The organism is Psychrobacter sp. UBA6739 (assembly GCF_002453835.1).
GTDB lineage: Bacteria > Pseudomonadota > Gammaproteobacteria > Pseudomonadales > Moraxellaceae > Psychrobacter > Psychrobacter immobilis_A.
Genome location: NZ_DKHR01000035.1, coordinates 1 through 53,742, shown reverse-complemented (window position 1 = coordinate 53,742; position 53,742 = coordinate 1). Strand labels below are relative to the sequence as shown.

At 43.5% G+C, this 53,742-nt stretch carries 41 protein-coding genes; 21 read left to right on the top strand and 20 right to left on the bottom strand.

The genetic code is table 11. The annotated features are described in order from the left end of the window. The first annotated feature begins 108 nt into the window (after nt 1-108). The 3 genes from pheS to B2575_RS08300 all read left to right on the top strand — a co-directional run bounded on the left by pheS (nt 109) and on the right by B2575_RS08300 (nt 4,195). Nucleotides 109-1,164: a phenylalanine--tRNA ligase subunit alpha gene (gene pheS / locus B2575_RS08310; protein WP_296241229.1), complete on the top strand. Its 1,056-nt coding sequence runs from the start codon at nt 109-111 to the stop codon at nt 1,162-1,164. Between the two features lie 71 nt (nt 1,165-1,235). Continuing rightward, a complete protein-coding gene (pheT, locus tag B2575_RS08305; protein ID WP_296241187.1) occupies nt 1,236-3,650 on the top strand; it encodes a phenylalanine--tRNA ligase subunit beta in 2,415 nt (804 codons plus the stop codon). 245 nt (nt 3,651-3,895) lie between these two features. Further along, nucleotides 3,896-4,195, top strand: a complete 300-nt coding sequence (locus tag B2575_RS08300; protein ID WP_045445928.1) for an integration host factor subunit alpha — start codon at nt 3,896-3,898, stop codon at nt 4,193-4,195. A gap of 243 nt (nt 4,196-4,438) precedes the next feature. On the opposite strand, the gene B2575_RS08295 is transcribed toward B2575_RS08300, so the two are convergent. After that, nucleotides 4,439-4,795 (bottom strand): hypothetical protein, encoded by a 357-nt coding sequence (locus tag B2575_RS08295; protein ID WP_045452446.1) that lies wholly within the window; start codon nt 4,793-4,795, stop codon nt 4,439-4,441. Nucleotides 4,796-5,382: 587 nt separating this feature from the next. On the opposite strand from B2575_RS08295, the gene ypfJ reads away from it, so the two are divergent. Continuing rightward, nucleotides 5,383-6,273 (top strand): KPN_02809 family neutral zinc metallopeptidase, encoded by an 891-nt coding sequence (gene ypfJ, locus B2575_RS08290; protein ID WP_045452448.1) that lies wholly within the window; start codon nt 5,383-5,385, stop codon nt 6,271-6,273. 187 nt (nt 6,274-6,460) lie between these two features. On the opposite strand, the gene B2575_RS08285 is transcribed toward ypfJ, so the two are convergent. The 3 genes from B2575_RS08285 to trxA all read right to left on the bottom strand — a co-directional run bounded on the left by B2575_RS08285 (nt 6,461) and on the right by trxA (nt 9,402). Next, the gene (locus tag B2575_RS08285) at nt 6,461-6,700 is read right to left on the bottom strand and encodes a hypothetical protein (protein WP_055125335.1); all 240 of its coding nucleotides are present in this window, start codon (nt 6,698-6,700) and stop codon (nt 6,461-6,463) included. Nucleotides 6,701-7,280: 580 nt separating this feature from the next. Continuing rightward, nucleotides 7,281-8,549 carry a transcription termination factor Rho gene (gene rho / locus B2575_RS08280; RefSeq protein ID WP_055125334.1) on the bottom strand — a complete coding sequence of 423 codons (1,269 nt, stop codon included), beginning with the start codon at nt 8,547-8,549 and terminating at the stop codon, nt 7,281-7,283. Between the two features lie 526 nt (nt 8,550-9,075). Beyond that, nucleotides 9,076-9,402, bottom strand: coding sequence for a thioredoxin (gene trxA / locus B2575_RS08275; RefSeq protein WP_201502828.1), 327 nt, complete (start codon nt 9,400-9,402; stop codon nt 9,076-9,078). Between the two features lie 369 nt (nt 9,403-9,771). On the opposite strand from trxA, the gene B2575_RS08270 reads away from it, so the two are divergent. Together B2575_RS08270 and B2575_RS08265 are read left to right on the top strand one after the other, a co-directional pair. Next, nucleotides 9,772-10,485, top strand: a complete 714-nt coding sequence (locus tag B2575_RS08270) for an RluA family pseudouridine synthase (protein WP_296241182.1) — start codon at nt 9,772-9,774, stop codon at nt 10,483-10,485. Between the two features lie 53 nt (nt 10,486-10,538). Continuing rightward, entirely contained in the window at nt 10,539-12,164 is a 1,626-nt protein-coding gene (locus tag B2575_RS08265; RefSeq protein WP_296241180.1) for a flavin-containing monooxygenase, read from the top strand. Nucleotides 12,165-12,198: 34 nt separating this feature from the next. Here B2575_RS08265 and B2575_RS08260 read toward each other — a convergent pair whose 3' ends face one another. From B2575_RS08260 to B2575_RS08250, 3 genes are all read right to left on the bottom strand, one after another. Beyond that, a complete protein-coding gene (locus B2575_RS08260; RefSeq protein ID WP_296241178.1) occupies nt 12,199-13,140 on the bottom strand; it encodes a D-2-hydroxyacid dehydrogenase in 942 nt (313 codons plus the stop codon). A 200-nt stretch (nt 13,141-13,340) separates the two neighbouring features. After that, on the bottom strand, nt 13,341-14,297 hold the full coding sequence (locus B2575_RS08255) for a response regulator (RefSeq protein ID WP_045445938.1): 957 nt from the start codon (nt 14,295-14,297) through the stop codon (nt 13,341-13,343). A gap of 79 nt (nt 14,298-14,376) precedes the next feature. Next, entirely contained in the window at nt 14,377-16,689 is a 2,313-nt protein-coding gene (locus B2575_RS08250; protein WP_296241174.1) for a sensor histidine kinase, read from the bottom strand. A 654-nt stretch (nt 16,690-17,343) separates the two neighbouring features. Between B2575_RS08250 and rapA the strand changes: the two genes are divergently transcribed. Both rapA and B2575_RS08240 read left to right on the top strand, forming a co-directional pair. Then, entirely contained in the window at nt 17,344-20,232 is a 2,889-nt protein-coding gene (rapA, locus tag B2575_RS08245; protein WP_296241172.1) for an RNA polymerase-associated protein RapA, read from the top strand. Nucleotides 20,233-20,728: 496 nt separating this feature from the next. Further along, nucleotides 20,729-21,631 carry an acyl-CoA thioesterase gene (locus B2575_RS08240; protein WP_296241169.1) on the top strand — a complete coding sequence of 301 codons (903 nt, stop codon included), beginning with the start codon at nt 20,729-20,731 and terminating at the stop codon, nt 21,629-21,631. Between the two features lie 133 nt (nt 21,632-21,764). Here B2575_RS08240 and mutY read toward each other — a convergent pair whose 3' ends face one another. After that, nucleotides 21,765-23,033 (bottom strand): A/G-specific adenine glycosylase, encoded by a 1,269-nt coding sequence (gene mutY / locus B2575_RS08235; protein WP_296241167.1) that lies wholly within the window; start codon nt 23,031-23,033, stop codon nt 21,765-21,767. A 397-nt stretch (nt 23,034-23,430) separates the two neighbouring features. Between mutY and B2575_RS08230 the strand changes: the two genes are divergently transcribed. After that, on the top strand, nt 23,431-23,946 hold the full coding sequence (locus tag B2575_RS08230) for a GlcG/HbpS family heme-binding protein (protein WP_296241165.1): 516 nt from the start codon (nt 23,431-23,433) through the stop codon (nt 23,944-23,946). Nucleotides 23,947-24,100: 154 nt separating this feature from the next. On the opposite strand, the gene ylqF is transcribed toward B2575_RS08230, so the two are convergent. From ylqF to B2575_RS08205, 5 genes are all read right to left on the bottom strand, one after another. Beyond that, on the bottom strand, nt 24,101-25,057 hold the full coding sequence (gene ylqF, locus B2575_RS08225; protein ID WP_296241163.1) for a ribosome biogenesis GTPase YlqF: 957 nt from the start codon (nt 25,055-25,057) through the stop codon (nt 24,101-24,103). 124 nt (nt 25,058-25,181) lie between these two features. After that, complete coding sequence (locus B2575_RS08220) at nt 25,182-28,241, bottom strand: DUF2339 domain-containing protein (RefSeq protein ID WP_296241160.1); 3,060 nt, start codon at nt 28,239-28,241, stop codon at nt 25,182-25,184. 153 nt (nt 28,242-28,394) lie between these two features. After that, complete coding sequence (locus tag B2575_RS08215) at nt 28,395-28,865, bottom strand: hypothetical protein (protein ID WP_055125326.1); 471 nt, start codon at nt 28,863-28,865, stop codon at nt 28,395-28,397. Nucleotides 28,866-29,004: 139 nt separating this feature from the next. Continuing rightward, nucleotides 29,005-29,796: an SDR family NAD(P)-dependent oxidoreductase gene (locus B2575_RS08210; protein ID WP_296241157.1), complete on the bottom strand. Its 792-nt coding sequence runs from the start codon at nt 29,794-29,796 to the stop codon at nt 29,005-29,007. Nucleotides 29,797-30,070: 274 nt separating this feature from the next. Then, on the bottom strand, nt 30,071-30,811 hold the full coding sequence (locus tag B2575_RS08205) for a dienelactone hydrolase family protein (RefSeq protein ID WP_296241155.1): 741 nt from the start codon (nt 30,809-30,811) through the stop codon (nt 30,071-30,073). Nucleotides 30,812-31,126: 315 nt separating this feature from the next. Between B2575_RS08205 and B2575_RS08200 the strand changes: the two genes are divergently transcribed. Further along, nucleotides 31,127-31,600, top strand: coding sequence for a YcgN family cysteine cluster protein (locus tag B2575_RS08200; RefSeq protein ID WP_296241227.1), 474 nt, complete (start codon nt 31,127-31,129; stop codon nt 31,598-31,600). 70 nt (nt 31,601-31,670) lie between these two features. Here the strand turns inward: B2575_RS08200 and B2575_RS08195 are convergent, their stop codons facing one another. Further along, nucleotides 31,671-33,032 (bottom strand): DUF4105 domain-containing protein, encoded by a 1,362-nt coding sequence (locus B2575_RS08195; protein ID WP_296241152.1) that lies wholly within the window; start codon nt 33,030-33,032, stop codon nt 31,671-31,673. Between the two features lie 261 nt (nt 33,033-33,293). Between B2575_RS08195 and B2575_RS08190 the strand changes: the two genes are divergently transcribed. The 5 genes from B2575_RS08190 to B2575_RS08170 all read left to right on the top strand — a co-directional run bounded on the left by B2575_RS08190 (nt 33,294) and on the right by B2575_RS08170 (nt 40,774). Next, entirely contained in the window at nt 33,294-34,193 is a 900-nt protein-coding gene (locus B2575_RS08190; protein ID WP_045445952.1) for a CBS domain-containing protein, read from the top strand. A 244-nt stretch (nt 34,194-34,437) separates the two neighbouring features. Further along, nucleotides 34,438-36,021, top strand: coding sequence for an apolipoprotein N-acyltransferase (lnt, locus tag B2575_RS08185; RefSeq protein WP_238034586.1), 1,584 nt, complete (start codon nt 34,438-34,440; stop codon nt 36,019-36,021). A gap of 180 nt (nt 36,022-36,201) precedes the next feature. After that, nucleotides 36,202-36,639 (top strand): hypothetical protein, encoded by a 438-nt coding sequence (locus tag B2575_RS08180; protein ID WP_238034585.1) that lies wholly within the window; start codon nt 36,202-36,204, stop codon nt 36,637-36,639. A gap of 354 nt (nt 36,640-36,993) precedes the next feature. Next, nucleotides 36,994-38,556: a peptide MFS transporter gene (locus B2575_RS08175; protein ID WP_238034584.1), complete on the top strand. Its 1,563-nt coding sequence runs from the start codon at nt 36,994-36,996 to the stop codon at nt 38,554-38,556. Between the two features lie 400 nt (nt 38,557-38,956). Beyond that, nucleotides 38,957-40,774 (top strand): aminopeptidase P family protein, encoded by a 1,818-nt coding sequence (locus B2575_RS08170; RefSeq protein ID WP_296241137.1) that lies wholly within the window; start codon nt 38,957-38,959, stop codon nt 40,772-40,774. A gap of 124 nt (nt 40,775-40,898) precedes the next feature. Here B2575_RS08170 and B2575_RS08165 read toward each other — a convergent pair whose 3' ends face one another. Then, on the bottom strand, nt 40,899-41,747 hold the full coding sequence (locus tag B2575_RS08165) for a hypothetical protein (RefSeq protein ID WP_296241134.1): 849 nt from the start codon (nt 41,745-41,747) through the stop codon (nt 40,899-40,901). 115 nt (nt 41,748-41,862) lie between these two features. After that, entirely contained in the window at nt 41,863-43,113 is a 1,251-nt protein-coding gene (fabF, locus tag B2575_RS08160; protein WP_413469132.1) for a beta-ketoacyl-ACP synthase II, read from the bottom strand. A gap of 335 nt (nt 43,114-43,448) precedes the next feature. On the opposite strand from fabF, the gene B2575_RS08155 reads away from it, so the two are divergent. Further along, nucleotides 43,449-45,317, top strand: coding sequence for a WG repeat-containing protein (locus B2575_RS08155; protein ID WP_193007360.1), 1,869 nt, complete (start codon nt 43,449-43,451; stop codon nt 45,315-45,317). A 79-nt stretch (nt 45,318-45,396) separates the two neighbouring features. Here B2575_RS08155 and B2575_RS08150 read toward each other — a convergent pair whose 3' ends face one another. Next, nucleotides 45,397-46,722 (bottom strand): anhydro-N-acetylmuramic acid kinase, encoded by a 1,326-nt coding sequence (locus tag B2575_RS08150; protein ID WP_201540718.1) that lies wholly within the window; start codon nt 46,720-46,722, stop codon nt 45,397-45,399. 119 nt (nt 46,723-46,841) lie between these two features. On the opposite strand from B2575_RS08150, the gene tyrS reads away from it, so the two are divergent. From tyrS to B2575_RS08135, 3 genes are read left to right on the top strand one after another with little or no spacing between them, the layout of a single operon-like run. Further along, the gene (tyrS, locus tag B2575_RS08145) at nt 46,842-48,053 is read left to right on the top strand and encodes a tyrosine--tRNA ligase (RefSeq protein WP_296241127.1); all 1,212 of its coding nucleotides are present in this window, start codon (nt 46,842-46,844) and stop codon (nt 48,051-48,053) included. A gap of 60 nt (nt 48,054-48,113) precedes the next feature. After that, nucleotides 48,114-48,692, top strand: a complete 579-nt coding sequence (locus tag B2575_RS08140; protein WP_296241125.1) for a GNAT family N-acetyltransferase — start codon at nt 48,114-48,116, stop codon at nt 48,690-48,692. A 33-nt stretch (nt 48,693-48,725) separates the two neighbouring features. Next, the gene (locus tag B2575_RS08135; RefSeq protein ID WP_296241123.1) at nt 48,726-48,962 is read left to right on the top strand and encodes a DUF1653 domain-containing protein; all 237 of its coding nucleotides are present in this window, start codon (nt 48,726-48,728) and stop codon (nt 48,960-48,962) included. A gap of 67 nt (nt 48,963-49,029) precedes the next feature. Here the strand turns inward: B2575_RS08135 and B2575_RS08130 are convergent, their stop codons facing one another. Next, nucleotides 49,030-49,986, bottom strand: coding sequence for an alpha/beta fold hydrolase (locus tag B2575_RS08130; RefSeq protein ID WP_296241122.1), 957 nt, complete (start codon nt 49,984-49,986; stop codon nt 49,030-49,032). 235 nt (nt 49,987-50,221) lie between these two features. Between B2575_RS08130 and B2575_RS08125 the strand changes: the two genes are divergently transcribed. After that, on the top strand, nt 50,222-50,878 hold the full coding sequence (locus B2575_RS08125; protein ID WP_296241121.1) for a hypothetical protein: 657 nt from the start codon (nt 50,222-50,224) through the stop codon (nt 50,876-50,878). A gap of 24 nt (nt 50,879-50,902) precedes the next feature. On the opposite strand, the gene B2575_RS08120 is transcribed toward B2575_RS08125, so the two are convergent. Beyond that, complete coding sequence (locus B2575_RS08120) at nt 50,903-51,655, bottom strand: SDR family NAD(P)-dependent oxidoreductase (RefSeq protein ID WP_296241113.1); 753 nt, start codon at nt 51,653-51,655, stop codon at nt 50,903-50,905. A gap of 80 nt (nt 51,656-51,735) precedes the next feature. Next, entirely contained in the window at nt 51,736-52,383 is a 648-nt protein-coding gene (upp, locus tag B2575_RS08115; RefSeq protein WP_045445969.1) for a uracil phosphoribosyltransferase, read from the bottom strand. A 272-nt stretch (nt 52,384-52,655) separates the two neighbouring features. On the opposite strand from upp, the gene B2575_RS08110 reads away from it, so the two are divergent. Further along, nucleotides 52,656-53,354, top strand: coding sequence for a DNA glycosylase (locus B2575_RS08110; RefSeq protein WP_296241111.1), 699 nt, complete (start codon nt 52,656-52,658; stop codon nt 53,352-53,354). The last annotated feature ends 388 nt before the right edge of the window (nt 53,355-53,742 follow it).

The window sequence follows — 53,742 nt, the reverse complement described above, 5'->3', positions numbered from 1 at the left end:
GTATTATTTTTGAATGACTGGGTAAATGGTTTGCAATATTTGGTCAAATCCCTACAATTACCAATCACTATTATTAATAGTCCGTTTAAATCAGGAAGAATGCATCTTATGACTACCCCTGCTGCTACCACCGATTTGTCGGCGCTACCGACCTTGTCCACAGAGCTAAGCGAGCTTAATGAAGCTCAGCTAAATGAGTTGGCCAGTGCCGCTGAAGCCTTGGTTCTACAAGTCACTGATGTGCGTGCGTTGCAAGATTTGCGTGTGCAATTGACCGGTAAAAAGAGCTCATTAACTGGCTGGTCAAAGCAGATGGGTAAACTCAGCAGCGACGATAAAAAAACCTACGGCGGCTGGTTACATCAAGTCCGTAGCCGTATTCAAGATGCGTTGACAGAGCAGCAGCAGCAGCTAGAAGTGGCTGCACTAAATGCTAAGCTTGCAAGCGAAAGTATTGATATCACCTTGCCTGCTCGCGGTGGTGAAAAAGGTCATTTGCATCCTGTGACCATGATTACCCAGCGTATGCAGCAGTATTTTATACAAGCAGGTTTTAACGTTGCTACTGGTCCTGAAGTCGAAAGCGACTATTATAACTTTGAGGCGCTCAATATTCCGTCGCACCATCCAGCACGCGCGATGCACGATACCTTCTATTTTGATGCGCATTATCTGCTGCGTACGCATACCAGCCCCGTGCAAATTCGCACGATGGAAAAGAATGAACCGCCTATTCGCATTATTTGCCCAGGTCGCGTGTATCGCAATGACTCGGATCAAACGCATTCGCCGATGTTCCATCAGCTAGAAGGTTTAATGGTCACTGAGTCGAGCACTTTTTCTGAGTTAAAAGGCTTGATTAGTGAGTTCTTGGAAGCATTTTTTGCCAAAGAGCTAACCGTTCGTTTTCGCCCATCGTTTTTCCCGTTTACTGAGCCTTCTGCTGAAGTCGATATCCTCGATGATAATGGTAAATGGCTTGAGGTTATGGGCTGCGGTATGGTACATCCACAGGTGCTGACCAACTGCGGTATTGATGCCGAAAAATATACTGGCTTTGCTTTTGGGATGGGGATTGAGCGCTTCGCGATGTTATATTACGGCATCGATGATTTGCGTTTATTTTTCCAAAATGACGTACGCTTCTTAAAGCAGTTTGGCTAGATTTTATTATTTAATAATACATCTACCTTTACTCCAAAACCTTTATTATAAAATTCTGATCTGAGATATTTATGAAAATTAGCGAACAGTGGCTACGTCAATGGGTAAACCCCAACAATAGCAGTGAGCAATTGGCCGAACAACTCACGATGGCAGGACTTGAGATTGATGATCGCTATGCGGTTGCCCGTGCCTTCAGTGGTGTGGTTGTCGGTGAAGTCATCAGCGTCGAGCAGCATCCAGATGCCGATAAACTGCGCGTTACGCAGGTTAATATTGGTGCAGCTGAACCGTTACAAATCGTTTGCGGTGCGCCCAATGTCACCGTTGGTATGAAAGCACCTGTTGCTACCGTTGGTGCCGTTTTACCATCTAACGACGCAGAAGGCTTTAAAATTAAAAATGGCAACCTACGTGGTGTCGACTCTAACGGTATGCTATGCGGCGCGTCTGAAATTGATTTAACCGATAGCATCGATGGTCTGCTTGAATTGCCAGCAGATGCACCGATTGGCATGGATATCCGTGAGTATTTAGGTTTAGACAATCAAATCTTAGACATCTCTATCACGCCAAATCGCGGTGATTGCTTTAGCGTACGCGGTATTGCACGCGAAATATCAGTTATCAATGATTTGCAAATGCAGCTGCCTGAGATTCCTACCAATGTGGTAGTTACTGATAACGGTGCTGATACTGCTACGCCAGCGGTAACGGTCAGTGCAATTGAAGCGTGCCCGCGCTATTTACTACAATCAATCAGCAATATTGATCGTAGCATCGATACGCCAAAATGGATGCAAGATGCGCTGGTTCAGTCAGGACTACGCTCGCACAACTTTTTGGTTGATGTGACCAACTATGTGTTGATGGAATTGGGTCAGCCGCTACATGCTTTTGATGCCGATACTATCGAGGGTGATATCGTTGTGCGTTTGGCACAGCCTGAAGAAACGATTACTTTATTGAATGAGCAAATCATTACCTTAACCGGTGATGAATTACTCATCGCTGATGATAAAGGCGCACTTGCACTTGCCGGAATCATGGGCGGTCAGCGTAGTAGTGTCACTGATAGCACCACCAATATTGTTGTAGAAAGCGCTTTCTTTGGTCAGCTAGCTATTGCCGCGCGCGCACGTCGTTTTGGGTTACATACCGATGCCTCACAACGTTTTGAGCGTGGGGTAGACTTTGAGTTACCAGAGCTGGCACTGGCACGTGCTGTTGATTTGATTACTAGCGTTACTGGTGGGCAAGCCGGACAAATAGTAAAAGCAGAAAGCAGTGAGTATTTACCAGCTCGCGCACCGATCACTTTACCAGTTTCTAAAGTTCGTGATGTCATCGGTATTGAGATTGAGCCAACAGTGATGGTTCGTATCTTAACCCAATTAGGGTTTGCAGTAGTGCAGCAAGCCGATAGTCTGATTTGCACGCCACCTTCTTATCGCTTTGATATGAGTATTAAAGAAGACCTCATCGAAGAAATTGCGCGTATCTATGGCTATGACAATATTCCAAGCGTGTTGCCACATTTGCAAGTCAGTATGGATTATGACGATACCGCAGACTTGACCCATGAGATGAAGCTGGCGCTAGTCGATAATGGCTATATGGAAGCCATTAGCTTTAGCTTTAGTGACGCAAAAATAGAAGCTTTACTTGATGATAAAGCCCTAGGAGAAGTGTTGGCACTGGCCAATCCTATCTCTAGTGACTTAGCCGTGATGCGCCGTACTTTGCTATCAAGCTTATTGCCTTGCGTGCAGTACAATCTCAATCGTCAGCAGCCACGCGTTCGTTTCTTTGAAACAGGGCTTAGTTTTGTTGGTCAAAGTATTAGTGAATTGGTACAAACGCCAAGTATTGCGTTAGTAGCAGTTGGCGATGTCTGGGACGAGCAAGCGTATCAAAACCGTGCGTTAGACTTTTATGATCTTAAGCATGATATTGAGCAGTTATTACCTGCACAAATGGATAGCGCCCGTATTCGCTATGAGCGCAGTGAGCTTGCTTTCTTGCATCCGGGTCAAAGTGCTAAGCTCTATATTGATGATGAATATGTCGGTTGGTTGGGTCAGTTGCATCCTAACACGGCTAAGCAGTTAGATTTGCCAGCTACGTGGGTTGCTCAATTATCACTTGCGCCATTACTGACCCTTGCCCGTGAGCAGCATACCATCACCACCCCGAGCAAATTTCCACAAGTACGCCGTGATATTGCCATTTTAGTAGACAGTGAGATCAGCTTACAGACATTAGAGTCGACGATACGCGCCGCAGCTGGTGAGCTATTGGCTGATCTGTGGCTGTTTGATGTGTATCAAGGCGACAAAGTGCCAGCTGGTCAGCGCTCATTAGCTTTTGCGCTAATATGGCAAGACAATGCACAAACGCTATCTGATGACGCCATCAAAACCGCGACTGACAAAGTGGTACAAGCACTAACTGAGCAACATGCTGCAAAGTTGCGTGACAGCTAACACATAACTCTTATCATAGACATGCTCTGTAGCCTCATTCTTAAAGAGGCTATAGGGCATTGCTATTTATAAGAATTATAATTTTATAAATTTTTTTCATAAAAATAGTTAAGTGGTTATTAATAAAGGATTTTAAAGCAGTCTTTGTTAAAAAGAGGTTAGAAAACCTTTATAATAGCTAGCATTAACCCTCATACCGCTAAACCATGATATTCGACATCACGACATAGCATAGGAGTCGTACTGTGAGCACCTTAACCAAATCTGACATGATTGAGCATTTGATGAGTCATCTTGACCTAACACGCCAAGAAGGCCGCTGTTTGGTAGAGAATTTCTTTGATGAATTGTCAGAGAGTTTAATTGATGGCAAAGAGGTCAAGCTTTCAGGCTTTGGCAACTTCGAGCTTAAAGATAAAAATAGCCGTCCAGGTCGCAACCCTAAGACAGGGGAGCCAGTCGCCGTATCAGCACGCCGTGTAGTGACTTTCAAAACAGGGCAAAAATTCCGTCAACAAGTTGATGAGCGTCTATTTGACGAGTAGCAGTAACTGTCAATCGTATAAAACTGAACATATAAATATATCATGACTTCATGATGGTTGTTAAAGTTACGCTTTATTATTAATGTGAGATGGTTGATCTACATTTGATCAGAGACATTAACTATCATGTTTAGCTATGAATAACCACGAACAATGGTAAATGACGTAAATGACACGCACAAAAAAAGAGAGCTTAGGCTCTCTTTTTTTTACTACAGTATTTCTATCATATAAACGATAAAATTACTGAGCTGGTTCTTCAATAACTACAACTTCGTCAGCTGCGTCTACAGCTGGAGTTTCGCTAGCTACGTCAACGCTAGTAGTAGTACCGTCTACAGGTACTTCAGCATCGATTTCGTCAGTAGCAGTAGCAACTTGAGCATCAGCGATGTCAGCTTCAGCTTCAGCAACAGCAGCGTCAGCATCAGCAGTTACTTCGCCTTCAGCAGCAGCTTCGTTTAGCTCTTCTGATGCATCTTGCACTTCTTCTTGTGCGTCAGATAAATCTTCAGCAGCGTTTTCTTTGTTGCTGTCACAGGCAGTAAGGCCCATAGTTGCAGTCATGATACCAGCTAGAGCAAGTAATTTTAAGTTCATAAGGTTTTCTCCGGGAAAATGAAATGATCAGTAGCAGCAAAAAAGGTTGAAAGCTGAGATTTCTCAGAATTCAACTAGTCTTAGTTACAGCTACTCAGCTTTCACGCATTCTATAGGATTTCTATATAAATAGAAATAGGCTGTACAATTAAGTAACAATAAAATTGTAAATAGTGTTTTACATCACTTATTCGTTATAATTTTTAATACAACGAGCCAAATTAATAGACGTATAATCAATGACATCAACCTATCTTGATGACTTTTTCGATGTCTTGATTTCTACTATGCTTTTTAAACATCTATTGTATCTATTAGGGGTTTAATAGTCATTAAATTAGGGGTTTAATAGTCATTAAATTAGGGGTTTAATAGTCATTAAATTAGGGGTTTAATAGTCATTAAATGTCTTGATTAGTGCAATATCAAGAGCCTAGTAAAGTAGCGTTTATCAAAAATACTTTGTCACTACTTACGTATCAGAAATCGGATTTGATCAAAAAATAAAGAATTGAGTCAAAATTACACTATATAAAAAATCATCAATACGAGTAGCAATATATATCGTATATTTGAGGAATGAAACAATGAAATGGCAAGGTAGACGCGGCAGTTCCAATGTGCGCACCAGCAGTGGTGGCGGCAAAATGATAGGCGGCGGTATCGGTGGTATTATTATTGCTGGCATTTTATGGCTGGTATTTGGGGTAAATCCAATGACCGCTTTACAGACGGGTCAAGTAGTAGCAGGCGGTGGCAATAGCAGTGCCGCTACCGAACCTGCGACAAGTAACGATCGAGATACGCAGTTTGTCAAAGTAGTATTGGCTGATACTGAAGAAGTTTGGCATCAGATATTTAAAGAAGCAGGCAGCACCTATCAGGAGCCATCATTGATTCTCTTCAATGGTCAAGTTAGCTCAGCATGCGGCAGTGCTAGCTCCGCGACGGGCCCATTTTATTGCCCAGGCGATCAGACTGTCTATCTAGACAAATCTTTCTTTGTAGAAATGCGCCAAAATCTCGGTATAACGGGTGATAAGCAAGGCTCTGGCGACCAAGATAATCAAGGTAAAGCGGGTGATTTTGCGCAAGCTTATGTTATTGCGCATGAAGTTGGTCACCACGTACAGACGCTGTTAGGCATCAGCCAGCAAGTTAATGAAGCCAGCCGTCAAGTCACTCGTGCACAAGCCAATAAGCTATCAGTACTACAAGAACTACAAGCTGATTGTTTTGCTGGGGTTTGGGCACAACGTAACCAAGAGCGTGTACAGTTTTTGGAGGCAGGTGATATCGATGAGGCCATCAATGCCGCTGGTCAAATCGGTGATGATCGTTTAGCGCGCGCTAGCGGTGGAGCAGTCGTACCTGATAATTTCACTCATGGCACCAGTCAGCAGCGTGTTCAGTGGTTCACTCGTGGTTTGGAAAGTGGCAACGTGCAGTCTTGTGATACTTTTAGCGGGGCATTATAGTCAGTATCGCTATGATATTTTAGCGTAGTAACTATCGCCTAAAAAAGGCGATCCAACAAAAAGCCTGCAATATCGATTGCAGGCTTTTTGTATTGTAGAGCGTTTTAGACATATTCAATAGATTTAAAATACACACAGTTGAAATGCTTAAAAATGGTCTTGATAGCACCAAATAATTATTTAGTGATTATCTGCTGTTGTTAAGAATGTAAGCACCAGCGCCACCTACTGCAGCACCACCAAGTGCGCCACGAGCGATGTCTTTGCTATCGCCGCCACTTCTAATAAGTGCACCAGCAGCAGCGCCGGCAGCAGCACCTTTAGCGGTATTGCTCAAGCCACTATTGTATCCATTAGTTGCACAGCCACCCATGATAAGGGCAGAGCTAGTAAGAGCAGTCATTGCGATAGTTTTAGCAAATTTCATAGTATCACCTGTTAGGTTATCAAGTTAGTTTATCAAAATCAAAATACGATATTTTTATTACCACTAATTTTAATACGGATAGTAAGCTGTATTAAAATATTTGGGCAAGTATCTTAGAATAATCTATTGTGCTACCGCAAGACATACAAAGGTCTGCATTAGTAAGGATTACATCAAGGATGTTAAGTATCTCGAAAATTATACTGCTATCAACACGTGATAGCAGAGTATATCTATACTGGCTCCTATACTAACCCATATAATAATTTCTAGGCGTAGTAAAAGCGCTAAGCTTTGCAAATAGCCTGTAAAGGATGTTTCTCCACTGTATCGTTGGTAGGGGTTTTGCTTAGGGTTATTGTATTTGTATTGATAGTAAGCTAACTGTTTTTAAAAATAGTACTTTTGGCGTTTAATAGTGAGGTATTAAGGTCTGTTCTCATTTTTATTGCCATTTTTGAATTCAGGACATGCCTGAATATATATAAAATGAATACAAAACAAAAAGACCGCACGAGTGCGGTCTTTTCTACTTAAGTGGCTTATCTATTGAGTATGGCAAAGCAGCACGGATCTATCATTAGTTCTGTGACTTACGTTTCATCTGCTCAAAGAATTCATCATTGGTTTTCGCTTCTTTTAAGCGATCCAACAAGAACTCAGTGGCTTGTACACCATCCATCGGCTGTAATAGCTTGCGTAAAATCCAAACCTTGCGCAGTTTATCTTCATCAAGCAGACGCTCTTCACGGCGTGTACCAGATTTTTTGATATTAATCGCAGGGAAGACACGTTTTTCAGCCAGATCGCGCTCAAGCGTAATCTCTTGGTTACCAGTACCTTTGAATTCTTCAAAGATAACGCTGTCCATTTTACTACCGGTATCAATAAGCGCACTGGCAATAATGGTCAAGCTGCCGCCTTCTTCAACGTTACGCGCCGCACCAAAGAAGCGTTTTGGACGTTCTAGGGCATTGGCGTCTAGACCACCAGTCAACACTTTACCTGACGATGGAATAACCGTGTTATAAGCACGTGCCAGACGAGTAATCGAATCCAGTAAAATAACCACGTCTTGTTTGTGCTCGACCAAACGTTTGGCTTTTTCGATAACCATTTCAGCGACTTGTACATGACGCTGTGGTGGCTCGTCAAAGGTAGAGGCAACCACTTCACCGCGTACCGTACGTACCATTTCGGTGACTTCTTCTGGACGCTCATCAATCAATAGGACGATTAAGTAGCATTCAGGGTTATTACGAGTAATCGACTGAGCAATGGTTTGTAGCAGCATCGTTTTACCCGCTTTTGGCGGTGCAACAATGATAGAACGCTGACCCTTACCAATCGGGGCGATTAGATCGATAATACGACCCGTCAGATCCTCAGTAGTGCCGTTACCAAGCTCGAGTTTTAAATGCTCAGTTGGGAATAGGGGTGTCAGATTTTCGAAGATAAGCTTATGACGTGAGCGATCTGGGGTATCAAAGTTGATTTCGCCAACTTTCAATAACGCAAAATAACGTTCAGAATCTTTTGGTGGACGAATCGTGCCAGCGATACTATCACCCGTCTTCAGACTAAAGCGGCGAATTTGGCTAGGGCTGACATAAATGTCATCAGGACCGGCTAAGTATGAGCCTTCTGATGAGCGTAAAAAGCCAAAACCATCCGGAAGAACCTCAAGTACGCCGTCACCATAAATGGCTTCACCGTTCCGCGCATGGGTTTTTAGGATAGCAAAGATGATGTCTTGTTTACGGCTACGCGCCATATTATCAAGACCCATTTCTTTGGCGATAGCCAATAGCTCAGCGATTGATTTTTTCTTTAATTCAGTAAGATTCATAGATAGGTCATTAGCAATTGATCAGATGAGAGATGCCATTAGCAGCACAAGTCACGACAGTGATTAAAACAACGATAGTATGGTGATAGAGGGTGCGTGCACAGAGCTGGATTTATGTAGTTTGGATATTACGTGTCAGCTTATATACGAATTGCAATCGTTTATGCAAGGTAATAAGAAATAAGGATAAAGAAGTCTACATAAGAGTCTGCGTCAAAAACTCAATATCAGTAATTGTGTTTAGTCATTTCGTTCAGCAATGGTGTTTATAACGACGATTGTGTTTTTGTTGATAAACACGAGGAGAATAGCGATAAGACAGTTAGGAAAACCGTTAGTTTTCTGTTGTCAGCAGACTATACGGTCTTCACAATAGTATTGTCAATAAATTTTGCCAAAAAAGTCGTCTAATTGAGTTTTTTGCATAAAAAACAAGCAAAAAAGCCACTATCTACGTTAGATAATGACTTTTTCGGCGGTGTTGCTGTCTCTTTAGAATGCTTATGCAAAACGAGCAAGTCTCAACTTAGAGATGCTTGTCTAACACTTTTGCCAATTCAGCTTTTGGCTGCAGACCCATCACTGAATCAACTTTTTCGCCATCTTTAAAGACAAATAGCGTTGGGATATTACGGATACCAAAACGGCTGGCCGCTTGTGGGTTGCTATCCACATCAACTTTGACGATTGTAACTTTACCTTGGTACTCAGTGGCTAGATCTTCTAAAATAGGGGCGATTGCTTTACAAGGACCACACCATGCTGCCCAGAAGTCTACCAATACTGGCACATCTGATTGCAATACGTCTTTGTCAAAGTCGGCATCGGTAGTATGTAAAATAAGGTCTGACATAATTTATCTCTCTTGTTTTATTATTTCTATCGCCATCCATCAACTAATATATTTTTTGCATAATAGAATGATGAGTGACCAAAGAAGCGTTTAGAAGTGGTTAAAATGTGCCATTATATTAACATGTTTGTTCGGGGTTAACAGATGCAGGCTGGTTAAATTGTTTAACAATTACGATTAGCACAATAAATCGACACATAACGACACAGGCATGGTTTTATCTGTCACTTCATAATCCTGTCTGTGTCTTTTGTTCAAAAATAAGCGGTTTATAACACTATATCTATACTCTAATATCTACCACTTAAGACAGCTTTCATATGCAAGCTCATTAATCATTCAAGCCCATTTATATAAGTGCCCATTTTTATGCCTTTTACTGCTGAAGAAGTCAACGCCCTCAATGCTCAAGAAAACGCCTATCCGATTGAGTTTTTTCAAGCATTTGCGCAACAGATTACTGTCTACGAAGATGATGATATTTGGGTGGTTGATAAGCCTGTAGGTCTGTTGAGTGTCGATGGCAAAACGCTCAAGGTCAGTTTACTGGCAAGACTTGAGCGTGCCAATCCCGCAGTCAAGCTGATTCATCGTCTGGATATGGATACCTCAGGGCTGCTCATTTTTGCTAAAAATGCTGCCGCGCAAACCCATATTAGTAAGCAATTCATTGAACGTTTGCCACAAAAAAAATATCAGGCACGCGTCTTTGGAGAGTGGGAGCGTGTCGGCGCAAAGGGTGAGATATCCGTACCAGTGCGCTATGAGCCAGAGACGAAACCGCGCCATATCGTCGATCCTAGCTGGTCAAAGCATGCCTTAACTTTATATGAAGTCATCAGCCATGAGCAATGCAACGGTCAGACAGTCACGCGCGTAATGCTAAAGCCTGTCACCGGTCGTAGTCATCAGCTGCGCGTCCATATGGTGCATGTGGGTCATGTGATGATTGGCGATCCTATTTATGCAGAAGGTACAGCTTTAGCGATTGCGCCAAGGCTTAATCTCCATGCTCAGCAATTGCGTCTCAAGCATCCTACGCTTGGTGCGTGGATGGATTGGGAAAGCCCAAGCCCTTTTTAAATGGATTTATGTCAAATTTTTTAAACCCATCATGCAAAAACAAGGAACGTATTATGCTTGATATGACGGCAGCCAAACAGGCAATTAAGAAACGCTTCAAAGCTAAATCGGCACTCTCAGACACACCAGTGGATTATGAAGTACTGATTATCGGTGCAGGAATTGCTGGTATTGGTATGGCGTGCCGATTGCAGCAGCAAAAACACAAAGGACTGTTTGGTCATAAAAATCCAAGTAAGCAGAAACGCAAATCATCCAAGCAACAGCAGAAAAGTGCACAGCGATTTTTGGTGTTAGAAAAACGAGCAGATTTGGGTGGTACATGGGATTTATTCACCTATCCTGGCATCCGCTCTGACTCTGATGCCTTGACGTTTGGCTACAGTTTCAGACCATGGTTAAATCACAGGATTTTGGCAAAAGGCGGTGATATTAAAAGCTACATCGCAGACACGGCGTGTGAGTTTGGTATCAGCGAACATATTCGCTATCAGCACGAGGTGCAGCAGCTTTCTTGGTCAAGTAGCCATCAACAATGGACGGCGATGGTAAAAAATCATGCCAGCGGTGAGGTGTTTACGGTAACGGCAAAGTTCGTCGTTGGCGCCACGGGTTACTACGATTATAAGCAAGGTTATCGTCCTTCTTTTAATAAAGAAGCAGATTTTCAAGGTGAAATCATCCATCCGCAGCATTGGCAAAATGTGGGTTATGACGATAAGAAGGTAGTTATTATCGGTAGCGGTGCCACAGCGATGACATTGCTGCCAGCTTTGGTGGATGAAAAAGGTGGGCAATGCGCGCGTCACGTCACTATGCTACAGCGTTCTCCCACGTATGTGGCAAGCGTACCGGGCGATGATTATACGCTTGATTGGCTAGCAGGTAAATTTTCACCATTGTCAAAAGAGCAAGCTTATACGCTGCTGCGTACTCGTAATGTATTGATTCAACAAGGTACTTATCGAGCGGCTATATTGGCACCCAAGCTTATGAAAGCGTTATTAAAACGCGGTGTCAAAACAGAGCTAAAAGGTAGCGGTATCGATGTGGCGCATTTTGTACCGAACTATAATCCTTGGGACCAGCGGATATGTGCGGTGCCAGACAGTGATTTATTCAAAGCATTGCATGACAAACGCGCCAGCGTCGTCACCGATCAAATCAGCCATTTTACCAAGACAGGCATTATGCTTGATTCTGGCAAGCATCTCGATGCTGATATCATCGTCACAGCGACAGGACTAAAGCTACAGATGCTTGGCGGCGCTAAAGTATATATCGATGGGCAGGCGATAGATATTGGTTCGTGCATGACTTATAAAGCGGTCATGATTGAAGAGTTGCCAAATATGGTGGCACTGTTTGGTTATACCAACGCCTCATGGACGCTAAAAATCGATTTGGCGTGTCAGTATGTGATGCGACTGCTGGGCTATATGCATCAGCATCGCTATCAAGTGGTATTGCCACAAGCACAGACTAAAGATGCCAAAGCGCTTACGCAGACAGATACGGTGATGGGCGCGCTATCGTCAGGATATGTCAAGCGCGCTCAACATGAGCTACCCAAGCAAGGCGATATATATCCTTGGCGGGTGACAAACAACTATCTAAGCGACCGCATCATGCTCAAACATCGCAAAATAAAAGATGATTGGTTACGTTTTAGTCGTTAAGGTCGCTTGGTTACAGTCGTTTGCTCAATGTTTTTTAATGGCTATTAATAAAATCAGTAACTTGTTTGCTTAAGATCTGCCACAAGGTTTCTTGGGCGCTTTTGCTGCCCCACGCATTATGCGGGCTAAATATAACGCGCGGATGCTTGGCAATGGTCAATAAAGGGTCGTCAGCGGTGATTGGCTCTTGCTCAAAAACGTCGCTGGCGTAGCCGATGATTTGCTCATTGTTAATGGCATCAGTCAGCGCTTGGCTATCCACGATGCCACCACGAGCGACATTGACGATGAGCGGCTGTTTGACCATTTTTGCTAAAGTATCTGCATTAATTAGGTGCTGAGTTTTCTCGTTTAATGGGCAATGCAAGCTCAGTACATCAGACTGTGCCAGTACGTCGTCAAACGCGGTATAGTCGTCATTGCACGGTGCGCGTCCTTGCTGCTCCGCCCACAATACTGTCATTCCAAAGGCACGAGCAATGTCGGTCACGCGTTTGCCAATAGTGCCAACGCCAATAATACCTAGTGTTTTATCTTCTAAATCTATTAGCGGAATATCCAGTAGGCAAAAATTACCGTTTGCTTGCCATGTGCCATCAGCGACTTTTTGATGATAATAAATACCCGCGCGCATGGCGTTGAGCATGAGCATAAAGGTATGTTCGGGCACACTTTTGACTGCATAACCTGCGACATTATAAAGCGCCACATGGTGCTCAACACAAGCGTCTTGATCGACGTTGTTCATACCAGTAGCGGTCAGTTGAATGAGCTTGAGCTTGGGCAATTTGCTTATCACTTCAGCGCTGATTTGCACTTTATTGGTGATAATGATGTCAGCGTCTTTGCAGCGCTCTACGATAACAGCAGCATCTTTTGGGGTGTCATCATAAGTGAGGTAATCGCTGATGCCGTCTGGGGCTGGCAAGTCGATGCCATCAGAAAAGGTGCCTTTATCTAAAAAAACCGCGCGCATGGTTATTCCTTATCTCATTATTATCGTAAATGGGGCTTTAGCTGCTACTGGCTTAATGTAGCACGTTGGTGATTTTAGTCAAAAAGGTCGTCAAAAAATCCATCAAAAAAGTACAAAGCAAAAAACCTCTACTTCAATATTGAAATAGAGGTTTTGTTGATTGAGACGGTAGTCTTTTGTGCTTATTTGGTTTTATGGACTTATAAAGAAAAGCGTTTACGCAATTTGCCAATAAGGCTACGTACGCGACTGCTCAAATCAATACGCACATCGTTTTCAGGGTCATGCTCGACTTCATAGCGTTTGACCAAGTCAGGGCTAGCTTTTAGCTTCGCATGATGCTGAAATGCACGGTTGACGCTAATCTCAAGCAGACTGGCGCGCATCGGTTTCGGCAAGCAGCGATAGACCTGACCTTTATTAATCAAATCAATCAGCAAGCCAGCGTCTTGAAATTCAGTCTGTACCAAAACCACCAAATGCGGCGCATCTTGCTTTAAGGTAAAGATAATCGGCGCGATATTCTCACCGCTGACATTGATATCGGTGATACAAACACCGATATCTTCATTCGCCAAATAATCGTACGCTTCTTCTAAACTCTCAGCGTGCAGTACTTTATAACTGTGAGAAAATTGCTTACGTATTTGCTCAATCAACTCATTGGTTTCATCGATCACCAGCAGCGTTTGCTTATTACCTGAACTGTCGAATTGGTCGGCATCTTCGTCTGGATTATAGGTCAAGGCGATTTCGGTTGCACGTCCGACCACGGTGATCAGCTCTTCAGATTTACAAGGCTTAGTCAAATAACGATAAATCTCACCATCGTTAATAGAGCCAATAATCGCGTTTAAATCGGCATAGCCCGTCAATAAAATACGCATGGTGGACGGTGAGACATCTTTTACTTCGCGTAAGATATCCACACCGACTCGCTCAGGCATCCGCTGGTCACTGACCGCCACGTGTACATGGTTGTTCTTGATATAGTCAATATACTCAGTCGGGTCGGTGGTGATAAAGACGTCATGGGTCTTACGAAACAGCAGTTTCATAGACCGTAAAATGCGTTGTTCATCGTCGATAAATGCCAACTTCGGCTTTGACTCAGCGCTGGTTTCAACTGTGGTTAAGTCATTTTCTAATTCATTCATGATGATATCCTTATGATGATGAATAATAGTCGTTAAATATCTAAATATGTTCTACGTAACAGGGCAGCTGACCCAGCGCTTACGCGACTAGGTTTTGCTCTGTTAAATTATTATTAATCGGCAGTATTAACGTAAATGTGGTGCCAACGCCTTCGGTCGATACGACTTTGATATCGCCATTATGTTGCTCCATAATTTGCTGGCTGATTGCCATACCAAGACCAGTGCCTTCGCCTGCGCCTTTGGTCGTAAAGAACGGCTCAAAGATTTGATTGAGAACTTCTGGACTCATGCCTTTACCGTTGTCGATGACATCAATATAAACATGGTGATCATCGGCACGGGTGCGTACTTCGATCTTGCCATCAGGTTTTTCTCCCATGGCTTGCGCGGCATTGTTCAGTAGATTGACCAAGACTTGGTTGATTTGCGACGGTGAGCATTTCACTTCAGGCGTGGGCGCAAAATCAGTCACAATCTCTTGATGTCTAATGGAGTTGCCAGCGATTTTAAGCGAGGCTTCGATACATTCGCGCACATCGATGGTTTTCACTTTTGACTCATCAAGACGGGCAAAGTTACGTAGATTTAGTACCATTTCAGTGATTTGCTCGACGCCAAATAACGAATCTTTAATCAGCTCTTTTAATTCAGCTGATAGGTCATCTTCTTGGATTTCATCAGAAGCACGGATAATATCCGCCAATAGCTTGTCAATTTTTCCATCAGCCGCCGCGTCAGTTTTAACGCTTTTTAATCCTTGTACCAATTCAATCAGCTCTTCGTATTGCTCAGTTAACTGGCCAATAATTTCAAGGTTATTTTGCACGTATGATAAAGGTGTGTTCACTTCATGAGCAACGCCTGCCACCATTTGTCCCAACGTTGCCATTTTTTCTGAACGAATCAATTGCAACTGCGAGTTTTTTAGCTCTTTTAGCGTTTCTTGCAGCTCAGCGGTACGTTCTTCGACTTTAATCTCTAGCTGTTGGTTGATGTTGGCAAGTTTACCTTCGTTAGACTGGATTCGGTCTAGTAGGTCATTAATAGAGCCGTTCACCAGTCCAATCTCGTTGCGACCTTCTGCGAATTTAACCTCGCTCAGCTTATTGTACTGCTTATTATTAATTAAGTTTTCCGCTTCAGAGATTTTATCAGTGGTTTCTTTCAAGGGTTTGAATGCTAAGAAAGTCAGCATGAAGTAAATGACGCCAGCCGTAATCAATAGTGCTAATGCAATCCAGTTAACCAAGTTTTCGCTGAGATTATCGGCAATGGCGTTAATTTCAGCATCAGGTTGGACAACGATCAGCTTCCAATAAGTCTCAGGAATCTCAAAGACATAGGCTTGACTGCCGTTGTAGTAACTGTCTTTTGCCAGCTCGAAGCTCTGTAATAAGCGGCTGTCCATGGCGTTTTGCTTGTTTTCACCGTTATTTAGGTAAGCGGCGTAGTTCACCAAATAATAACCTTTTGCCGTACCAGTCTCAGCTTTATCAAGCGTGGTCAGTACCTGCTGAACTTGTGGTGAGACGCTAGCGGCGACTTGTTCGATGATCTCATTACGTTGGACATCTAAGAAATCAAGCACGGGTTGCCAAGCAGGGTCTGAGTTGATGACTTGTTTGATATCAAGCGGCGTACCCGTTTTCTCATCAATATAGCTTAAGCGTTCAGGGTTAGAGGAGGCGATCACCTTGTCACTATTATCCAAGAGTAGAATGTAGCCTGAGCCTGAGCTTTCGCTTAACTTGACGATGTTCTCTTGTAGCTGATTCAGCGTAAAGTTAACCGTACTGGCACCCCAAAACTGATTGTCACGCTCGATTGCCACGCCGCAGCTCATCGCAAGCTCGCCTTTGGTTTGGCTGGCGCGCACATGGTTCCAAATACAGCTCTCAGGTTTGAGCAGTTTTAAGACGCTAAACCAATCTTCTTGATAATAAGGGTTGGTAGGATTTGGATCGCTTAACACCGCTTGATAATCGCCGTTTTGACGAACCATCAAAAATGGATGGGTCGCGGTATTTGCCCCAAGTGCGCCTTTTTCAGGCCAAATACCACCACTACCCAGTAAGTTATAATCACGCTTATCAAAGGCATTGGCAGTACTGGTTTGTAAAATCGCCTCTTCTGTGGGCAAGGTTTGCGCGCTTTGCTGTAGTAGCAAGGCACTACGCATTACCCGATTGATATCGGCTGAAATACTATTTACCGCGGTATTGCCACGTTCAGCCACCAATTTTGCAGATTCAAGGCGGATTTTCTCATAGCCCTCTTTATCAACAACATAAACGACGACCGCCAGTACGACCGCAAAAGCAATAAATAAAATAGTGGTTACTTGGGTACTGACTTGATTAAAAAAGCCAACTTTTTTGGAGGCACTCATGATGGTGATAGTCCTTGGATAATAGTGACCACGAAGAAGAGTGCCAATGCTAGGTATTGGTGGCAATCAATCAGGTGGTAATGCGTAATCTTAATTAAAATAGTCTGTACATATGGCAAAAAATTAAAAGTACTGCTTTACTCTTATAACTTAACCGACTTAACTATTGATAGTTTTATAACTTAAAGGACTATAAAAGGCCATACTGTGCCCATAAATCCTTAAGGATAATTAATCATGAATACTAGGCGGCAAAAGAGTATGTGTAGACGTGCGTTTGAATAATTCAGGTAAGAAAGAAGAAATGTTCTATTGCATTTCTTAACAATACAGAATCAATTTTATAATGACAATATTTTTTCTTTACTTGCTAGTCGTTATCTTATTGTTTTATATGACCAACTTATGCTTGGCGTTGATATAATCTTGCAATAATCTGCTCTTGAAAAGTCAACTTAGCGCACTCATCTAGCTGCTAACGTTATATAATGGTCGGCTTTATCTTGCGACCTAGCTAATGAGCTGACGCTGCCGGTATGGCCGGTGACCTCTCAGACTATTAAGTAATGACATCGCGCTAGTGATTCACGCTAGCAAATCTCATTATGAGCTATCTATTTTTTCCTATTATCTGAGTACAAAAGACATCGCCCTATGACTATCTCTATCGCTTCATTGCACAATACTGAATTTGCCGTTGGTCAACGTTATTTATCTGATACGGAGTCCGAGCTGGGCTTGGGTGTGGTCATCGATGTAGATGACCGATGTGTGCACATTCTATTTCCACAAAGTGAAGAGACGCGCGTCTACGCCAAAAATTCCGCGCCATTATCACGCGTGGTGTTTAAAGTCGGCGATAGTATTTCTGATCAAGCGGGTAAGAGCTATACCGTAACCGCGGTCGAAGAAGTGATGGGTGTACTCAAATACAGTGTCGATGAGCATGAACGAGGGATAATGGAAACCCGTCTTGCTGCCAATATCACGCTTGCTAAGCCGCTTGAGCGTCTGCTGGCTGGTCGTATTGAGCGTGGCGATTGGTATGAGCTGCGTCAAGATATCTTGCGTATGCAATCGGCGCTAGCGGGTCATCCGCTTAAAGGTTTGATGGGTGCGCGTGTCGATATCATTGAGCATCAGCTCTATATCGCTCATGAAGTTGGCAAACGTATCGCACCGCGTGTGTTGCTTGCTGACGAAGTGGGTTTGGGCAAAACCATCGAAGCAGGTTTGATTATTCATCAACAGCTGTTAACAGGCAAAGCTGAGCGTGTGCTCATTCTGGTACCAGATAGTTTGCAATATCAGTGGATGATTGAGCTGCGTCGTCGTTTTAATCTAAATTTTGCCTTATTTGATTTGGTACGTGCAGCAGCCATTAAAGAACACGATCCTGAGCAAAACGTCTTTGCCACTGAGCAATGTATCATTGCGGGTATGGATTTATTACTCGATCACCCTGATTTGTACGACCAAGCGATGGATGCAGGGTTTGATTTATTGGTGGTTGATGAGGCGCATCACCTGCATTGGGATGAGGCGCAAGGCGGCAATGATAAATATGACTTGATTGCTGATTTTGCTGAAGAAACGCCAGGGGTCATGCTATTGACAGCAACGCCTGAGCAGCTTGGCGCGCAAAGTCACTTTGCTCGATTGCGTTTGCTCGATCCGGATCGCTTTGATGATTTGGATGAGTTTATCAATGGTCAAGAAGCCTTTGCTGAAACGGCTGCCGTTGCTGGTGTATTGATAGAAGATAAGCCATTGAGCGACAGTCAAATTGCCGCTTTAAGCAGCTTGTTAGACATCAGTCTTGATGAGTTGGCAACGATTAATGATGACGAAAAATTGCGTACTTATGCGCTCAACGAGCTATTAGATCGTCATGGTACAGGTCGTATTCTATTCCGTAATACCCGTGAAAGTGTGAAAGGATTCTATGGTCGTAGCAGCCAGCCGTACCCATTGGCATTACCTGCCGCATGGAAAGACAGCTATCAAACCAATGGTAAATTGCGTGAGCAGCTATGGGGCGAAGAAAACCAACCTGATGGCGGCTGGCTAGAAGATGACCCACGCGTGCCTTGGTTGATTGATATTTTGCGCGGCGAGCTTAAGCACAAAAAAGTGCTGTTGATTGCCCGTAGTGGCGCGACGGTTGAGAGCTTGGAGGCGGTATTACGCTTACATGCTGGTATTAAAACCGCTATCTTTACTGAGCAGATGACCTTGCTTGAGCGTGACCAAGCAGCGGCGTTCTTTGCTGATAGCGAAGGCGCGCAGATATTATTATGCTCAGAGATTGGTTCGGAAGGTCGTAACTTCCAGTTTGCAAGTCAGCTGATATTGTGGGATTTGCCAGCCAATCCAGATACCTTAGAGCAGCGCATTGGTCGCCTAGATCGTATCGGACAAACGCAGCAAATTATGCTCCATGTGCCTTATGTACAGGGCACAGCACAAGAGCGACTGTATCATTGGTATCACGACGCGCTGAATATGTTTAATCAAATCTCTCCAACAGCGCAGAGCGTGCAAGAGCAGTATATCCAAGAGTTAAAGCCCCTGCTTGAAGGCGCGGATACTGACGAGAACCGTGCGATACTACAAGATATCATCGAAGAAGCGAAGCAGACGCGCTTGGGGTTAGAGGCACAGCTACAAGCGGGTCGTGATCGCCTATTAGAATACAACTCGTGTCGCCCACGTGTTGCCAAACGTATCGCTGACGCCATGCGCGATTTTGATGGTCATAATCTACTGCCGCAGTTTATTGAGCGCTTTTTTGCCTCAGCCAATATCGATCACAATATCCAGCGCGATGGCTCGTGGGTGATTGCTCCGATTGACAGCACTGAAATTAGTGATTATATCGATGGTCTGCCACTCGGTGACGAAGACGGTATGACGTTGACATTCGAGCGTGAGCAAGCACTACAGCGTGAAGATATCGAATTTATCACTCATGAGCATCCATTGATGCGCGCGATTTATGAGTTGGCGAGTACCAGCACCTTTGGTAATACCACGGTGGCGATGCTAAAAAGTTCTGCTGTACCACAAGGTATGGTACTGCTCGAAGTGAATTTCCGCGTTGAAGCCATTGCGCCAAGGTTGCTCAATTTACCCGCGACGCTGACCACGCAAAATATCCGCGTTTTTATCAGTGAGCAAGGCAGTGATTTGTCCTCGCGTATCAGTGCGGAGATGATTATGCCGCATATTGAGCGTCTGGATAAAAACCGTGCTCGCCAAGTCATTAAAGTACGCGGTGATGTGATTGAGCAGCGTTATTATGAAGCGGAAGAGATTGCCCGTCAGCAGCTTGCTGAGATTGGTGAACAAGCCAGTGCCCGTTTTAGCCAGCAGTGGTCACGTGAAATCAAGCGTCTTAAGCATCTACAAACGATTAATCCTAACGTACGCCCTGCCGAAATTGAGCGCTTGGAGCAGCTAAAAGCCCAAGGTGAGCAAGCACTAGGGAGTCTATTATTAGTCCCAGACTCTATCCGTGTGTTAGTGGCAGTGAAGCCATAAATTAAAATGCTCAAAAGAACGAGATGTTTAATAGCATCTCGTTTTTTTATGATTAATATCGTTTATATTAGGACGCGCCCTAGGGCATGTTAAGCAAAAATATCAACATGGTATTGCCAAGTGAGCGTCGCTCTCTAGTCAAAGCCATCGATATTGGGTAAGATGTTTATCTTTTCGATTTATAGCCCGTTTGCTATAAAAGGGTGACCGCGTCTCGTGTGAAGTATCACATATACCTTTGTACTCGATTGCTTTGTACTTCTTTTAAGCTGAAACAACGATATAATAAATGCTGGTGATAGCGCTGCTATGACCGTGTTTTTTGCGCTAAAATTTTCGTGTTAAATCTCTCTTGTGCATTTTTAGCAAGTGATTTCATATTATTTTACATTCAAATGCAAAGTGTCTTTTGTCTTTCGCGATATGATATTGATATCGTTGGGTGCGTATTTTCAGATACTTAGCGTTTTTGATAAAAATAAGGAAACCTATCGTCATGTCCGATTATTCGCAATTGATTGATGAGCTGCTAGCTACTGTAGCGCTTATTGAAGTGACCCCCGATGTCTTTGAGGGTAAGAGCCATGACTATGTTGGCAGTCGTATTTTTGGTGGACAAGTGCTCGCCCAAGCCATCATGGCGGCGGCGCATACACTGGACAAAGACAAGCCCTGTCATTCACTGCACGGGTATTTTTTGCGCGGTGGTGATATCACGCAGCCAGTGATTTATCAGGTACGCCGCTTGCGTGACGGTCGTAGTCTGTCTGCGCGTGAAGTGACGGCCATTCAGTATAAAGAGGTGCGCGGTAAAGCGCCTGTTGAGCAAGTCATATTTTCAATGATAGCCTCGTTTTCGCCGATGGAAGAGGGTTTAGAGTATCAAGAAGACATGCCTGTCTATCCGCCACCGGAGGATTTACTGGCTGAGCAAGATTTAAAAGAAGAGTATGTCGGAAAAGTGCCAGACGCACTCAAAGCCCGCTTTATGCGCCGTCGCCATGTCGAAATTAAACCCGTTAAACCGCGTGATCCGATTCATCCAGAGCCAATGAAACCTAAGCAAGCCAACTGGTTGCGTATCCGCGAATTGGGTAATCAGCCTGTTGCGATTCAACAAGCGCTGTTGGCATTTTCCTCCGATTTTTATCTGGTTGGTACAGGGCTGATGTCACATGGTGTCAGCTTTATGACCAGCGGATTGCAAGCGGCTAGTATCGACCACTCGATGCATTTTCATCGTGATTTTGATTTAAACGGTTGGATGCTATACGACATGTGGAGTGATACTACGTCTAATGCTAAAGGCTTGAATCATGGACAGTTTTGGCAAGATGGTAAGCTGGTGGCTACGGTACAACAAGAAGGCTTGATGCGTTTGCGAGTACCGAAGTCTTAGTTTTCTAGATATTCATCATAGTTGTTAAATTAAAAATGACTCACTATCAATAGTGAGTCATTTTTTTATGGTAGACATGGCGATTTTTTAAGCAGTTGATTTTGTTATTAGGATAGAAATATGGATTTTATGATTATTCTAAAATCTTCACCATCGCGCGTGGCAATCCAAGTGCTGCCTGAGCATCAACAGCATTTAACCAATTAATATTGATCTCTGCTGCTTGCAACGCTTCAGTTATTTCAGCCGTTTGCTTAGCCGTTAAAGTCACCAATTGCGGCGTCAAATACCAATGAAAATGGGTCAGTGAATGCTTGATAGGGGCATCGTCTAATAAAGTCTTACTGACTGCTTTTGCTGCCAATTTATGCTTATCTAACCACTCGTTAATAATTTGCTCGGCAGTAGTGAATTCTGCTTCATAGACTTTTTCATTACTAGCAACTTCCAATAGCCTATCATCGCTGTCTTCTGGTTTTTTAGCAGTCGCCGTCTTAGTAGCTTTGCCTGCAATTTTTTCAACAAACTGTAACGGCAAACTCCACAGTCCGCCCCAAATGCCATTATCCGGGCGTTGTAGCCACAGTATTTTGCCATCAATATCTTCAATCAATAACGCATTGCTAAACTTGCTGGGTTTGGGTTGCTTTTTTGCTTTGACTGGATAATCTGTTTCGCGCCCCTCTGCATGTGCCAAGCAGTCCTCTTGAAGGGGACATAATAGGCAGGCAGGTTTGCTACGCGTGCATAATGTCGCGCCCATATCCATCATCGCTTGCGCGAACAATCCTGAGTCATCGACAGGCGTTAAACGCTCTGCCAATGCCCATAGCTCTTTGGTGGTGGCAGACTTGGTAATATCACCGTCAATCGCTGCCCAACGCGTCAAGACACGTTTGACATTACCATCACAGATGACGCCATAACGATGTAAGCCCATCGCCATAATCGCGCCAGCGGTCGATGGCCCAACGCCAGAGATGGCTTCCCACCCTGCTAGCGTCTGCGGAAAGTCGCCCGTCTCATCAATGACTTCGACCAGTTGTTTCGCACCTTTATGCAAATTACGCGCGCGCGCATAATAGCCAAGTCCTGCCCAATGCTCCGCAACCGTATCCCATTCTGCGGCGGCTAAATCTTGCACGGTCGGAAACGATGCCATAAAACGGGCAAAGTAGGGCAGCACTGTCGTTACTTGCGTCTGCTGTAGCATGACTTCGGATAGCCAGACGACATAAGGATTGGGCGCGTCGGTTTGGTGCTGCTGCCAAGGTAGGTCATGGCGACCGTTTTCGGCGAACCAATCGAGTAGGCGCGGGGCGAACGAATCGAGAGAAGTACCGAGTTGAGTAAAATTATTTTCTATCGTTGTAAGGTTTGCAGTGGGGGTAAGCTGAGTCATATCATCAATTTTTGGCATATTAGTGTATGAATTATAACCGATTTTTGAGAGAAATGAGTTGATATCGCTGTTGTGCGCTGCTCGAGATTACCACGATGTAAGCGTCTTTTGAGGGTGAGTGTTAAAAAATAGAGTATGTAACAGAAAACTTAATGTAGAGTTGCAAATTTATAAAGTAAATCTTACAAAATTAAGTGAATTTTGTAGAAAAATTAACTTATCATTGTTGTGCTTTTTGCAAGATTATGACTCTCACTCTCACTCTCGCTAGGGTCGCAAGAGCACCTTTGAGTTAACGATAACTCATTGTCTGGTTTCATCAAATACGATTATTAAAGCTCACCAAGCATCATTTCAAACAAATGCTCACATGTATGAGTAATATTTAGGACTCTTTATGAAGTTAATCTCGAATTATTTATCTAAAGCAATATTGGCGCTAGCAGTCATTGGCTGTTCAGCCAACGTTTTGGCCGCCAAACCAAATCTAGTATTACAACAGCCCAATGTTTCTTTAGAGTTGGCCAATGAATTAATCGATGCCACCATGGCAGCCTGTCACGCAAAGGGCAAATCTGCCGTGGTCGCGGTTGTTGATCGTGCTGGTAATTTAATCGCGCTACAGCGCGATGATAATGTTGGTCCGCACAATACTGATGCTGCTGTTCGCAAGGCATTTACGGCATTATCTACCAAAACGCCTTCACGCACTTTGGCGGATAATGCTCGCGCTAATCCAGACTCAAACAACTTGAATACGGTAAATGATTTACTGCTGATCGGCGGTGGTGTGCCGTTAAAGTTTGGCAATGATGTGATCGGCGCTATTGCAGCGGGCGGCGCAGGCGGTGCAGTACAAGATGAAGCTTGTGCGTTGAAAGCTATCGAAAAAGTCATGCCTAAACAGAAGTAGTTGATGGCTTAGATACTGCTAAATGATTGAGATATCATCGAATAACTTCGATATCGTTAGCAGTAAACATAAAAAAAGCCCTTAGGGGCTTTTTTTGTATGAGCTCTAAAATGATTTTAGGCAGCTAGCATTATAGACAAAAAGGATTGTCGATTTACTTACGATTCTTCCGCGTTTTCAAACGACGTAAGCGTTTTTCTTCTTCTTTGGCGATTCTTTTTTCTTCTGCTGCTAAGCGTTGCTCGGCGACGACGAGTTCTTCAGCTTCAGACATGGCTGGCGTCTCAAGCGTAATACGCCCAAGCTTAGCGCTACGTAACTCGTTGATCAAAATCTCAGACATGCGGTAGGTATCGACTTGATTGCCCGAACGTACACAGCCACGATTGCGTCCAGCGACTTCAAAAAACTCCCAATCAGTCTTTGGTAGCGCTTCAATTTTGTAGCGGGCTTTTAGCAGCTCAGGATAGGCTTGCATCAAGTATTCAGCGGTATAGCTGGCAACATCAGCGAAATCAAAAGCCGTATCACGAATACCGCCCGTCGCTGCCAAACGATAGCCAGAGTTTTCGTTTTCGACTTTTGGCCATAGCATACCGGGCGTGTCATAGAGCATGATGTCATCGTCCAGCTTAATCAATTGCTGCGACTTAGTGACCGCTGGCTCATCACCAGTTCTTGCCACAGCGCGTCCAGCCAAAGTATTAATCAATGTTGATTTACCAACGTTTGGAATTCCCATAATCATGGCTTTGATTTGGCGACCCGTGCCCACTTTATTGGGCACAAGTTGTTTACAGATGGCGATGATACGTTTGACATCATTGGCTTTATCAGTATCGCAAGCAATGGCTTTCACACCGCTTTGCTGCTCAAGATAGTCCATCCAAGCTTGGGTCAACTCAGGATCAGCAAGGTCGGCTTTGTTCAGGATTTTGATGACGGGTTTTTCGCCGCGCAATGCCGCGACCATCGGGTTTTCACTACTATATGGGATACGCGCATCGATCACCTCGATGACCAAATCCATCTGCGGCATGATTTCTTTGATTTCGTTACGGGCTTTGTTCATGTGCCCAGGGAACCACTGAATACTTGCTCTCTTATCCATCTGCTTTCATAACCTTTTATAAAAAATGCGCAAAGTAAGACGATCGTCATTTACTTTTCATGGTGTCCAGTTTACTACAGAACCACCTTGCTCACGCTACAATTTCGCCCAACCAGATGCGCGATTACTCTTGAGCTGGATTTTCTATTTCATCGCGGGCAGGAGGTAACGGTGCAAGATAACCAATTAATAGTATTAAGCTGCCTGCGCCAAGGAAAGATATCACTCGCCAAATCGCTTCAGTCTGTGACAAATCAACCAATACCAGTTTGAGCACGACGATACCTAATAGCCCAATCCCCATAAACCAAAGCGTCCGCTGCCAATAGCGACTGGCGACGATGGTGGCGACTAAAGCTAAGAGCGTCCATAAAATGGTCAGTCCTGTCTGCACTTGCTCGCTATTCCATGCGCCGCCCTGAGCGCTGTCCCAAAGCGGTGTACCGATAAAGGCGTGTAATGTTCTAACTAACATACTGGAAATCAGCCAAAAGCTGATAAGACCTAATACAATCAGTAAATTATCGGCGATAAAGTTTTTCTTGGTATGATTATTTATATGGATATCAGCATTCGCTATGCCGAGCTTTTGGTTATGCTGCTGATTTAGGTAGTAAACACCAAAGCCAACGAATAGCGCCAGAATAGAGCTAATGTCGTATAAATTCAATAGCGGAAAATATGACATATCCCAAATTACACCATCATAAGACCAGTTGGTAATGATGACCCAACTTAAAGCAATGGGCGCAAAGATAGCCGCGCAGCTCAATAGCGCTTGTTGCCAATCAAACCAGTACAGTGGGCTTTGCTTGCATGCCTTGTTTGTACGCGTATTTTGCTTGGGATAATAAGCATAACGATGACAGCACCATAATCCAGCCAATATTAAAATGGCTGGCATCAATACAGCCATCACCCCAGCGGAATCTGCTAGTCCATAGTGGGCGGCGGCAGCAATGATTAGAATGCTAGCTCCCAGCCAGCTTGTGCCATCATAGCGTGACAGCTCGGAGTGGTCGTACCATATCTTTAACCACGATTGTCCGATAATCAACCAACCAACGATTAAACCAGTCAATAGTAGCCAATCTGCTGTCTGCCATATTAAATGAAACTCGAATTTTTGCGGCAATTGTATGACGAGCATGAGATAAAAGACGATCGATAAGCCATGGCTAAGTTGTCTGATTTCTATCCACGAGCGATAACGATTGATTGTCCAATAAATGGCAAGGCTGACCAGTGCTGCGAGTGCAATCATGGTCGTCGTTGCCAGTGTCCAACTGGCAAACCACTGGTTAAAATCAAGCAGCAGCACTTGTAGTAGCCATGCTATAGCCGTAAAGGTCAAAAATCTTATAAGTATAGGACTGTGCCAAACAAGATTAAATACTGTGCTGTGGCTGTTGATTGAGGTTAGCCATTGCTGTGCGGCTTGGGTGCTAATACCTAATGCGTTGGCATAGGTTGATATCGCATCTGGCGTGGCGTTTTGCTCTTGAGAATATGTTGAATGATTATCTAAGCTATCATTTAAGTCTTCGTTCAAACTATCATTTAGCATAGCTGGCGAGTTGTTCGTGCGTAAAATAAATACAGTGGCTAGATAAGTCATAGCCGAAATGGTTAAGGCCAATGTTGGATAATCCTGAATGGCGAAGACCACTTTTACCATCAGCATACCTATACTGATTAGTTGCAATAATAAACCAAATAACACTGACCACGCTCGCAATGAACGCCGTCCAAACCAGACCAGCGCCACTCCTTGTACTGACCAGCCAAAGGCAATCCATTCAGCATCGAATGCCAGCGGAATGACCAACGCCAAAAAGCCAAACCCTAATGCCAACATGCCCTCGGTGATTAAGGCATAACGCTGGCTACGCTGCACAAACAACCAGCCGAGTCCTAAATAAACAGTGGCTAAAATAGCACTAGCGATGGTTAAGGCATTAGGAATATCATCTAATAATGCCGCAAATAAACCAAAGGCTAATATCGGCACTGAAAATAGTAAGCCAGTATCAATAGGGAATACATAGCTATTATTTCTTACGTGAACGCTATCTAAATGCTTTACGTTGTCTGCGTTATCTGTCTGGATGATGTCTGTTTCATTAAGGGTATTGTAGGCAATGATTTGTTGGGCGTAGCGAATGACAACAAACAGATATAGCAGTAAGTGTAAGGTGACCAGTAAGACTAAAGACCAGCGCTGCGCCTCAATGACCGTGCCCAAATTCTCACTGATGCCCCAGTAGTACGCCAACCCAAAGGTCACAGTGACACCGAATAAATTCAGTATTTTCCATGGGCGGTAATGCGCGATAATCGCAATCGTCACGTTCAATAGTAGATAGTAACTAAACAATACCACCAAACTACCCGTGTCTTCACTGGTCAAAATAGGCGCAAAAAACCCACCCGATAATGCCAACAAAGCCAGTGGAAAGGCATTTTGACGTACGGCGAGTGCAATGATAATCGCAGATAATAGCCCAAGCCCGATAAAGCTTGGTAAGTTAGGCAGAACTTGGTAAACGCTATAGGCAAAAAAGGTCGTTAAATACGCAATCGCTAAGCCTGCGCCTTGTAGGGTGATGCCATAAGCAAAGCGATTTTTTGCCAATTTTAGACCTAATGCTGCCAGACCTAAACCGAGGATGCCTATCGCTAAAAGCTTGGACGCTATCGACACTTCGATATAGTCGCTTAACAAGCGAAGTAGTAGCACCACACCGATAAGTAAGACGATCACGCCAACGCGCACGACTAGATTGCCGCCAAAAAACCAGTTTTTGATAGAGTGAATCAGCGAAGTGACGATAGGCAGTGAGCGTTCATCCGGCTCTATGGGCGATGGTTTTTTTGGAGAAGGGGCTGGTTTCGGGTGAATCGTAGCAGTAAATAAAGGAGGTGCTGAGTCAAATAGCTCCTCGATAATAGGTTGGGGCGAGTGAGTCTCAGCTAGCGTTTGAGTCATTGGTTCAGTATGAGCGTCTACGTCATTATCGGCGTTATTATTCATAGAGCTGACACGGTGTTGCTGCGCTTGTAACTCATCTTGCAGTTGCGTGATGTCTTGTTGAAGCTGATCAACGCGTCGCTTTAGTTTATTGTAAAAAACGATAATCACTACTAGACAAACAAGCAATACAAACCCGCTGATATCAGACATAGCGCTACCACACCGTTACTCAATATTTGATGGCTTGATGATGACTCGATTTCAAAGCAAACACAAGCAAAGCGCTCATCAAAAAAAGGGCTAGCCCAAGATTATTCGTTTACGATCATGGAGCTGACCTTGATGCTTTATAAACTAAGATATTTAAGCGGCATATAATTTATGTCTTTCTGATAATGTACATTCACGCAAGGTTAGATAATTCACCATACCTGAGACGATACCTGCAATAACACCGATAATAATTAAAGCTGAAATCAAAGATACTTCGACCGTACCTGCGTATTTTTGCCATAGTACAGCAAGAGAGGTCAATACCCCAAAGGTAAAAAATCCATGCTTTATCGTCAACCAAAAAGCGGTTGGGAAGAAGGCTACTTTTTTTTCTTTGATACCAAAATAAGCCACCATAGTTAAAATCATGGCTAACGTAATCGATAAGGTAACGGAGGTACCGAGCACCGTGTCTTCATTATTGGTAATAGAGTCAACAGATATTGCGATTGATGAGTATGTTTTTAAGAAGAAGTATTGTATGCCGCCGTTAATGAAGGCATTGATTACGCCAGTAAGCATAGCGCCTTTTAGCAATTTTGCGTTTAATGTTGTTGTCATGGTTTATGTTCCAAGTCCAAGCGAATAGGTTTATGCATAAAAAATACTGAGTAGATAAAATCCTACCCAGTATGGTCGAATGCTCAACACGCCCTATTATGTATCGTTTATAAATTTATGATTAAAATGATGACTGAGTTTATGAGGTTGGCATTTTACTTTTGTAAACGCCGCCGCCATTGACTGTCAGTTCAGCACCAGTAATCCAAGACGCTGCATCACTTAACAAAAACGCCATCGCTTGAGCGATATCTGCTGGCACGCCACGTCGTTTTAGGACGATACCTTTGACCACATTATCGATCATCTCTTGGGTATAACCGGCTTCTTCAGAGGAAGCACCATTATCTACTGTACCGATGATTAGTGAATTAAAGCGCACTTCAGGACCTGATGCGACCGCCATACTTTTTACCATATTTAGCAAGCCCGCTTTAGCTGTGCTGTATTCGATAAATTCTGGCGATGGTGTATTACCAACCATGGATCCAGAAAATACCACAGAGGCGTTTTCTTCTTGTTTTAAATACGGCATACATAAACGAGTCAAATGATAAGATCCCAAGGTGTTGAGCTTATACGCATTGACCATTTTTTCGGTGGTAGATTCCCACAAAGGCGTATTTGCACCCCAACCGACGTTGTTGACTACTGCAGAAATCTTACCGAATTTTGCAATAGTTGCATCGACCAAGGCTGCAATTTGCGTCTCGTCAGTAAAGTCGGTTTTCATACCTAAGGTTGCATTGCCTGTTTCTTTTTCGATATCAGCGGCAATTTGCTTCACTTTATCTTCATTTAAATCAGCGAGGACAATGTTGCCTCCTAATGAGCTTAAAAACCGTGCCGCCTCGCTACCAATAGCGCCTGCTCCACCACTGATAATGATGGTTTTATGATGAAAGTCGAATAGTTGTTGGATGGTTTTCATGATTTTACCTTATTATTAATGAGTGATTAGTGAGCTACCAGCAAGTGATGTGACTGATTATATGAATCACGACTGTACAATAACCATGTTAGCGTCTTAAATCCTTACTAATAGTAAGCCTTTGTAAGTGTGTGATGACCAATATGGATTTGTTTACGATAAAAAAAGCAGAGTGCGGCGGGCGCACTCTGCTATATAGTGGGTTAATAGATAGGGGTTAATAAATAGTGTGTTAATAACCTGAAAACAGCTATTGATATGCCTGATCCAGAGATTATTTACCTAAGTTATTTTCCATAAATTCAAGCATGTTTTCCCAGCTTTGCTTGGCAGCGGCTTCGTTGTAGCCAAGATCAACCTCATTTTTAGCAGCGCGCTCATCGGCATGTGGATTGGTAAAGCCATGCTTAGCGTTGTCATAAACATCGATAATATAGTCAACACCAGCAGCATCTAGTTCTGATTTTAGACCTTCTATAGCTTCCATTGATACCATTGAATCATCGCGACCGTGAGCAACCAATACGTTAGCGGTGAAGTTTTTATCCGCTGGCTGTTTTGGTGTTGGGTTGCCATGGAAAGTGGCGACCGCTTTTAATGGCATGCCTTCGCGAGCCATATCAAGCACGACCTTACCACCAAAGCAAAAGCCAATCGCTGCTAGATTGTCACCATCAACGGCTAACTGGTCGCTAAAGTCATTAAGGATTAAACGGCAGCGCGACATCAGCATATCTTGATCTTCTAATACTTGCTCCATCCACATATTCGCTTGCGCGGCATCGGTGGTCAGCTTGCCTTCACCGTACACGTCCATTGCGACGGCGGCATAACCTGCTTCTGCCAAGCGCTCGACCACTGATTTTGGGTGATCAACGATACCCCACCATTCTGGCGCTACTAAAATTCCCGCAACAGGATGGTCGTCAGATGCATTTTCTGGCAATGCCACATAGTTGATAAGCTGGACACCGTTTTCGGTGGTACTGATTAGTTCAAAAGTCTTAATTGACATATTATTATCCTTTTTTATGTGAGGAGTTTTGCGTTATAAAAGTTATTTGTCTGTGTTTTTGCGACATCGTTTTTCTTACTTTTACTACCTTAACGCTCAACCTAGGCAAAAACAGCTATAATACTGTAACGCTCTTTATCAAAATGCTACGGCACCTTTATGACACTAAACTTGTTAAACAACTGTGCAGCCCATCTAGACTCTGACGCAACGTTGCCGCTAAAAGTCATGGAAAAATCAGCTGTGAGCTTATTTCCTGACAGTGGCAATCAAAGCAGCAGCAATAGCGACCATGACAGTAAGCTCAATGATACATTGCGTCCGAATTTTTGGTCGCGCTTTGCATTGTCAGAACTCAATCATAGCGAATGGGAAGCGTTGTGTGATGGTTGTGGCAGCTGCTGTTTGATTAAGTATATTGACGAAGATGAAAATGGTGATGTGGATGAAGAGTTGGTCGAGTATACCGATGTGACTTGCCAGCTAATGGACTGTACGACGGGTTATTGTCAGCACTATGACGCGCGTCAAGAGCATGTGCCAGACTGTATTCAGCTAACCATGGACAATCTCCCGCAGATGATGTGGTTGCCTTCGCACTGCGCCTATAAGCGTTTGTATAAAGGACAAAATTTGCCAAGTTGGCATTTGTTATTGACCCAAGATGCAGTGGTAACGCAGCAACAAATGCGTGCTGCCAATGTTGGCGTGGCTGGGCGCTGTGTTTCTGAGACTGGTATGTCTGATGAAGCAATGGAGGAGCGGGTGGTCAGCTGGGTTAAGCCTTGATAATACTGGGAGTTATTGAAATCAGTGACGTTGGTATTATTGCAGGATAAAAGTATAGTGCTACTTGATGTTAATAAGAAACCTGAGCCGCAGATTTGGCTTTTGCCTCAGCATCTTCTTGCGTGTCAGCCAATGGCGGGATAGGAATGTTCTGACGAATTTGCTCAGAGAACTCGCGGCTGTTTTCGTTGCTATTAACGCCAGATTCTAGATTGATTTGATTACTGAATCCTTTAACCTTTGAGTTGATATGGGTACGCTCGTACCATGTATCCATTGACCACGGCTGTCCAGTCTTTTCTGGAGTAGCGTCAAGCATACCGACATCATATAGATAATTTGGCAGCCAGCCAGAGACCCAAATACGATAATCCCACGGCAGGCGATCGCCACTGACGATACGCGCCATATAAAAAATGATATTGGTGCAATTACTGAGTAATGTGTTATACCAAGCAGGCTTGGCATTCAATTCATCGGCAGCGGTTAAATAAGATTCAAATAGTGACTTGACCTCGTGCTGCTGCAAGTTGCTAACGGGAAATAGATAAACTTGCTCGCCACGCGCATTCGTTCGGGTATAAATAATATCACGCTCTTCTGCGGCAATCAGGCTCAGCTCATAGCGTCTAAAAAACCCTGCCAATGCCGAAAACGACTCGCCTTCTTCTTTACGAATCTCAAATGAGAAAGCAAGCGGTCTATCATCTTCAAAACGAAAACTGACCAAAGTATGGGCAATCAGTGGACCCATCCAGTAAGAATTGGTGACATCGACGCCAGATAGTTTGGACATATCAATGGTACGTGTATCCCAGCGTTCGGTCGCCTCCGTGTCGGTATGCCAATCAAAGTTACGTACATTGGTTAGGGTCACCAAATCAGGATTGGTTGCATCGCGCTCGTAAGTGACTCTTTCACTTACCTCAGCCATCCAGTCGCGCTCTTGTTGGGGTTCAATAGAAAAAAACCAGCCAACGCCTACCAACCAAATAGCGCCATATAAAGCGGTTAACCATTTATTTGCTGACTTGCTATTTATGGTTGCTTTGTTGCTCCATGGTTTACTGCTGTGTTGTTTATGATAAAAGCGCTGAGCTATTTTCGGCCAATAGCGAACGCTCAGTAAGGCTGTCAGTACACCAACAATGAAAATTGCGGTTAACCAAGTGATGGCAGAGCCTGCCCCAAACTGATACCAAATCGCCAGCAATAACCAAACGGCTGACAGTAGTAAGGTAATAATGATGAAAAACTGTACAAGATAGTATCGCCATGTAGGTGTCGGTTGGCGACCATTCGCAGTGTTGTTTTTTAAGCCGTGTCTATCCGAACCATGATTATTTGACTCAAGCGTGTCCAAGCCGTTATCTGAACGATGGCTATGTGAGTGCGGCGTGAGCAGGCGAGAGAAAAAGGAACGTAGCGACATAGGGTGTGCTTTGGTGTGTGAAGGCTTTGACCATAGCAAAGTTTATAACGTACTGACAATACAATTTGAGTGAATTTATCGTTGAATGTCGGTGAGCCTTGCGCTAAAGTGAAGCTACTTTGATCTGCTCTATTTATAACTTAATAATCAAAGATCTGTTTTATTTGCTGTATTCATCCCCATCTACGTCTGTTATTACGTATTATTGTTTTTACGTATTATTTTAATTGTTATTAACTAAAGAGGTTAAATCACATCACCATGTCTGACGACACTCCCAGCCCGAGTAGTTGGTCGATGCGCGGCTTAAAACGCTGGCTATCGACCGCCCCCGAAACCCGTGACGAATTGATTCGTCTGGTACAAGACTCGCGCCAGTTCTTAGAGCCTGATACCGTCGATATGTTAGAAGGCGTGCTGGATCTGCCTGCGACACAAGTGCGCGAAATTATGACTCCGCGCCCGCAAGTGGTTGGGCTGCACGAAAGCACCAGTCTCGCTGAGGTGATGGATATCATCCTTGAGACCACCCATTCGCGCTATCCTGTCTTTGACAGTCAAGATGATGATGCCGTCATTGGCATTTTATTGGCAAAAGATTTGATTCCTATTCTTGTGCATATGGTGCGCGATCAAGAAGATAAAATCGATAGCAAACGTTTGAGAGATCTGGTACGTCAGCCGCTATATATTAGTGAGACGGCACGTTCTGATACCTTGTTACGCTCATTGCAGCGTACCCAAGTACATATGGCGATTGTCGTCGATGAATTCGGCAACTTTGGCGGTGTCGTTACCATGGAAGACTTGCTTGAAGAGATCGTCGGTGACATCGTCGATGAGCATGATGACTTCGATGAAGACAGTGATATCAATAACATCGTCGCTGATCCTGAAAAACCAAATACGTGGCGTGTGCAAGCGTCTACCGTGATTGAAGACTGTAATGATGAGCTTGGCAGTCATTTTGATGATACGGATGTCGATACCATGGGTGGTCTAGTCATGCAGGCGCTTGGTTATGTGGGCGATTTGGAAGGTGAAAGCGTGGTGATAGATGATTGGAAAATCACTATTACTGATGTTGAAGGGCGTTTTATCCAAAATCTTGAGCTCACCAAAATCAATCCTGATCAGCAAATATTGATAGGCAGTCATTGATGTGTCGATAGCGACCTAAACATTGTTTGATATACTCAAAAAAACACGATTGCGGTCGTGTTTTTTTTGTGTTTGCTATTGGGTATTTGCTACGCAATGTTACCTATTAATGGGTTGAGACTGGTATCATGGGCGGGTTTAACTTTTAGATACTGTACAAAACACAATACGGTCTGCTTCAGCTTGGTTTTCATCTGAATGTTGACGCTTAAAATTTTGAAAAATATGGTTTTGGATAACTGCTATGCGCCTGTCTACTGTTGATTTACAAAAACGCCTGAACCCTGATAAGCCCAAGGGTTTGCCTATAGCGCTGACGGTATTGATTGCGTTGTTGGCAGGGTCGGTGTTTATATTTGCACTTGCGCCTTATGGCATTTGGCCACTGGCGCTAGTGTCGCCTGCTATTTTATACGCCTTACTGATGCCTGATATGAGTGGCAAGCGTGCTTTTCTTATCGGTCAGGCTTACGGTACGGGACTTTGGTGCGTTGGTGCATTTTGGTTATACACCTCTATTCATGTTTATGGCGATACGCCAGCATGGCTTGCGCTGATTATGATTGCGCTGATGGGGTTAGGCATGGGGTTATTCCATGGCTTTTTGGCGTTGGTTTTCAACCGTATGGTCGGTCGTCAGCCGTTGTCGTTTGCGGCGTTATGGATACTCCAAGAGTGGCTGAAAACGTGGCTGTTCACTGGATTTCCGTGGTTGTTTGTCGGTTATGCCTTTACGGAGCAGTATTGGTTATCGTCATTAGCACCAGTCGCTGGCGTCTTTGCAGTGTCTTTTGTGGCGGTATTATTGGCAGCCAGTTTGGTTGAGCTATTGCGTCGCCGTGGCGGCTATATGATTCCGTCGATAGCATTGTTGGTAATTAGCAGCGCGTTATGGTTGATTAATCCGCAATGGACGAAACCAAAAGGCACGCCTGATTTGTCCGTGTCCTTAATCCAAGGTAATATTCCACAAGATTTAAAATGGCTCACCGAATATCAAATAGAAACCCTGAAAATTTATGCAACTCTGACCAGTACTGAGTGGGATCGCGATATCGTCTTATGGCCAGAATCCTCTATTCCTATGTTTCAAGATGAAGCGATTGGCTTTATCAGTGAAATGGTTAAGATGGCCAAAGAAACAGATACCACATGGGTAACAGGTATTCCTTATCGAGATTTAGAAAACTTTGACCCAAAAACAGATAAATATCCGCCATTTTATAATAGCGTGGTTGCGCTAGGTAGTGATGCTGAGGGGATGTATAAAAAGCAGCGTCTGGTACCATTTGGTGAATATATTCCCTTCGAAGGCATGTTAGATATCTTGCCAAATCTTGCTGGTAGTCAAGAAATCATGAGCTATAGTCGTGGTAGTGACAACCAATCACCGCTGCGTGTACGTGGTCATAATTTGGGCTCAGCAGTCTGTTATGAAGTGGCTTACCCTGATACCACTCGTAAAAACGCGATTGGCACGGACTTCTTATTGACCATCTCAAACGATGCTTGGTTTGGTACGTCGGCAGGTCCATTGCAACATCTGCAAATGGTGCAGATGCGCGCGCTAGAGAATGGGCGTTGGTTTATGCGCGCGACCAATACGGGCGTGACCGCTATCATCGATCATAAAGGTCGTATCGTCGAGCGTGCACCGCAGTTTGAGCGCACCGTATTGCGCGGTGATGTTCAGGCGCGGGTTGGTAATACACCTTTTATGAGCTTCGGTAATTATCCGATTCTCTTTATCATTACGCTGTTACTTGTCTTGAGCTACTTTGGTAAGCGTGGGATGCCGCAACCGCGTTTGGGTAAGTCGCTAAAATAACTGGCTATTATTACCAGTGATAATGAATCGCTCGAATGAGTTATGAGAATTAACCATAAAAGCGAGTGGCAAAGTTTGTTGATAATAAATCCTTTAAATACTTAAGGGTTTTAACAAATCGGTACGAATTGCGATATAATAGACCAATATTTTAAATATTTTGTGCAAGGTGGATAAGGTATGTCAGAACATATTGTCGAAAACAACCCTAAGAAAGAGTTCTTATTTGCTTTAGGCGGTGTTGCCTTATTTTTAGGTATCGTCTTACTTATTGGTATTTCTGGATTTTTGCGTCCAGCAGGCGAGCACATTACTGCTGAGACAACCGAAACGTCAGCGGCGGCTGATGAAGCAGAAGCGATTGCTGCTGAAGACACTGCGCCAGCTGAAACAGCACCTGTAGCCGCGGATGCTACAGCGACTGATACTGCTGCAGATGCAAGCGTCACCCCAGCGACCGATACTGATAGCGCTGTGGTTACCGCAGAAGCGGGTACTGCCACTGCTTCTGGTACAGTTAGTCAAACTGCGGTTGCAGATGCTGATCTAACGGCTGAGCAAGCAGACGGTGATTTGGAAGCGGGTGATACCACTGATGTAGCGGTAGCCGCACAGTAATATACGTAAGTCGATGCTACCTTTTTAAAGTATGGCTCGACAAACCGCTTCGCTTAAAGTCCAAGTATTTTCGCTTAAAGCCTAAGTGTTTTTGCTTAAAACCTAAGTATTATGGCAATATTATTGTAATACCATAAGCACCACAGCATCGTCATCACTGCCATTGATGCTAAAAATAAAAGCCCGCTTTCAGCCAATGATAGCGGGCTTTTTTGTGGGTATTTGTGTAATTATTGACCAATTATTTCTTTACTTGATTATATCCAAGTGAAACAATGATGCGCCTATATGACCGCTTGTCGGGATAATTATATATTTGGTCGTTAATACAGTGGTCTTTAAAGGAATAAAGTTATGAGTACAGAATCAAAGTCAGAGGCTAGTGCTGCTGAATTGGCAGCACTAGATAATGGATTTATGGGGCACCCTAAGCCGCTACGTCCATTGTTTTTCACAGAAATGTGGGAGCGATTCTCTTATTATAGTATCCGTCCACTATTAGTATTATTTATGGTAGCGACCGTCGGTAGTGGCGGTTTTGGTTTCGATGAAGTTACAGCTTCTGCTATCTATGGTATTTTTGCTGGTTCGTTATATTTAGCGGCAGTACCGGGTGGCTGGTTGGCTGATAATTGGCTCGGTCAAGAGCGTGCACTGTGGTGGGGTAGTATTATTATCGCCCTTGGTCATTTGTGTATCGCACTATCCGCTATGCTTGGGATGACGCTGTTTTTTGTGGGTTTGATGTGTATCGTTCTTGGTTCAGGCTTATTTAAAACCTGTATCTCCGTGATGGTCGGAACGTTGTATCCCAAAGGCGATGCACGCCGTGATAGTGGCTTTACTCTATTTTATATGGGTATCAATATCGGTGCGCTATTGGCTGCCCTTATCGTTGGCGTATTTAAAGAAAAAGGTATGTGGCATGTAGGCTTTGGTGTCGGTGGTCTTGGCATGTTAGCTTCACTATTGATTTATCGTTTTTCAGCTAAAAAAACCTTAAATCGTTATGCTCGTGCCAAAAACATTACGCCTGAATGGGAACAAACGACTGGACGTTTCAAAAATGTAGGTCGCTGGGTTGGCGGGTTTCTCGCGCTACTTGCTGCCATTACTGTCTTAGTGTCGACTGGTATTATGCCATTTAACCCTGAAATGGTTGCTCAGTATATGACTTACCTCATTGCAGCAGTCGTCATATTATACTTTGCTGTCATGTTTATTTCACCGCGATTGGACAAAACTGACAAGCTACGTTTGTTAATTTGTTTTATCTTAATCATCGGCTCGACGCTATTTTGGTCAAGCTTTGAGCAGCAGCCAACGTCTTTTAACCTGTTCGCCGATCGCTATACAGACCTAAATGTTTTAGGCTTTGAAGTGCCTAGTATTTGGTTCCAATCGCTCAATCCCTTATTTATTTTAATATTAGCACCGATCATCAGCATTGTCTGGGTCAAGCTTGCCAATCGAGGCCTTGAGCCAAATAGTATGGTAAAGTTTGCGCTCGGTATGTTGTTTGCCGCTGCAGGCTTTGCTTTGATGATATTTGCCTCAAAAAGCATTTTGACTAGCGATGGTGGATTGGCTTCACCTTTATGGTTAGTGGGTAGTTTATTATTACTGACTCTCGGTGAGTTGGCGCTCAGTCCTGTTGGTCTATCTGCAATGACTAAGCTTGCGCCAAAAGGCATGCAAGGTCAGATGATGGGGCTTTTCTTTGCTTCTCTTGCTTTAGGTAATTTGGTTGCTGCGTTCTTTGGTGGTCAAGTATCAGCGGATAAGATCGAAGGATTACCGGGCTTATTTACGATGATGACGATCTTTTTGGTGGTCACAGCCGTTGTCTTATTGGCATTAGCCAAACCGATCAATAATATGCTGCAAAAAAGCGAGCGTGCAGATAAGCTGAGCTAATTCAGACACACGATTAATGTGATTTAGGATCAACAGCAATACCAGCAAAAATGTTAGATGGCGAGACGTGTTACCATGATCGGTAGCACGTTTTATGGTGACACTTAGTAAGTTATTGCCCCCACGCTATTGAAAGTCCGCTTTCCGCCCAAACATCTAATAATGCTCTGCTGTAATGCTCCTAAAAATAGTTAGCCTTATCTATCTGGTCATTGACAACACTTTAATTTTTAAGACATTGAGCGTCTTACGCAGGTTGTTTAGATGCTAAGCATTCAGTGAATGATGAATAACTAACGCCTAAAACAGTTTACTCGCTCAAATAAGACGACTATCCATAGTCGCCTCACAATATGATTTTTCCAAATCTTATTTTTTAAAATCAATAAGGACACCTTTTATGAATAAACAAAGCATCCACGATCGTATCGACAGCCTACGTCAGGCGTTGGTAGCACAAGATCTGACCGCGATTATCGTACCGTCTGCTGATCCGCATTTATCTGAGTATTTGCCAGAATATTGGCAAGCGCGCTTATGGTTATCAGGATTCACAGGCTCAGTCGGTACGCTCGTTGTTACCGCTGATTTTGCTGGATTATGGACGGACAGCCGCTATTGGGTACATGCCGCTGACCAATTAGAAGGTACTGGTATTAGCTTAGAGAAGCTTGCACCGGGTCAGCCAAATCATATTGATTGGCTCGCCGAGCACTTGGCTGAGGGTGATAGCGTGGCAGTGGACGGCAATGTATTGTCTATCTCTGAGCAAGATAGATTGTTGAATGCCTTTGATGCCAATGACATTACCTTAATCACTGAGCGTGACGTATTGACAGAAATATGGAGCGATCGTCCAGCGCTACCAACCGCCAGTCTATATCAACACGATGCGCAGTTTGTCGCGCAGTCTGCTACCTCAAAACTTGCCGCTGTACGTGCAGGTATGGCTGAGGCAGGCGCAACCCATCACTTGCTTTCAAGCTTAGACGATATTGCTTGGTTGACCAATTTACGCGGCGCTGATGTTGATTATAACCCTGTGTTTTTGGCACATATGCTCATTAGCGAACATGACGCGACATTGTTTATCGATAATAATAAAGTCAGTAGCGAGATAGCACAAATCTTAAAAGACAGCGGTATCACCCTTGCTGATTATGACGCTGTGCAAGATGCATTGGGCACATTGACCGCCGATGACTTATTGCTATTAGACCCAAGTAAAGTGGCAGTGGGTACGTTATCTAAAATGGGCGATGGCATAGGTTTTATTGAGCAAATGGCGCCAAGTACGTTGCTAAAATCGGTTAAATCTGACGCTGATATCGACCATGTGCGTGAAGCCATGCGTCAAGATGGCGCGGCATTAAGTGAGTTTTTTGCCACATTTGAGCAGCATTTAGCAGACGGTGAGCGTTTAAGCGAGCTGGACGTTGATAGTATGCTCATCGAAGTGCGCAGTCAGCAGCCACATTATGTATCGCCAAGTTTCCCGACTATCGCAGGCTTTAATGAAAATGGTGCGCTGCCACATTATCGTGCAACACCAGAAAAATTTAGCTACCTAGATGTCAATGAAGGCGAGGGTGGTTTATTGCTCATTGATTCAGGCGCTCAGTATCAAAACGGCACCACAGACATCACCCGTGTGGTCGGTATTGGACAGGTAAGCAGCGAACACAAACGTGACTTTACTACCGTACTCAAAGCCCATATTGCCTTAGCAAAAGCGCATTTCCCTGATGGTATCGCTTCACCACTCATCGATGCGATATGCCGTGCACCATTATGGCAGGCACAGATGGATTATGGTCACGGTACTGGTCATGGCGTTGGTTATTTCTTGAACGTCCATGAAGGCCCACAAGTGATTGCTTATAGTGCCAGCATGCCGAAAGAGCGCGCGATGAAAGAGGGCATGATCTCAAGTAATGAGCCAGGTCTATACCGTGAAGGCAAATACGGTATTCGTATTGAGAACCTGATGGTCAATAAACGCGTTGCTCAACCAGTAGAGACAGAATTTGGTGATTTTCTTAATTTTGAGACCGTCACTTATTGCCCAATTGATACTCGTTTAATTGAGTCGTCATTATTGACTCAAATCGAAATTGATTGGTTGAATAATTATCATAGCCAAGTCTATGCAGAGCTAAAAGACCGCGTTGAAGGTGCAGCTCTTGACTGGCTGACTGAGCGTACTAAGGCTATCTAAAGTAAACGCTCATATCGACGAATCTAAAATGAAAAAACCCCCGTAAAGTTTACGGGGGTTTTTTAGTACTAGGAATTTATTACTAAGGATTTATTGCTAAAAGGTGATGCGTAGGACGCAGCATTTAGCTTTTTGTAGACTCTTTGTCAGTTCCTTCTTCATCTTCGCTTAGATTTTGAGTCACTTCAGCACGTAACCAAGATTTTAAATTCTCAGACATCAGCATCATTTGCTCACTGAGATAATCATCAATTTGCATTTCCAACTCACGGATCATCTCTTGATGCGTAGTACTCAGTTTTACATCTTTCAATGCCAGTTTAATGGCGGCGCTGGCTTTGTCATTGACCGCTTTTATGCTGTGGTCGTCATTGATATACTTGTCATTAGCGACATTAGCATGTTCACTGGTGGTTTTGTTCTCAGAGCTAGATTGCGTCGCAGCCGATTTTTCAACATTTTGATTTTTTTCAACCGTGCTATCAATACTGAGCGATTCTGAATCACTCGCATCATTGGCATTCATAGCGGTCGTTTTATCAGCAATATTCTTCTTCTCAGCGGCTATTTGCTCAGTTTTCTGTTGTTCTTTTTGCGCGGTATCTGCTGCTTCACGAAGTTTGGTTTCTTCTTTTAATCTAGCACTTTCTTTTAATCTGGCATCCTCTGCCGCTTTTACTTTTTGTTGTTCTTCTCGCTGTTGTTTTTCAGCAGTCGCTTGCTCTTTGGCTTTTTTGTCAGTAATGGCTTTAGCGATGGCTTGCTCCGCTTCATGGTTTTCGTAGAGCTCATCGATGTGGGTATCCAAATCATGAGTATTAAAGACAAAGCTTTCAAATGGAGTATCGTTTTGCAGTAAGGTGGTGATGTCTTTTAGCTCTTGGGTAATTGCTGCGCGAATAGGCTCAGGCGCACACGTCCAGCGCTGGTAAAACTGATGGGAAAATGAGTAGCTTGACATGGTATCGTCCATAAATGTTCCAAAAATTACCCCTTATCATACGCAAATACGATAAGGGGCTGCAAGTGGACAAACGTAGCAAATCTGACACCAAGGTTACAACGACCGATATGGTAAGTTTTATACCTTAATGATTCACGGGCCAGCGCGCAAATACTAACGAGCCATTGGTACCACCAAAGCCAAAGCTATTGGATACGGCATAGTGTAGGTTTTCAACTTTACGCGATTGGTTGGCGACATAGTCGAGGTTACAGTTGTCTTCCACATTGTCCAAATTAATGGTGGGTGGCACATGCTGATGCTGTAGGGCAAGAACGGTGAATATGGCTTCAACAGCACCCGCGGCACCAAGCAAATGACCCGTCATCGATTTGGTTGAGCTGACCAAAATGTGGTCTTTAACTGGGGCAAAAACGGTTTCAATAGCAATCGATTCAGCGACATCACCCGCAGGGGTGCTGGTGCCATGAGCGTTGACATAACCAACACTCGATGGCTCAATGCCTGCATCATTTAGGGCATTACGCATCGCTCGTGCCGCACCGCTGCCATCTTCAGGCGGTGCTGTGATGTGACTGGCATCATCACTCATCCCAAAGCCGACCAGTTCAGCGAGTATGGTTGCACCGCGTGCTTTGGCATGAGCGAGGCTTTCTAGTACCACCATACCCGCGCCATCACCGAGCACAAAACCATCACGGTCTTTGTCAAAGGGACGCGAGGCTTTGGTTGGCTCGTCATTGCGAGTTGAGAGGGCATGCATGGCACCAAAACCTGATATGCCAAGTGGGCTGGAGCCTTTTTCACTACCACCTGCCAGCATGACATCGGCGTCACCATAAGCAATCAGACGTGCAGCGAGCCCCATCGCATGGGTAGCGGTGGTACAAGCCGTCGATGTCGCAAGGTTGGGACCTTTTAAGGTATGTTTAATCGCCACTAAGCCTGCTGCCATATTCACAATAGAGCCAGGAATGATAAAGGGCGAAACTTTCATAGCGCCTTTTTCTCGTAGCATATCGCGACTGTTTTCAATGGTTTGGATACCACCAATACCTGAGCCTAAAATAATGCCAAATCGTTCTTGATTAACCCCATGTACGGGCGCATCAGCAGCACTTACTTCATCGATAAAACCAGCATTCTGTAATGCCATACTAGAGGCGGCAATACCATAATGAATAAATTCATCATAGCGTCGCGCGTCTTTGGTATTCATATATTGCTTGGCATCGAAATCCTTGACCACACCAGCAATTTGAGCTCGATAGCCAGTAGCATCAAAATGTGTAATTTGCGCGATGCCGCTATCACCATTGAGCAGCTTAGTCCATGAGCTATCGACGTCGAGTCCCAAAGGTGTCAACGCACCCATACCCGTAATTACGACGCGCAAGTCATCGCTACGCTCATAGTGCGGTGGTTTCTGACGCGGTTGATGCTCTGCTGTTGCGCTAGCATCATTGGTAGCTTGATCAGTAAGTGAACTGCTGTGTTGGCTCATGCGATATATCCTATACTTACGAGTCCTAAGAGGAGGGTATTTCAGAATTCATTATAAAACACATAAGTGCACGTGTGTAAACTAAAATTTATTTCGGACGCATAGTATGCGTTTTATAAAGTATGCGCTATAACAATCATGTAAGGATCTATTAAAAAATCCGATATAATAAACAATTGTTTTATTCATACGGTAGGAATATTTTTATGGTTTCATTGAAGTTTTTATTTCCTCTCTTATTGTTTATGAATATTCCGGCCCTAGCGGACTGTCAACTTCGTTTTGATGACGGTTATAAGCTATCAAAAGATATCATTGCTGTTGACCAAGGAGAGTGCGGATTTACAGAGGGGCTTGCTATGATTGAAAAGAATAGTAAGTATGGGTTTATTACTCGCCAAGGTCAGATGATCGTGGAGCCTAAGTATGATTATGCTGAGGATTTCAATGGGGGTTTGGCTATAGTTGGTAGTGACTATAAATACGGCTATATTGATTCAACAGGTAAAGTCGTTATTGATTTAATCTACGATAATATACATCCCTTTAATGAGGGGCTTGCAGTCGTACAAAAAAATGGACCTTATGGCTTTGTTGACAAAACTGGCAAGATAGTTATAGATATAAAATACGCGGATGCTGGTGGTTTTGATCATGGTCTAGCGATTGTACATGATGGTAGTAGAGGACTTATGAATCATGATGGCGAGTTTGTATTGCCGCCTGATTATATTATTATTCAAGGCTTAAGCAATGGTTTTAGGCCTGTTTTTGGTTACGGAGGTTGGAGTTTTGCTGATGTAAATGGCAAGCTGATTGATGAGCTTCAGTACCATAAAGTCAATACCTTTAATGAAGCACGCGCTGCTGTACAAAACAAAGCTCGAAAGTGGGGCGTTATCGATACCGAAGGAGAGGTTATTTTAGATTTTGCTTACGATGAGGTAGGCGACTTTGATCAAGGGTTGGCCTATGTTAAAAAAGACGACCGCGCTTTTTACGTTGATAGGGACGGTAACGATATATTAACAGGCAATTATGACGATATTGAGCCTTTCAAAGACGGTTTAGCTAAAATTCGTAAAGGTAATAAATTTGGCTATATCGATAAAAATGCTGAGATAGTCATACCGATTATATATAAGGAAATATCTTCTTTTGAAGAGGGGTTGGCAAGTTTTCGAAAAGATAAAAAAGTAGGTTATATAGATAAAAGCAATAACATAGTCATTCCTGCTAAATTTGATAAGGCTGCACCATTTGTTAATGAGCAGGCCATTATTATAGTAAATGATAAGTACGGTGCTATCGACCGTGCAGGTAATATAGTTATAGAGCCCATATACGAGCAGATACAGCATTTTTTTGAAGACATAGCCCCTATGAAGTTAAATGGTAAATATGGTTTTATCGACAAAAAAGGAGAAGTAGTCACTGAGCCGATTTATAGTCGTGTTAGTAGATTTATCTATGAGCTTTCATATGTAGAGCAGAATAAGAAGATGGGCTTAGTTAATACTAAAGGGGTTGAAATAGCTAAGCCTGAGTATGATGAGATCAGTGCTTGGGTCATAGATGGTTTGGTTATGGCAAAGAAAAATGGCAAAGTTGGCTATATCAAAAATACAGGCGAGGTAATCATTCCCTTTAACTACGATTCAATAGGAGAGTTTTACAACAATAAAACCTTTATAGAGGTGGGTGGGAAGTTTGGCTATATCGACAAGAGTGGCAAGGTGTTAATTAAGCCTATCTATGAAAAGGTAAAATCTTATTCAGCAGATGTGATTGCGATAATGAAAGATGGCAAATGGGGCATAGTCGACTTAGAAAGTAACAGATGGATTGAACCTACTTATGATGAGTTAAGCTTTCCAGAATCAGGTCGTATGTTAATCAAAAAAGACAATAAGTACGGCTTTATGGATATGAAAGGCAATATAGTAATAGCGCTACAATATGATCAGGCTACCGACTTCGATAGAGGCGTTGCTCAAGTGCGAAAAGATAATCATTGGTATAGTATCAATCGTGTAGGAGATACAATTGGAAAAGTTTCATTAAATTTTAAATAAATTACTATAAGTAAAGTCGTTGTATCAATACCAATGCTAGCTAAAACTAATTTTAGCTAGCATCAGAATCAATAGTCCACTAAGCAAAACAAACCTGACCCAAAACCACGCCTTTACTCGCGCCAGTGACCGCAGGCAAATTACCCGTTTCACCTATTAGTGTTTGCCGTGCCAGCCATGCAAAGGCGACGGCTTCGACCCACGCTGGATTCAGCCCTAAGCTTGCGGTGGTCTCTACTGTGCAATGGGGCAGATGCGCTTGCAAGCGAGTCATCAAATAATCGTTTAATGCACCGCCACCACAGACGTAAACCGAGCTATTTTCATGAGCATTAATAAACATATTAATTTGCATGCTGGCACTCATCGCTGTCAGTTCAGTAAGCGTCGCCTGCACATCCGCTGACGAATAGCGAATATGGGCAGATGCCTGATCGAACTTTTGCAGCTCATCCTGTAGCCATGCTAAGTTAAAATCTTCACGCCCAGTGCTTTTTGGATACGTTCGCGCAAAAAACGGATGTTCTATTAGCTGATTAAGTAGCGGCTCAATCACTTGTCCAGACTGCGCCCATGCGCCGCCATCATCATAATCTTTATCAGTATGCAATGCTGTCCACGCATCGAGTAATAAATTGGCAGGACCCGTATCATAACCAATCGCAGGACTATCGTTTGCTGGCAAGACTGTGATATTGGCAATACCGCCTAAATTTAATAACACGCGCGTGCTATCAGGCGTGGCAAATAACGCTTGATGAAAAGCTGGAACCAACGGCGCTCCTTGTCCACCAACCGCCATATCGCGGCGGCGAAAATCACTGACGACGCTAATGCCAGTACGCTCAGCAATGATATTGGCATCGACCAACTGCAAGCTAAAGCCCAATTGCGGACGATGGCGTACCGTTTGACCGTGACAGCCAATCGCCAACACCGACTCTACATCAGTATTCGATTGCTGCAATAAATTATTGACCACCTCGCTGGCAAATTCAGCGTATTCTTTACTTGCCCAACCGAACCAGTCTAATTCGCTGTTTGGTTCACCCTCTGCGGGTACTAACTCTTGCACACCATTAGGCTGACATAAAGCCAATAACACTTCACGCAAACGCAGCGGAAACTCTTGGCTATGAGTTGCTAACAGTCGCATCGGTTGCTGGGTATCTGTTTCAGCACTACTGTCACTACTAAACTGACAAAGAACCGCATCCATCCCGTCTAAGCTGGTGCCAGACATCATGCCGATATATAAACCATCATCGAAGTTTTCAAACACCGTTTGCTCAAGCGCATCGGTCAAAGTGGCATAATTTAAATCGTCATCTAAAGTGTTATTTAAATTATCGTCATAATTTATAGTTGAATCATTAGTATCAGCAATCGATGCAGGGTTGGTCATGGCAATTTACCTTAAAAAACGCTAGTATATCTCTCAAATTCTAACATCTTTTACTGGCTATGAGATTCTAAATAGCCCAAACGCGTTACCCTTTTAATAAAGACAATAAAGAGAGCATCATGACCACGCAAACCTACACCCTAGAAGAACAGCTTGCCCTGATCCAACGTGGCACCCAAGAAATTCTATCTGAAGAAGATTTAGTTAAGAAGCTTAAACTCAATCGCCCGCTACGTATCAAGGCAGGCTTTGATCCCACTGCGCCTGACCTGCATTTGGGTCATACCGTGCTGATTAATAAGCTGAAGCATTTTCAAGATTTGGGTCATGAGATTTACTTTTTAATCGGCGATTATACCGCCAAAATTGGTGACCCTTCTGGCAAAAACAGCACGCGTCCACCATTGACCGATGAGCAAATCAAAGTCAACGCACAGACTTATGCAGAACAAGTATTTAAGATTTTGGATAAAGAAAAAACCAAGATTGTCTTCAACTCTGAATGGTTCAAGGATATGTCGGCAGGCGATATGATTCAGCTTTCTAGCCAGTTGACTGTCTCGCGCATGCTTGAGCGCGATGATTTCTCTAAACGCTATGCCGCGCAAACGCCGATTGCGATTCATGAATTTTTATACCCCTTGGTACAAGGTTATGATTCTATCGCGCTAAAAGCGGATGTCGAGCTTGGCGGTACTGACCAAACCTTTAACATCCTAATGGGACGCACCCTGCAAGGTCGTTATGATCAAGAGCCACAAGTGTGTATCACCGTGCCAATCTTAGAAGGGCTAGACGGCGTTAATAAAATGTCTAAATCGCTGAATAACTATGTTGGCATTTATGATGCACCGGGCACTATGTACCAAAAACTTCTGTCTATGCCAGACACCTTAATCCGTCGCTACTTTGAATTTTTAAGCTTTAAGCCGATGGAAGAAGTTGAAGGTTTAATGAAAGAGATGGAAAATGGTCGCAATCCACAAGAAATTAAACGTATTCTTGCTGAAGAATTAATCGAGCGTTTTCACGATGCCGATGCTGCCGCCATTGCACACAAGTCAGCAGGTAACGTATTAGCTGATGGTGAACTGCCTGTTGATTTGCCAGAAGTGACCTTAGCGTTAGAAGGTGCGGAAGCGCTATTTATTACTCAGGTACTCAACCAAGCTGGATTGGCTAAAAATAGCTCATCAGCTAAAGATATGATTAAGCGTGGCGCGGTAAAAGTAGATAACGAAGTGGTTGATGCAGGCTTTAGCTTAACGTCTGGTCAGACAGTCGTTATCCAAGCGGGCAAAAAAGCTTATGCGAAAGTGACGGTAGGGTAGTTAAAGAATTGAGTTAGGTAGCCAAAGTTTCTAAGTTCATTATGGCTTAAGGAGAAGTAGATGTTAGCCCTTCCTACGTTATCAAGTAATGGCATTACCCTTAAGCCGTTGACGCTAAGTCATGCAACTGACTTAGCCGAAGCTTGCCAAGATGGTGAACTATGGAAAATAAATGAGACGTCAGTACCTGAGCCAGACAAGGTTATTGACTATATTAATACCGCAGATTCAATGCCCGATAGACAAGCGTTTGTCGTTATTGATGAATCAAATGGTAAAGCGATTGGTACAACGAGTTTTCATGATATTTTACCAACTAGCAAACGCTTAGAGATTGGATATACTTGGTATGCTAAATCGTATTGGCGAACGCATGTCAATACCACCTCTAAGCTCATGCTGCTAACCTATATATTTGAAACTTTAGAGTATCAGACAGTAGGTTGGCGCACGGATATTGGGAACGACCGCTCACAACAAGCGATTCAACGCTTAGGTGCTAAGAAAGATGGCGTGATTCGAGGTAATCGAGTACGCCGTGATGGTATTATTTCGGATACAGTGATGTATAGTTTAATAAAATCCGAGTGGCCACCCGTAAAATTAGCGCTGACGAAAAAGCTTAATGACGCTCACTAAGCTTTTATAATAATTGATACAAGTAATAAAATTATGACTCAACAACTTCAAAGTGTCCCTCAAGGTATTTACCGCCATTATAAAGGCAGTCTTTACCAAGTTTTGCATACCGCGCAGCATTCAGAAACCGAAGAAGCATTAGTCGTTTATCGCTGTCTATATGGTGAGTATGGCGTATGGGTACGACCGTTATCTATGTTTTCTGAAACGGTTGAAGTTGAGGGTAAGCAAGTGCCGCGATTTGAACTGACCAAAGCATTAGCGGATTAATGCTTAAAATTTATTGCTCAAATAAAAAGCGACCTCAACGGGTCGCTTTTTTTATATAAATGAACAACTAGTCCTGCAAAAACCCTTTTAATACTTTATAAAACCCAATTGGCTCATCCATTGGTATCGCATGACCTGAGCGCGGCAACACGACCTCAGTTGCATTAGGTAGCATTTGGGTGACTTTTTGCTGCCACTTAGCATCGTAAAGTTTGGAGCGACCACCGATGAGGTTAACCACTGGAATAGTGACACGCTCTATCGCACCGCGAAAGTCATAGGGTAATGTCAAATAGGCTTGTAAACAGCGCATTTTATGATGCCAAATACTGTGATCGTAAAGCGCAAGTTTGGGGTCATTTTTATAAGTCATCACTTGTATAAACGCTTTCGAGCGCGTTCGATTAACGGACAAGAGAGAGAACAGTCGTTCGACATCCGTTGCACGGCGTTTTAGAGCAAACGGTAGGTGGGTAAAGCTTTTTATTTCAGCATAAGGTAAAGTTTTCTCAATTACCTCGTGAAAGATATCGAATACTTCTTGCTGGCGCGTGCCAAACAAGCCACCTTGCCAATCAGCCTGATTATGGATAGCAGGACTTTGGTCAATATTCAAATAACGGCTGACTTTTGCGCTGCCATAACGTTCAAAATACGCCCGCATCACTTGTGCGCCCATCGAAATAGCGGCAACTGGCAACGATTCTATATTGCGTGTCAAGCAAACTTGCTCAATCACAATACTGATATCATCGGCATACTGACGCACAAAATCAAACTGGGTGAGGTCGATATCTTTTGCCGCCCCAAATCCTCGCAAATGCGGTAGATAAAAGGCATACTTGCCAACCAAAGGTAAAATAAATGGCAAAAATTCACGTGCGTCCATACCATAGGCATGCAGTAATATTACAGGTTTGCCACTACCTATGACTGACACTGGTAGCAATGTACCGTCAGTTAAAGTGATATCAATTGTTTTCAACTGGTAATTAGCAGGCAGATTAATTAGGTTTTTCTTCATAAGGCAATGTACCTTGTTTTCATTAAACGATTGTACCAAGTCGATTGAGCCAAAATGTATCGTAGCAAAAGTCTTTATCTCATTTCTAAAAGACTGCTATATTAAAGCAGGTAATTAACCATAGCATAAAAGCTGTTTAGGGTTAAAAGCAGTTGAGCGGTAAAAGTAGCGACTTGTCATAGACTTTGACCAATCGAATCAAACGTCAGCAAGTAAAATATAAGGATATCAGTCTATGGGAAAGCTGACGTTACCATCGCTTGATAGCAGCCTATATCCACAAAGCTTGCAGCAGCAAACCTTGCTCAATCCGCAGGCGCTATTGATGGCAATGCTGACAGCGGATATTACGCTAGAGGCCAATTTTTTTACTAGACAATTACTAGCTAATGATACTTATCAAGAATGGATTAATAGCAGTGTATTTGGGCGTTACTTGCAGCGTAATTTTACGGCGTTCTCTCAGCAAACAGAAGACAGTTTCAACATTGATATGCCTTTGCTATTTCGTCAGGAATTGATGCGTCACGCGCAGTATTTACCACTAGAGCAAGTCTTGTTTTTCGCAGGGGATTTACCAAAAAGCGTGCGTCAAACAAAGGTTTTAAGCACAACTGTTAATCCTGCCACAGTCATCATTAATGCTCAAAAGGTAAGCGCTAAATCTACCATCAATAATCTGACCATGATTATCAATCAGATAGTGATTAGGGGTAAGCAAGTATTAGGATTTCCGATACGCCATAATAAACGTACCAGCGAGCGCTTGCGTAATGAGGTGCTAATTTTAGACTTTCAGGATTTGAGGTTGGTCAATGAGATGAATACCATAGCTAAAAAAAGAAGCAATATAGATGAGACTATATTGCTTCGGTCTTATGAGTTACGTTAATAAGCCAAACGATCAGATAAAGGTTTAAGAACCTTGCTTAGCAATTGTTAAGCCATTATAGGTTTGTGCCACTGGCATGACTTCTAAACGATTGACGTTAATATGGGCTGGCGATTCAATCAGCCATAATAAAATATCGCCAATATCATCGCCGGTCATGGTTTTAAAGCCGTCGTAAACCTTGGCGGCTTTATCGTCATCGCCATGAAAGCGCACGTTTGAAAACTCAGTACCCGCGACATTACCCGGTTCAAGGTTGGTCACGCGCACTTGCGTACCGATGAGATCCGCGCGCAAATTTAGGCTAAACTGCTTGACAAACGCTTTGGTCGCGCCATAGACGTTACCGCCAAAATAAGGCCAACTGCCCGCAATTGAACCAACGTTGATGACATAACCGCTATCGCGCGCCACCATCGCTGGCAAGACTGCATGGGTCAGCGCCATCAACCCTTTCACATTGGTGTCAGTCATACGCATCCAGTCATCAAGATTGGCCTTGTGCGCAGGTTCTGTACCGAGTGCCAGCCCGGCATTATTTACCAAGACATCGATTTGACTAAACTCAGCAGGCAAATCAGCAATGATTTGCGGGATAGTAGCCGTGTCACTCACATCCATGACCACAGGTAAAAATGCTTCGCCTAAAGTGTCTGCTAAAGCATTCAGCTTATCGAGGCGTCTGGCACAGCCAATCACGCGATGACCATTGGCAACCAAACGCTCGGCCAGCGCTTTACCAAAACCTGCACTTGCGCCTGTAATCAATATGTTCATCTTATATCCTTATCATTGATGTCTTGTGCTTAGGTCATAGTTTTTATGACGACGACTTATCTTGGTTTATTTACTTTTTCTTACTTGTTAAATAGTTGCTTACCAAAGATTTTATCACCCGCATCGCCTAAACCTGGGATGATATAACCATGTTCATCTAAATGACTGTCTAGTGCAGCGGTATAAATGGTCACGTCAGGATGTGCTTCATTGACCACACGTACGCCTTCAGGTGCCGCAACCAATACCAAGGCTTTAATGTTGGTACAGCCGTTTTTCTTCAGCATTTCAATAGTTGCGACCATTGAGCCGCCAGTGGCTAACATTGGGTCAATGATAAGGGCTGGGCGTTTGTCCATGTGGCTGACAAATTTTTCAAAGAATGGCACCGGTTGTAAGGTTTCTTCATCACGCTGTAAACCGACGACAGAAATTTTTGCGGTAGGAATCAAATCGAGCACGCCGTCAAGCATACCAATACCCGCACGTAAAATCGGTACAATCGTTGCAGTCTTACCGATGATTTGTTCACCTGTGATTTCACCACACCAGCCTTGCATTGGGAAGGTTTCGATTTCAAAATCACGGCTTGCTTCATACGCCATCAAGCGTGCAAGCTCTTTGGTCAACGTGCGAAACTTATAAGTACTACAGTCTTTTTCGCGCATAAGGCTGAGTTTATGACGGACTAACGGGTGATCAATGACGGTGATTTTTAAGTCGCTCATAAGGTTTCTCTTGGTTTTTTGGTCCGATGCTTGCGCAGTTACTGCGGTTGCCATTAGTATAAAAGATACAAACACTTACTGCACTTCAACCTTATATCTATCTCACAAATAGTAAGCTTACTGCTTTGATAATAAAGTAAGCCAAATATATTTATGGCAGGGTTGGTTTTATTTAAGCCGACTATGTTTGACTATAATAGCGCCCTAATAAATGAAGCAGTGTTTAGGCTTGCTATGATAGCAAAAAAACCGCTTTTCTGATGAAGAATCTTATGACTACACAACCATATCACACCCATAATAATACGCATCAAACCGATAATAGCTTGATATTATCTGAAGCCCAAGCAGCAGAAGTAGAAACACATCCGTTTGCTCCCGTTTTACCACCTAATGCTACGGTAATGATGATGGGCACTTTTCCACCGACCGCTGATAAATGGGCAATGCCATTTCACTATCCAAACTTTTACAATGACATGTGGCGTATTTATGGCAGTGTATTTTTTGACGATGTGGATTACTTTCGGGTAGGTAAAGAAAAACGCTTCGATCCTGAGCGTATTCGCGCCTTTATGTTCGAGCGTGGTATCGCCTCTTGTCCGACCGTCAAGCAAGCGATTCGTGAAACCGGCAATGCTTCAGATAAAAACTTAACGGTTATCACAGCAGTTGACCTAGATAGTATATTGCCACAAGTGCCAAAGGTTGAAACCTTATTTACCACGGGCGGTAAAGCAACAGAAGTGCTGCTTGGTTTATTAGCCGAGCCACCTGCTAAATCCAAGTATCCTAAGACCAATCAAAGTATGGATTATCCATATCAATGGCAAAACGAGCACAATCGAAAAGTGGATATAAATAATCTTACCTTATATAGGTTGCCTTCAACATCACGCGCATACCCTTTAGCGTTAGATAAGAAAGTCGCTGCTTACAAAGACTTCTTCAAAAAGATAGGCAAGCTGTAATGTAAAGTTGCCATTTATAGAAAGAGGTAAGCAATTTTAAGGGAAAAAGCTATCCTTGCTCAAAACCCCATACACTGCCATCCAGTTAAAGCAAAAGTAGCGTCGCTATTCTGCCAATTTAGTCTAATAGCCAAGTTTATTTGAATTAAGATAAAATAGCCCTTGACTAAAGATTCAAAACCTCTATAATACGCCCACATCAAGACGAGCTAGGAAGCTTATATGTGAATCACATATAAATAACTTGACCAACTTGATTAGAATAAAACATAAAAAAGCTTGACAATTCAAATCATTATGATAAGATAGTCGGCTCGCTAGATAGCTTGACCCGCAAGGGATTAAAGCTAAACAGCAAGAGAGATACCCTATATATCAGTTACTGGAC

Bases quoted from the DNA above. Each gene is read 5' to 3' on its own strand.
- pheS (WP_296241229.1), top strand. From the start codon at position 109: ATGACTACCCCTGCTGCTACCACCGATTTGTCGGCGCTACCGACCTTG.
- pheT (WP_296241187.1), top strand. From the start codon at position 1,236: ATGAAAATTAGCGAACAGTGGCTACGTCAATGGGTAAACCCCAACAAT.
- B2575_RS08295 (WP_045452446.1), bottom strand. From the start codon at position 4,795: ATGAACTTAAAATTACTTGCTCTAGCTGGTATCATGACTGCAACTATG.
- ypfJ (WP_045452448.1), top strand. From the start codon at position 5,383: ATGAAATGGCAAGGTAGACGCGGCAGTTCCAATGTGCGCACCAGCAGT.
- B2575_RS08285 (WP_055125335.1), bottom strand. From the start codon at position 6,700: ATGAAATTTGCTAAAACTATCGCAATGACTGCTCTTACTAGCTCTGCC.
- rho (WP_055125334.1), bottom strand. From the start codon at position 8,549: ATGAATCTTACTGAATTAAAGAAAAAATCAATCGCTGAGCTATTGGCT.
- trxA (WP_201502828.1), bottom strand. From the start codon at position 9,402: ATGTCAGACCTTATTTTACATACTACCGATGCCGACTTTGACAAAGAC.
- B2575_RS08270 (WP_296241182.1), top strand. From the start codon at position 9,772: ATGCCTTTTACTGCTGAAGAAGTCAACGCCCTCAATGCTCAAGAAAAC.
- B2575_RS08265 (WP_296241180.1), top strand. From the start codon at position 10,539: ATGCTTGATATGACGGCAGCCAAACAGGCAATTAAGAAACGCTTCAAA.
- B2575_RS08260 (WP_296241178.1), bottom strand. From the start codon at position 13,140: ATGCGCGCGGTTTTTTTAGATAAAGGCACCTTTTCTGATGGCATCGAC.
- B2575_RS08255 (WP_045445938.1), bottom strand. From the start codon at position 14,297: ATGAATGAATTAGAAAATGACTTAACCACAGTTGAAACCAGCGCTGAG.
- B2575_RS08250 (WP_296241174.1), bottom strand. From the start codon at position 16,689: ATGAGTGCCTCCAAAAAAGTTGGCTTTTTTAATCAAGTCAGTACCCAA.
- rapA (WP_296241172.1), top strand. From the start codon at position 17,344: ATGACTATCTCTATCGCTTCATTGCACAATACTGAATTTGCCGTTGGT.
- B2575_RS08240 (WP_296241169.1), top strand. From the start codon at position 20,729: ATGTCCGATTATTCGCAATTGATTGATGAGCTGCTAGCTACTGTAGCG.
- mutY (WP_296241167.1), bottom strand. From the start codon at position 23,033: ATGACTCAGCTTACCCCCACTGCAAACCTTACAACGATAGAAAATAAT.
- B2575_RS08230 (WP_296241165.1), top strand. From the start codon at position 23,431: ATGAAGTTAATCTCGAATTATTTATCTAAAGCAATATTGGCGCTAGCA.
- ylqF (WP_296241163.1), bottom strand. From the start codon at position 25,057: ATGGATAAGAGAGCAAGTATTCAGTGGTTCCCTGGGCACATGAACAAA.
- B2575_RS08220 (WP_296241160.1), bottom strand. From the start codon at position 28,241: ATGTCTGATATCAGCGGGTTTGTATTGCTTGTTTGTCTAGTAGTGATT.
- B2575_RS08215 (WP_055125326.1), bottom strand. From the start codon at position 28,865: ATGACAACAACATTAAACGCAAAATTGCTAAAAGGCGCTATGCTTACT.
- B2575_RS08210 (WP_296241157.1), bottom strand. From the start codon at position 29,796: ATGAAAACCATCCAACAACTATTCGACTTTCATCATAAAACCATCATT.
- B2575_RS08205 (WP_296241155.1), bottom strand. From the start codon at position 30,811: ATGTCAATTAAGACTTTTGAACTAATCAGTACCACCGAAAACGGTGTC.
- B2575_RS08195 (WP_296241152.1), bottom strand. From the start codon at position 33,032: ATGTCGCTACGTTCCTTTTTCTCTCGCCTGCTCACGCCGCACTCACAT.
- B2575_RS08190 (WP_045445952.1), top strand. From the start codon at position 33,294: ATGTCTGACGACACTCCCAGCCCGAGTAGTTGGTCGATGCGCGGCTTA.
- lnt (WP_238034586.1), top strand. From the start codon at position 34,438: ATGCGCCTGTCTACTGTTGATTTACAAAAACGCCTGAACCCTGATAAG.
- B2575_RS08180 (WP_238034585.1), top strand. From the start codon at position 36,202: ATGTCAGAACATATTGTCGAAAACAACCCTAAGAAAGAGTTCTTATTT.
- B2575_RS08175 (WP_238034584.1), top strand. From the start codon at position 36,994: ATGAGTACAGAATCAAAGTCAGAGGCTAGTGCTGCTGAATTGGCAGCA.
- B2575_RS08170 (WP_296241137.1), top strand. From the start codon at position 38,957: ATGAATAAACAAAGCATCCACGATCGTATCGACAGCCTACGTCAGGCG.
- B2575_RS08165 (WP_296241134.1), bottom strand. From the start codon at position 41,747: ATGGACGATACCATGTCAAGCTACTCATTTTCCCATCAGTTTTACCAG.
- fabF (WP_413469132.1), bottom strand. From the start codon at position 43,113: ATGGGTGCGTTGACACCTTTGGGACTCGACGTCGATAGCTCATGGACT.
- B2575_RS08155 (WP_193007360.1), top strand. From the start codon at position 43,449: ATGGTTTCATTGAAGTTTTTATTTCCTCTCTTATTGTTTATGAATATT.
- B2575_RS08150 (WP_201540718.1), bottom strand. From the start codon at position 46,722: ATGACCAACCCTGCATCGATTGCTGATACTAATGATTCAACTATAAAT.
- tyrS (WP_296241127.1), top strand. From the start codon at position 46,842: ATGACCACGCAAACCTACACCCTAGAAGAACAGCTTGCCCTGATCCAA.
- B2575_RS08140 (WP_296241125.1), top strand. From the start codon at position 48,114: ATGTTAGCCCTTCCTACGTTATCAAGTAATGGCATTACCCTTAAGCCG.
- B2575_RS08135 (WP_296241123.1), top strand. From the start codon at position 48,726: ATGACTCAACAACTTCAAAGTGTCCCTCAAGGTATTTACCGCCATTAT.
- B2575_RS08130 (WP_296241122.1), bottom strand. From the start codon at position 49,986: ATGAAGAAAAACCTAATTAATCTGCCTGCTAATTACCAGTTGAAAACA.
- B2575_RS08125 (WP_296241121.1), top strand. From the start codon at position 50,222: ATGGGAAAGCTGACGTTACCATCGCTTGATAGCAGCCTATATCCACAA.
- B2575_RS08120 (WP_296241113.1), bottom strand. From the start codon at position 51,655: ATGAACATATTGATTACAGGCGCAAGTGCAGGTTTTGGTAAAGCGCTG.
- upp (WP_045445969.1), bottom strand. From the start codon at position 52,383: ATGAGCGACTTAAAAATCACCGTCATTGATCACCCGTTAGTCCGTCAT.
- B2575_RS08110 (WP_296241111.1), top strand. From the start codon at position 52,656: ATGACTACACAACCATATCACACCCATAATAATACGCATCAAACCGAT.